Annotated in this window: 49 protein-coding genes (1 of these 49 running past the window's edge); 13 read left to right on the top strand and 36 right to left on the bottom strand. The window is 65.2% G+C overall.

Annotation, left to right across the window (positions count from 1 at the left end):
* Positions 1-239: 239 nt before the first annotated feature.
* The 8 genes from ACYZGB_RS17010 to ACYZGB_RS17045 all read right to left on the bottom strand — a co-directional run bounded on the left by ACYZGB_RS17010 (position 240) and on the right by ACYZGB_RS17045 (position 6,868).
* Positions 240-911, bottom strand: coding sequence for a histidine phosphatase family protein (locus ACYZGB_RS17010; protein ID WP_462389979.1), 672 nt, complete (start codon positions 909-911; stop codon positions 240-242).
* A gap of 373 nt (positions 912-1,284) precedes the next feature.
* Positions 1,285-1,503, bottom strand: a complete 219-nt coding sequence (locus tag ACYZGB_RS17015; protein WP_409889178.1) for a hypothetical protein — start codon at positions 1,501-1,503, stop codon at positions 1,285-1,287.
* 84 nt (positions 1,504-1,587) lie between these two features.
* Complete coding sequence (locus ACYZGB_RS17020; RefSeq protein WP_462389981.1) at positions 1,588-2,436, bottom strand: DUF429 domain-containing protein; 849 nt, start codon at positions 2,434-2,436, stop codon at positions 1,588-1,590.
* Complete coding sequence (locus ACYZGB_RS17025) at positions 2,433-3,314, bottom strand: EamA family transporter (RefSeq protein WP_462389982.1); 882 nt, start codon at positions 3,312-3,314, stop codon at positions 2,433-2,435. Before ACYZGB_RS17025 ends, ACYZGB_RS17020 begins: the two co-directional genes overlap by 4 nt.
* 206 nt (positions 3,315-3,520) lie before the next feature.
* Positions 3,521-3,943: a BLUF domain-containing protein gene (locus tag ACYZGB_RS17030; protein ID WP_142148055.1), complete on the bottom strand. Its 423-nt coding sequence runs from the start codon at positions 3,941-3,943 to the stop codon at positions 3,521-3,523.
* A gap of 3 nt (positions 3,944-3,946) precedes the next feature.
* Positions 3,947-4,675, bottom strand: a complete 729-nt coding sequence (gene folE / locus ACYZGB_RS17035; RefSeq protein ID WP_462389983.1) for a GTP cyclohydrolase I — start codon at positions 4,673-4,675, stop codon at positions 3,947-3,949.
* Positions 4,676-4,887: 212 nt separating this feature from the next.
* Positions 4,888-6,126 (bottom strand): cardiolipin synthase ClsB, encoded by a 1,239-nt coding sequence (gene clsB, locus ACYZGB_RS17040; protein WP_462389984.1) that lies wholly within the window; start codon positions 6,124-6,126, stop codon positions 4,888-4,890.
* A 4-nt stretch (positions 6,127-6,130) separates the two neighbouring features.
* Positions 6,131-6,868, bottom strand: coding sequence for an endonuclease/exonuclease/phosphatase family protein (locus ACYZGB_RS17045; RefSeq protein WP_462389985.1), 738 nt, complete (start codon positions 6,866-6,868; stop codon positions 6,131-6,133).
* A 354-nt stretch (positions 6,869-7,222) separates the two neighbouring features.
* Here ACYZGB_RS17045 and ACYZGB_RS17050 point away from each other — a divergent pair, with 354 nt between their 5' ends.
* On the top strand, positions 7,223-8,971 hold the full coding sequence (locus ACYZGB_RS17050) for a response regulator (protein ID WP_462389986.1): 1,749 nt from the start codon (positions 7,223-7,225) through the stop codon (positions 8,969-8,971).
* 35 nt (positions 8,972-9,006) lie between these two features.
* Here the strand turns inward: ACYZGB_RS17050 and hpaH are convergent, their stop codons facing one another.
* From hpaH to ACYZGB_RS17075, 5 genes are read right to left on the bottom strand one after another with little or no spacing between them, the layout of a single operon-like run.
* Positions 9,007-9,822 carry a 2-oxo-hept-4-ene-1,7-dioate hydratase gene (hpaH, locus tag ACYZGB_RS17055; protein ID WP_462389988.1) on the bottom strand — a complete coding sequence of 272 codons (816 nt, stop codon included), beginning with the start codon at positions 9,820-9,822 and terminating at the stop codon, positions 9,007-9,009.
* A gap of 10 nt (positions 9,823-9,832) precedes the next feature.
* Positions 9,833-10,828, bottom strand: coding sequence for a Bug family tripartite tricarboxylate transporter substrate binding protein (locus tag ACYZGB_RS17060; RefSeq protein ID WP_462389989.1), 996 nt, complete (start codon positions 10,826-10,828; stop codon positions 9,833-9,835).
* Between the two features lie 27 nt (positions 10,829-10,855).
* The gene (locus ACYZGB_RS17065) at positions 10,856-11,800 is read right to left on the bottom strand and encodes a fumarylacetoacetate hydrolase family protein (RefSeq protein ID WP_462389990.1); all 945 of its coding nucleotides are present in this window, start codon (positions 11,798-11,800) and stop codon (positions 10,856-10,858) included.
* Positions 11,797-12,696, bottom strand: a complete 900-nt coding sequence (locus ACYZGB_RS17070) for a DODA-type extradiol aromatic ring-opening family dioxygenase (RefSeq protein WP_462389992.1) — start codon at positions 12,694-12,696, stop codon at positions 11,797-11,799. Before ACYZGB_RS17070 ends, ACYZGB_RS17065 begins: the two co-directional genes overlap by 4 nt.
* Positions 12,697-12,721: 25 nt before the next feature.
* On the bottom strand, positions 12,722-14,197 hold the full coding sequence (locus ACYZGB_RS17075; protein WP_462389994.1) for an aldehyde dehydrogenase family protein: 1,476 nt from the start codon (positions 14,195-14,197) through the stop codon (positions 12,722-12,724).
* Between the two features lie 415 nt (positions 14,198-14,612).
* On the opposite strand from ACYZGB_RS17075, the gene ACYZGB_RS17080 reads away from it, so the two are divergent.
* Positions 14,613-15,518 carry a LysR family transcriptional regulator gene (locus ACYZGB_RS17080; RefSeq protein ID WP_462389996.1) on the top strand — a complete coding sequence of 302 codons (906 nt, stop codon included), beginning with the start codon at positions 14,613-14,615 and terminating at the stop codon, positions 15,516-15,518.
* A 37-nt stretch (positions 15,519-15,555) separates the two neighbouring features.
* Here the strand turns inward: ACYZGB_RS17080 and nudB are convergent, their stop codons facing one another.
* The 14 genes from nudB to serA form a co-directional block, all read right to left on the bottom strand.
* On the bottom strand, positions 15,556-16,014 hold the full coding sequence (gene nudB, locus ACYZGB_RS17085; RefSeq protein WP_462389998.1) for a dihydroneopterin triphosphate diphosphatase: 459 nt from the start codon (positions 16,012-16,014) through the stop codon (positions 15,556-15,558).
* 13 nt (positions 16,015-16,027) lie between these two features.
* On the bottom strand, positions 16,028-16,837 hold the full coding sequence (locus ACYZGB_RS17090) for a CsgG/HfaB family protein (RefSeq protein WP_462390000.1): 810 nt from the start codon (positions 16,835-16,837) through the stop codon (positions 16,028-16,030).
* A 134-nt stretch (positions 16,838-16,971) separates the two neighbouring features.
* Positions 16,972-18,774 carry an aspartate--tRNA ligase gene (gene aspS, locus ACYZGB_RS17095; protein WP_462390002.1) on the bottom strand — a complete coding sequence of 601 codons (1,803 nt, stop codon included), beginning with the start codon at positions 18,772-18,774 and terminating at the stop codon, positions 16,972-16,974.
* A gap of 41 nt (positions 18,775-18,815) precedes the next feature.
* Positions 18,816-19,439 carry a DUF502 domain-containing protein gene (locus ACYZGB_RS17100; protein ID WP_063459871.1) on the bottom strand — a complete coding sequence of 208 codons (624 nt, stop codon included), beginning with the start codon at positions 19,437-19,439 and terminating at the stop codon, positions 18,816-18,818.
* 8 nt (positions 19,440-19,447) lie between these two features.
* Positions 19,448-19,786 carry an FmdB family zinc ribbon protein gene (locus ACYZGB_RS17105; RefSeq protein WP_462390004.1) on the bottom strand — a complete coding sequence of 113 codons (339 nt, stop codon included), beginning with the start codon at positions 19,784-19,786 and terminating at the stop codon, positions 19,448-19,450.
* Positions 19,787-19,849: 63 nt separating this feature from the next.
* Positions 19,850-21,295, bottom strand: a complete 1,446-nt coding sequence (locus ACYZGB_RS17110; RefSeq protein ID WP_462390005.1) for a high affinity choline transporter 1 — start codon at positions 21,293-21,295, stop codon at positions 19,850-19,852.
* Positions 21,296-21,396: 101 nt separating this feature from the next.
* Positions 21,397-22,962, bottom strand: a complete 1,566-nt coding sequence (ubiB, locus tag ACYZGB_RS17115; protein WP_462390007.1) for a ubiquinone biosynthesis regulatory protein kinase UbiB — start codon at positions 22,960-22,962, stop codon at positions 21,397-21,399.
* Positions 22,959-23,561 (bottom strand): hypothetical protein, encoded by a 603-nt coding sequence (locus ACYZGB_RS17120; protein WP_462390009.1) that lies wholly within the window; start codon positions 23,559-23,561, stop codon positions 22,959-22,961. Before ACYZGB_RS17120 ends, ubiB begins: the two co-directional genes overlap by 4 nt.
* A gap of 57 nt (positions 23,562-23,618) precedes the next feature.
* A complete protein-coding gene (locus ACYZGB_RS17125; protein ID WP_462390010.1) occupies positions 23,619-24,656 on the bottom strand; it encodes a Tim44 domain-containing protein in 1,038 nt (345 codons plus the stop codon).
* Between the two features lie 36 nt (positions 24,657-24,692).
* A complete protein-coding gene (gene ubiE / locus ACYZGB_RS17130) occupies positions 24,693-25,424 on the bottom strand; it encodes a bifunctional demethylmenaquinone methyltransferase/2-methoxy-6-polyprenyl-1,4-benzoquinol methylase UbiE (RefSeq protein WP_462390011.1) in 732 nt (243 codons plus the stop codon).
* Positions 25,425-25,605: 181 nt separating this feature from the next.
* Positions 25,606-26,028, bottom strand: a complete 423-nt coding sequence (locus tag ACYZGB_RS17135) for a gamma-butyrobetaine hydroxylase family protein (RefSeq protein ID WP_462390013.1) — start codon at positions 26,026-26,028, stop codon at positions 25,606-25,608.
* 92 nt (positions 26,029-26,120) lie between these two features.
* Positions 26,121-26,561 (bottom strand): HIT family protein, encoded by a 441-nt coding sequence (locus ACYZGB_RS17140; RefSeq protein ID WP_462390014.1) that lies wholly within the window; start codon positions 26,559-26,561, stop codon positions 26,121-26,123.
* Positions 26,561-30,478 carry a DUF3683 domain-containing protein gene (locus ACYZGB_RS17145; protein ID WP_462390016.1) on the bottom strand — a complete coding sequence of 1,306 codons (3,918 nt, stop codon included), beginning with the start codon at positions 30,476-30,478 and terminating at the stop codon, positions 26,561-26,563. Before ACYZGB_RS17145 ends, ACYZGB_RS17140 begins: the two co-directional genes overlap by 1 nt.
* Before the next feature lie 108 nt (positions 30,479-30,586).
* Positions 30,587-31,816 (bottom strand): phosphoglycerate dehydrogenase, encoded by a 1,230-nt coding sequence (gene serA, locus ACYZGB_RS17150; RefSeq protein WP_462390017.1) that lies wholly within the window; start codon positions 31,814-31,816, stop codon positions 30,587-30,589.
* 298 nt (positions 31,817-32,114) lie between these two features.
* Here serA and ugpB point away from each other — a divergent pair, with 298 nt between their 5' ends.
* The 4 genes from ugpB to ugpC all read left to right on the top strand — a co-directional run bounded on the left by ugpB (position 32,115) and on the right by ugpC (position 36,507).
* Complete coding sequence (ugpB, locus tag ACYZGB_RS17155) at positions 32,115-33,431, top strand: sn-glycerol-3-phosphate ABC transporter substrate-binding protein UgpB (RefSeq protein WP_462390018.1); 1,317 nt, start codon at positions 32,115-32,117, stop codon at positions 33,429-33,431.
* Positions 33,432-33,551: 120 nt separating this feature from the next.
* Positions 33,552-34,433: a sn-glycerol-3-phosphate ABC transporter permease UgpA gene (gene ugpA / locus ACYZGB_RS17160; RefSeq protein ID WP_300218549.1), complete on the top strand. Its 882-nt coding sequence runs from the start codon at positions 33,552-33,554 to the stop codon at positions 34,431-34,433.
* Positions 34,434-34,579: 146 nt separating this feature from the next.
* Complete coding sequence (gene ugpE / locus ACYZGB_RS17165) at positions 34,580-35,431, top strand: sn-glycerol-3-phosphate ABC transporter permease UgpE (RefSeq protein WP_298457487.1); 852 nt, start codon at positions 34,580-34,582, stop codon at positions 35,429-35,431.
* A 71-nt stretch (positions 35,432-35,502) separates the two neighbouring features.
* A complete protein-coding gene (gene ugpC / locus ACYZGB_RS17170; RefSeq protein WP_462390020.1) occupies positions 35,503-36,507 on the top strand; it encodes a sn-glycerol-3-phosphate ABC transporter ATP-binding protein UgpC in 1,005 nt (334 codons plus the stop codon).
* A 6-nt stretch (positions 36,508-36,513) separates the two neighbouring features.
* Here ugpC and ACYZGB_RS17175 read toward each other — a convergent pair whose 3' ends face one another.
* From ACYZGB_RS17175 to ACYZGB_RS17195, 5 genes are all read right to left on the bottom strand, one after another.
* Entirely contained in the window at positions 36,514-37,842 is a 1,329-nt protein-coding gene (locus ACYZGB_RS17175) for an MATE family efflux transporter (protein ID WP_462390022.1), read from the bottom strand.
* Between the two features lie 80 nt (positions 37,843-37,922).
* A complete protein-coding gene (locus ACYZGB_RS17180) occupies positions 37,923-39,269 on the bottom strand; it encodes a lysine N(6)-hydroxylase/L-ornithine N(5)-oxygenase family protein (protein ID WP_462390023.1) in 1,347 nt (448 codons plus the stop codon).
* A gap of 30 nt (positions 39,270-39,299) precedes the next feature.
* A complete protein-coding gene (locus tag ACYZGB_RS17185) occupies positions 39,300-40,457 on the bottom strand; it encodes a GNAT family N-acetyltransferase (protein WP_462390025.1) in 1,158 nt (385 codons plus the stop codon).
* 5 nt (positions 40,458-40,462) lie between these two features.
* Positions 40,463-42,583 (bottom strand): TonB-dependent siderophore receptor, encoded by a 2,121-nt coding sequence (locus ACYZGB_RS17190; protein WP_462390027.1) that lies wholly within the window; start codon positions 42,581-42,583, stop codon positions 40,463-40,465.
* Positions 42,584-42,665: 82 nt separating this feature from the next.
* Positions 42,666-46,694 carry a non-ribosomal peptide synthetase gene (locus ACYZGB_RS17195; RefSeq protein ID WP_462390029.1) on the bottom strand — a complete coding sequence of 1,343 codons (4,029 nt, stop codon included), beginning with the start codon at positions 46,692-46,694 and terminating at the stop codon, positions 42,666-42,668.
* Positions 46,695-46,912: 218 nt separating this feature from the next.
* Between ACYZGB_RS17195 and ugpQ the strand changes: the two genes are divergently transcribed.
* Positions 46,913-47,656 (top strand): glycerophosphodiester phosphodiesterase, encoded by a 744-nt coding sequence (ugpQ, locus tag ACYZGB_RS17200; RefSeq protein ID WP_462390030.1) that lies wholly within the window; start codon positions 46,913-46,915, stop codon positions 47,654-47,656.
* Positions 47,657-47,768: 112 nt separating this feature from the next.
* On the opposite strand, the gene ACYZGB_RS17205 is transcribed toward ugpQ, so the two are convergent.
* Both ACYZGB_RS17205 and ACYZGB_RS17210 read right to left on the bottom strand, forming a co-directional pair.
* On the bottom strand, positions 47,769-48,755 hold the full coding sequence (locus ACYZGB_RS17205; protein ID WP_462390031.1) for a Bug family tripartite tricarboxylate transporter substrate binding protein: 987 nt from the start codon (positions 48,753-48,755) through the stop codon (positions 47,769-47,771).
* A 167-nt stretch (positions 48,756-48,922) separates the two neighbouring features.
* A complete protein-coding gene (locus tag ACYZGB_RS17210) occupies positions 48,923-49,198 on the bottom strand; it encodes a hypothetical protein (protein ID WP_462390033.1) in 276 nt (91 codons plus the stop codon).
* A gap of 71 nt (positions 49,199-49,269) precedes the next feature.
* Here ACYZGB_RS17210 and hemA point away from each other — a divergent pair, with 71 nt between their 5' ends.
* The 6 genes from hemA to paeA all read left to right on the top strand — a co-directional run bounded on the left by hemA (position 49,270) and on the right by paeA (position 55,727).
* Positions 49,270-50,601: a glutamyl-tRNA reductase gene (gene hemA, locus ACYZGB_RS17215; protein ID WP_462390034.1), complete on the top strand. Its 1,332-nt coding sequence runs from the start codon at positions 49,270-49,272 to the stop codon at positions 50,599-50,601.
* A 116-nt stretch (positions 50,602-50,717) separates the two neighbouring features.
* Positions 50,718-51,806, top strand: coding sequence for a peptide chain release factor 1 (prfA, locus tag ACYZGB_RS17220; protein ID WP_462390035.1), 1,089 nt, complete (start codon positions 50,718-50,720; stop codon positions 51,804-51,806).
* 73 nt (positions 51,807-51,879) lie between these two features.
* The gene (gene prmC, locus ACYZGB_RS17225; protein WP_462390036.1) at positions 51,880-52,731 is read left to right on the top strand and encodes a peptide chain release factor N(5)-glutamine methyltransferase; all 852 of its coding nucleotides are present in this window, start codon (positions 51,880-51,882) and stop codon (positions 52,729-52,731) included.
* A gap of 63 nt (positions 52,732-52,794) precedes the next feature.
* Entirely contained in the window at positions 52,795-53,118 is a 324-nt protein-coding gene (gene grxD / locus ACYZGB_RS17230) for a Grx4 family monothiol glutaredoxin (protein ID WP_462390038.1), read from the top strand.
* Positions 53,119-53,272: 154 nt separating this feature from the next.
* Positions 53,273-54,280 carry an AAA family ATPase gene (locus ACYZGB_RS17235; RefSeq protein WP_462390039.1) on the top strand — a complete coding sequence of 336 codons (1,008 nt, stop codon included), beginning with the start codon at positions 53,273-53,275 and terminating at the stop codon, positions 54,278-54,280.
* 118 nt (positions 54,281-54,398) lie between these two features.
* Positions 54,399-55,727 (top strand): polyamine export protein PaeA, encoded by a 1,329-nt coding sequence (paeA, locus tag ACYZGB_RS17240; RefSeq protein WP_462390040.1) that lies wholly within the window; start codon positions 54,399-54,401, stop codon positions 55,725-55,727.
* A gap of 12 nt (positions 55,728-55,739) precedes the next feature.
* On the opposite strand, the gene ACYZGB_RS17245 is transcribed toward paeA, so the two are convergent.
* Both ACYZGB_RS17245 and ACYZGB_RS17250 read right to left on the bottom strand, forming a co-directional pair.
* Entirely contained in the window at positions 55,740-56,444 is a 705-nt protein-coding gene (locus ACYZGB_RS17245) for a lytic transglycosylase domain-containing protein (protein WP_462390054.1), read from the bottom strand.
* A 2-nt stretch (positions 56,445-56,446) separates the two neighbouring features.
* Positions 56,447-57,671 carry the 3' portion of a proline--tRNA ligase gene (locus tag ACYZGB_RS17250; protein WP_462390041.1) on the bottom strand. It continues 518 nt past the right edge of the window, so only the last 1,225 of its 1,743 coding nucleotides appear in the window; its start codon lies off the right edge, out of view; the stop codon is at positions 56,447-56,449.

A 57,671-nucleotide genomic window follows, 5' to 3' on the forward strand; every position in this document is an offset into this window, starting at 1 on the left:
AAGCGCTGCGGCTGAGAATTGCGGCTGCGCCGCCTTGTCCGCTGCTGCGGTTGTCTTCGTCTTGCGTGGCATTCATGCTCCTTGTTGACATGCTATGCCTCACACACAAAACATCTGACAGGCTCAGACATCGCGCCACCCCAGACAGATCGCTATCAATTGCGCGCTGCAACCTAGCCTCTCCCATCAAAGCGACCAGTCGATAGCAAGGAGGCTGGCATTTGTGCCAAATACTGGAGCTACCGCACCACCAACTTCGTCTGGTCATATACCGGCTGCTCCGGCAAATCCGCCAGGTGCCGCACATCGGCCCAGTCCAGCACCTCCACCGCCTCGCCACTCACCCGCACGCGGTTGAGCCCCGCGTTAGGGATGTCGCTCTGGCGCGGGCCGTCCAGCCCGGTGCCACGCGCAGTGCGCCAGATCATGTCGAGCACGCCGCCATGGGTGACCAGCATCACCGTCTGGCCGCTGTGCTGCTGGGCGATGCGGTAGACGGCGTCCATCACGCGGGTGTGGAACTGGCGGGTGGTCTCGCCGCCGGGCATGCCGTAGTCGGCTTCGAAGCGCAGCCACTGGTTCCATGCGTCGGCGTGTTCCTGCTTGACGTCGTCCACGCGCTTGCCGTCCACCACGCCAAAGTTTTGCTCGCGCAGGGCGCTGTCGGTGAGGGTGTCGATGCGGGCCTGGGGGAACAACACCTGCAGGCTGGGCGTGGCCGTCTGCTGGGTGCGGATGAGGTCGCTGCAGATGAGGTGGTGCACCACGGGGCGCTCTGCAGCCAGACGCTCGGCCAGGCGGCGAGCCTGTTCGTGGCCAGTGGCGTTGAGGGGCACATCCACGTGGCCCTGAAAACGCAGTTCGCGGTTCCAGTCGGTCTCGCCGTGGCGGATCAGGATGAGTTCTGTCATAGAGCGTGCTATGTGCTTTTACGTGTCCACGAAAGCCGGGGAAAGGCCCGGCAACTAGGCGCAAGGCGCGCCGCAGTATGCATACTGCAAGCGGCTTGTAACAACGTTGCCGGACCTTTCCCCGGCTTTCCCACAGGGTTGGGCCAGTAGGCCAGCGCTCGCGGCGTTGCAGACCTTGCCAAGGCCAGCAGCCTTGGCGGCAGTCCGCGCCTTGCGATCACTGGCCTACTGGCCCAACGTGGGCACGTAAAAGCACATAGCACGCTCCCGCCATTATCGAATGTACACACACGATTGCAAGGTTTTTTGGCCGCTACCGCCCGTCCAGCAAGCCTCAATAGCTATTATTTTTATAACAAAACAACAGCAGACACTACCGCATGGGCACGATGAGCACTTTGCGGCGCGGCTGGCAGCCGGGACCTTCGTGGGGGGTGCTGTCCTGCTCCCAGCCCGGGCCGGGCGAGGTTTGCGCGCACACGCGCTGGCCATCGACCAGGCTGCGCCAGTAGTACCAGGGCGCGGGGGCGGCCGGCACCAGCAGCGGGGCCAGCAGGACCAGCGCGAACAAAAGGCGGGGGGCGAAAGGCATGGGCAAACAAAGCATCCGGCGTGTCCCGCCCATGCTACGTAGCCTGCGTCGGGCCGATGCCTGGAAAAGCGGTGGAATGGTTGGTCACGGCTTTTCAGCCGTGACGATCCAGCCTTCCAGCGGATCGAGCCCCGGCGGCAGGCCGTAAAGCGCATCGCCTTCGGCATGGCGCTGCTCGGCCCAGGCGGCCTGCAGCAGGCACTGCACGGCGTCCAGGCTGTCGCCGCTGGCGTCATCCACCAGGGTGTCGCGCTGGGCATGGCTGAGCTTGAGGCGCAGGCCGAGGCGGGTCTGGCCCAGTTCCAATGCATTGATCAAGTCCTTGCGGGCAATGAGTCGGTCCGGCGTCTGCTTGGCGCGGTCGTCGCTTTTGTAGCTGCGCCGCTGCAGCACCTCGCGCGCCAGCAGGCCGGGGTAGGCCTCCAGCGCCACGCGGCGGGGGTCGCCTGCGTGCAGGCCGGGCAGGTGCACGCCCGCGTCCAGCAGCAGCGGCAAGCCCGCGTGCAGCATGTAGGCCACGGGCGGATTCACCCATTTCATCGAGGGGCTGGAGCCTGCGGGCCCGTCGGTCGCACGGTGCGCAAACTTGCCGCCCACGGGGCGCGCATCGCAGAACGCCGCAAACTGCGCGCGGATCTGCTCGCGGCTGAGGTTGCGGTAGTGCTGCATGCAGGCGTGCCAGTCGGTGGGCCAGCTCAGCGCCTGCACCAGCTCGCGCGGCAGGCCAAAGGGCAGGTCGAACCCACCCACCCAGTCGCCGGGCTGAGACAGCCATTGGCCGCATGCGGCCAGGGTGTCGAACAGCTGCAGGGCGTTGAGCAACACGCGTGTGCCATGGCGCTGGCCCAGCGCGAGCACGATGGGTTTGCGCCGCGTGGGGCTGCTGGAGAAGTCGCAGCCCAGCAGCATGGGTTGGGGTGCGGCGGCCGTCATCCCAAGGCCAGGGCCGTGACGCCTGCCGCAATGCACAGCGCACCAAAGATGCGCGCCACGCGGTCACCCTCGCCCAGCAGGTGCCCGCCAATCAGCGCCGCAAACAGCATGGACACCTCGCGCGCCGGGGCCACGTGCGACAGGGGCGCCTGCTGCATGGCGTACAGCACCAGCACATAGGCCACCGGGCTCACTACCGCCACCAGCAGCGCAAAACGCCACTGCGCCAGCCAGAGCGTGCGGGCCGTGGGCAGGTCGCGCAGCACCACGGGCGCCAGCAGACCCACGCGCACAAAATTGCCCATGTAGTCCACCAGGATGGGCGACATGAGCAAAAACTTGACGGCATAGCCATCGACCACTGTGTAGCAGGCAATGAACGCGCCCGTAAGCAAGCCATACAACATGCCCTTGTGCACCCGAGCCCGCGCAGCGGGGTCGTGCGCGGCGCGCAGCAGGCCCGGGCCACCCGCGATCAGAAACACGCCCCCGACCACACCCACGATGCCCAAAGCGCCTAGCGCAGAGATCTGCTCGCCCAGCAGCGTGATAGCCACCAGCGACGACAACAGCGGCCCCGAGCCGCGCGCCAGCGGGTAAACCACCGTGAGGTCCGCCACGCGGTAGCCGCGCAGCAAGATGACGAAATACGCCACATGCAGCAGCCCGCTAGCGGCAACAAAACCCCACTCCACCGCGCCCCACTGCGGCACCGCGTCGCGCCCCAGGTACCAGCCCAGCGGCGCCCAGACGACCATCATGATCACCGAGGTGAAGAATGCAAACCGCGAGTCCCCCCCGGCCTTCTTGGCCACGATGTTCCAGCACGCGTGGATGAGGCCGGCGAGGATGATGAGGGCGAAGGCGGTGAAGGTCACGGGTCAAAAAGAGAGAGGGCTTGAATGCAAAAAGCCGCAGCCCCTGTGGGCTGCGGCTGCAATGACGAGTTCAGGACAACGACGAAAAGTGGGGTGATTGGCGTAGCGAGCGGCCTCAGCCTGGGTTGAGGAACGCAGCCGCACTCCCGTGCGGCGAGTACCGCAGGCCCGGGATCAGGCCGCGCAGTAGCCAAGCGCCCCGCTTTTCAGGCTCTTCCGATGATGGACGCCGTGGCCATCAGCTCTTCCAGCAGCGCATACGACACCTTGCCCGACACCGCATACGGGTCCAGCTCGGGCTTCTCGGAATACTTGAGCAGGATGGAATGGTTGATCTTGGAAAGGTTCACCTGCCCCATGGTCCAGCCACCAAAGCGGCGCTCGGCGATTTCTTCGTAGTGCAGCAGCTCCACGTTCTTGTGGCGCGGGTCTTTCTGGATGTGGCCGTACAGGTCGCTCACGGCCGAGCGGCCACCTTCGATGGCCTGCAGGAACACGCCGCCGCCATAGCACAGCACCCCGGTGATGCCACAGCCCGGGTTGTGCTGGCGCGACTGCGTCAGGATGGCTTCGATGGCGGCGGGAGAGGTATCCACCGCGCGACTGGCGTAAAGCAGGCGTACCAGCATGGCTTAGTTCTTTCCGGGGATGAGGGACAAAAATTCGCGGCGCAGCGCGCTGTCCTTGAGGAACACGCCACGCATCACGGAGTTGATCATCTTGCTGTCCATCTCGCGCACGCCGCGCCAGGACATGCAGAAGTGGCTGGCTTCCATCACGATGGCGAGGCCGTCGGGCTGGGTCTTTTCCATGATCAGGTCGGCCAGCTGCACCACGGCTTCTTCCTGGATCTGGGGGCGGCCCATGACCCAGTCCACCAGGCGTGCGTACTTGCTCAGGCCGATCACGTTGGTGTGCTCGTTGGGCATCACGCCGATCCAGATCTTGCCGATGACGGGGCAGAAATGGTGGCTGCAGGCGCTGCGCACGGTGATGGGGCCAACGATCATCAGCTCATTCAGGTGCTCGGCGTTCGGGAACTCGGTGATGGGCGGCTGCGCCACGTAGCGGCCCTTGAACACCTCGTTGATGTACATCTTGGCCACGCGGCGCGCGGTGTTGTGGGTGTTGTGGTCGCCCTCGGTGTTGATCACCATGCTGTCGAGCACGCCTTGCATCTTCACCTCGACCTCATCGAGCAACTTCTCCAGCTCACCGGGTTCGATGAACTCGGCAATGTTGTCGTTGGCGTGAAAGCGCTTGCGGGCGGCGGCGAGGCGCTCGCGGATCTTGACGGAGACGGGCGTGCCTTCGTCATCCGGCGGGGTGGGCGTCATATCGGCGGCAGGTTGGCTGGACATGATTGGGATCGTAACAGCGAACCACACTCCTCAGATTTCAAGGGTTTTAGGCCGTCTGCGCCTGTTGGATATGCCTTAGAAGCTATATTTTTTATAGCAATATCGCAATACGGGGCGCAACGCACCATCCACGGCCCACCCATGGTCCATCGAGCGGGTGCGGCCAAGGCCAGGGCAGCCGGAGAGGGCTGTCCCTGGGGTGGTGCCCTCTATCAATAGCGGTTGCCAGTCACCCACAGCGCCAGCCGCATCAGGCCGAACGCGATGCGGTCGAGCACGCGCTGACGCAGCGGGCGGTCGGCGTAGCGCGCCGGGTCCATGCGGCGGCCCGCGTGCTGCATGGCGTGCACCAGGCGCTGGCGCAGGTCCGTGGCAAAGGCGCCGTCTTCCACGACCACATTGGCCTCGCGCGCCAGCAGCAGGCTCAGAGGGTCGAGGTTGGACGAACCGACCGTGGCCCAGGGCCGATCACCCTGCGCGTCGATCACGGCCACCTTGGCGTGCAGGAAGCTGGGCGCGTATTCGTGGATCTCCACCCCCGCCGCCAGCAGCGCGCCGTACACCGGCCGGGCCGCGTGGTACTGCATGAAGTATTCATACCGCCCCTGCAGCAGCAGGCGCACGCGCACGCCCCGGCGCGCAGCCATCACCAGCGCGCGGCGCAGCTTGCCACCGGGCATGAAGTAGGCGTTGGCGATGATGATCTCGTGCCGCGCGTTGCCAATGGCCCGCCGGTAGGCTTTTTCGATGCGGCTGCGGTTGCGCACGTTGTCGCGCAGCACCAGCGCGGCGCGCATGGGCGGGCCGGAGTCGGTGGCCGGGTCGGCCGCGTGCCTGGCCTTGCTGGCTTCACGCAGGGCCTGCAGCGCCTCGGGCAGGCGGCGCTGGCGCGCATCGCGCACGGCCTGCATGCGCCACCACAGCTGCTCCATGGTGTCGCTGGCGGCGGCCACCAGGCTACCCGTGGCACGCACGGCAAAGTCAAACCGGGGGGCATCCAGCGCGCCATGGTTGGGGTCGTGAAAATCGTCCAGCACGTTGATGCCCCCGCAGAACAGCAGGCGGCCATCGACCACACACAGCTTGCGGTGCAGGCGCCGCCAGCGGTGCGGCAGCAGCAGGCCCAGGGGGCCGAGCGGCGAATACACGCTGTACTGCACCCCGGCAGCCTGCAGCCGCGCGGCCCAGGCCTCGGGCAGTGCCCCGGTGCCCACACCGTCCACCACCAGCTGGGTGCGCACGCCCCGCTGCGCCGCACGCATCAGCGCCTCGGCCACGGCCGCGCCCGAGCCGGTGAAGTCGAAGATATAGGTCTCGAACTGGATGTCCGACAGCGCGGCGTCCATGGCCTCGGTAAGGGCCGGGAACAGCTCCTCGGCGCCCTGTAGCAGGTGCACCCGGTGGTCGTCCGAGAACTCTGTGCCACGGACCAGGGGCAGTTTTTTCTTCACGCGTTCACAGCCGGAATTCGGCAATCAGCGGCAGGTGGTCGGACATGCGCCACCAGATGCGGCCACGTGGCACATGCAGCGACAGGGGCGTGAGGCCCCGGGCGTACACATGGTCGAGCTGGGTGAGGGGCAGCCGCGCGGGATAGGTGAAGGCGCGCGGTTCCTCGAACTCGTACAGCGAGAACCCGGCCAGCATGCGCTTGAGCTGCTGCCCCCAGTCGTTGAAGTCGCCCGCCACAATCAGCGGTGCGCCGGGTGGCACCTCGCGGTCGATGAACCCCTGCAGGCGCTCGATCTGGCGCACCCGGCTGCCGGGGATGAGCCCCAGATGCACCACGATCACATGCACGTTGCGGCCATGGGCATCCACCTCGACATGCAGCAGGCCGCGCTGCTCGAAGCGGTGGTCGGAGATGTCCTCGTGCTGGTGCCCGATCACGGGCCAGCGCGACAGCAGCGCATTGCCATGCTCGCCATGCTTGGTGATGGCGTTGGTGCGGTACACCGCCTCGTAGCCCTCGGGCGCCAGGAACTCGGCCTGGGGCACATCGGGCCAGCGCTGAAAGTAGGCCGCCTCGCGCCGATGCAGCTTGCGCACCTCCTGCAGGCAGACGATGTCGGCATCCAGCTGCTCCACCGCCAGCCCCAGGTTGTGGATCTCCAGCCGCCGCGCGGGGCCGATGCCTTGCACACCCTTGTGGATGTTGTAGGTGGCTACCCGCAGGATGTCGTCGTGTTGCATGGTCCTAGAAACGGTAATTGAACGCACTTGCCAGTGCCGTGATCGGCGCGCCAGGCAAGGCGCGAGGACGCAGCGGGCCAATGCCCGCAAGGAGGAGCAACGCAGCCTGGCGCGGCGAGCGCGGTGCTGGCGAGTGTGTAGCGTGCCCACTCCACAGGCGAACGTCAACGAAGCAGCGAAAGTCAGTATCCATCGGGCTCTCTTGAAGATGGCAAGCGGTCAACTGCCGTTTCTAGGACTGTTGATTGTGTCGCAAGCCACGCGGGCAGCGGGTTTGCCCGACACCCACGGGCTGCCATGGGCCGGTACACTGGGGTTGTCTCCTTCACACCACATACAGGCCAGTTCAGCCCCATGGCCACAGAGAACCGACAACCCGTCCCCCCACAGGTTCAGGCGCTGATTGTGGACAGCAATGCCACGTCACGCAGCATCCTGGTGGGGCAATTGCGCGAATACGGCGTGACCCGCATCGTGCAGTGCTCGCGTGTGCAGGACGCACGCAGCCGACTGGAGCACACGGTGTTTGACTACGTGCTGTGCGACCAGTTTTTTGGCGATGCCAACACCTCGGGCCAGACCCTGCTGGACGACCTGCGGCGCGCGCAGCTGCTGCCGTTTTCCACCGTGTTTTTTATGGTCACGGCCGAGGCGTCCTATGCCGCGGTGGCCGAGGCCGCCGAGTCGGCGCTGGATGGTTACCTGCTCAAGCCCTTCACGCCCAGCGCGCTGTTCGAGCGCCTGAGCCTGGCACGCCTGCGCAAGGTGCACCTCAAGCCCATCTTCGACGCCATTGAGGCCGAAGACTTCGAGCAGGCCGCCGCGCTGTGCGTGGAGCGCTTCGAAGCGCGCAAGCCCTACTGGCTGTACGCCGCGCGCATTGGCTCGGAGCTGCTGCTGCGCCTGGGCCGGCACGATGAGGCGCGCACGCTGTTCGAGGCCGTGATTGCCGCACGCGCCCTGCCCTGGGCCAAGCTGGGGGTGGCGCGCGCGCAGATCGAGTCGGGCCAGGCAGCGCGTGCCATCACCACCTTGCAGGAGCTGATCGGGGAAGACGCATCGTTTGCCGATGCCTACGACGTGCTCGGCCGCGCCCAGGTGGAGCTGGGCAACTTCGCGCAGGCCATCGAGACCTACCGCACCGCCAGCACGCTCACGCCCGACTCGGTGGTGCGGCTGCAGAAGCTGGGGATGATGTCGTACTACATGGGCGACCGCGAGACCGCCACCAAGGTGCTGGCCCGGGCCGTGGTGCTGGGGATCGACTCCAAGCTGTTCGACTACCAGTCGCTGGTGCTGCTGACCTTTGCCTACTACGCCGAAAACGACCGCAAGGGCATTGAGCGCTGCATGGCCGACTTTGCGCGCATCCTGGAGCGGCACTCCGACAGCGCACGCATCCGCCGCTTTGCCGAGGTGGCGCGGGCGCTGCAGCTCATCCAGCAGCGGCAGTTCTCGCAGGCTGTCGAGTCGGTGCGCGCCATGGCACGCGAGATCACGACCGCCAGTTTTGACTTTGAGGCAGCCTGCAACCTGGGCAGCCTGCTGGCGGTGCTGGCCGTCACCTCCATCGAATTGCCCGAGGGTGAGAGCTGGGTGCGCGCCCTGGGCATGCGCTACGCCAACACGCGCGGGCTGACCGAGCTGATGGCCAACGCCTGCAGCCTGCACGAGCCCTATGGCGTGCTGGTGCGCGACTGCCTGCAGCAGGTCAACAAGGCCGCCGAAGTCGCCATGGCCCAGAGCCTGTCGGGCGACCCCGCAGGCGCCGTGCAGAACCTGCTGCAGCAGGCCACCCCCACCCTCAACTCCAAGCTGCTGGACCTGTCGCAGCAGGTGCTGCTGCGACACGGCGCGCGCATTGCGTCCCCCGAACCACTGCAAGAAGCCATTGATGCGCTGCGCCAGCGCATTGGCAATGCCCCTGCACGCGCCATCCTGGGCCAGGACAGCGAGCGGCGGCCCGGTGGCGTGGTGATCCGCTCACGCAATGCACTGGAGGGCAGCAGTCCTGCGGCACCCACTGCCAGTGAAGCAGACATGGGCCAGCCCGATGCCGCCGCGCCCGAAAGTGCGGCCGACAAGCTCCAGCTGCGGCCCTGAAACAAGCCTGGCACCGTGTGTGGTGTGCGCGCCGCTCACACAAAGCGGAATGCGATATTGCCCAGCGGCCCGTAGTCCGCATGGAAGGTGTCGCCCGCGGCAGCCGCCACGGGCCGCGTAAACGAGCCGCCCAGCACCACCTCCCCAGCTTCCAGCCCTTCGCCATAGGGAGCGAGTTTGTTGGCCAACCAGGCCACGCCAGTGGCGGGGTGGTTGAGCACGGCGGCGGCCAGGCCCGATTCCTCGATCACACCGTTCTTGTAGAGCAGCGCGCCGCACCAGCGCAGGTCCACCGCGTCGGGCCGCACGGGGCGTCCGCCGGTGACGATGCCAGCATTGGCCGCGTTGTCCGAGATGGTGTCGAAGACCTTGCGCATCACGCCCGTGTGGCGGTCGTGCTGCTCGATGCGCGCGTCGATGATCTCGATGGCGGGCACCACGTACTCGGTGGCGGCCAGCACGTCGAAAATGTTCACCGGGGGTCGGCCCGGCTCGCCGCGCAGCGGCTTGTTGAGCACGAAGGCCAGCTCCACCTCCACGCGCGGCAGGATGAAGCGCTGCATGGGGATGTCGCCGCCCTCGGCAAAGAACATGTCGTCCAGCAGCGTGCCGAAGTCGGGCTCGGTGATCTGGCTGGCGACCTGCATGGCGCGCGATGTCAGGCCGATCTTGTGGCCGCGCACCGAGCGCCCCTCGGCGATCTTCATCGCCACCCAGGCGCGCGAGATGGCATAGCCGTCCTGCACCGTCATGCCGGGGTGGCGCCTGGAGAAATGCTCCACCTGCTCGCGGGTCTTCTCGGCCTGGTGCAGTTCAAGGGCCAGTTGCTGGATCAATGCGTCGTCGAGCATCGTGCGGGCCTCAGGATTCAGCGGTGAAGCCGATGGCCTTCACGATGGGGCCCCACTTTTCGCCGTCGGCCTTGAGCAGCGCCGCCAGTTCTGCCGGGCTCGACGAGCGCGCCTCCAGCCCCATGGCGGCCAGCCCGGCGATCACGTCCTTGTCGGCCAGCGCAGCGCGGATGGCGGCATTGGCCTTTTGCACCACCTCGGCCGGGGCCTTGCCCGGAAGGAAAAAACCGAACCACTCACCGTAGACCATGTCCTGCAAGCCCTGTTCGACCAGGGTGCTGACGCCCGGCACGAACTTGTTGCGCGTGGCGCCCGAGGTAGCAAGCACGCGCAGCTTGCCGCCCTGGAGGTGCGGCAAAAATTCGCCCACCGGCGCCGAGACGGCTGCGATCTGCCCGCCCAGCAGGTCCAGGATGGCGGGCTGCGAGCCGCGAAAGCCCACGTGGCGCATGTCCACCTTGCCCGCGCGGCTGATGAGTTCGCCCACAAAGTGGGGCACCGAGCCCGGTGCGGGCGAGCCGAAGTTGGCGCCCGTGGGGTTGGCCTTGCACCATTCGAGGAACTCAGGCACGGTCTTGACCGACACGGGCACCTGCGGGCCCACGGCAAAACCCATGTCGAACACCACGCCCAGCGAGACGGGCGTCACGTCGGCCACCGGGTCGTAGGGCAGCTTCTTGTAGGTGTGGGGGTAGATACCCAGCATGGACATGGGCGTGGCCAGCAGCGTGGCGCCGTCCGCCGGGGCAGCCTTGAGCGTGGTGATGGCGATCTGCCCGCCCGCGCCGGTCTTGTTCTCCACCACGGCCGACTTGGCATAGCCGCCCGTGATCTGGGTGGCCACGCGGCGCGCCAGGGTGTCCACGGTGCCGCCGGCGGCAAAGCCAGCCAGGATCTTCACGGTATCGAGTGCCTGGGCATGGGCCAGGAAGGGCATGCCGCCCGCCGCACTGGCAAGGGCCCATTGCAAAGCATCGCGGCGCGACAGGGATGGGGAAAGGGTCATGGTTTGTCTCCTGTGTGTGGTTATGGGTTACTTCTTCGCAGCCTGCCGGTAGTTGGCCTTGAGGTGTTCGGGCACGCGCTCGTCGAAGCCGCAGGCCACGCGCCGCACCTCGGGACTGTCGGTGGGCTGGTGGCCCACGCCCAGGGCCGAGGCGCGCGGTGCGTCAATGGCGACCACCATGCCCGCCAGGCGGCCCAGGCCGGTGATCTCGCACTCCACCCGATCACCCGGGTCCACCGAGCGCGAGTGGCAGGGCGTGCCCATCAGGATCACGTCGCCCGGCACCAGGGTGATGTGGCGCGCGATGTCGGCCACCACGTAGTGCGGGCCCCAGATGGTCTCGTCGCCGATGTGCGCCTCCTGCACCAGCAGGCCGTTGCGGTAGGTGCGCAGTGTCTGCTCGAACAGGTTGACACCGCGCACGATGCCGGGGCCGATGGGCAGCAGCGTGTCCGCGCCCTTCACGCGCAGCATGCTGCCCTGGTCGGTGTCGCGGTAGTTTTGCAGGCCCATGTCGAGTGCGGGGCAAAAGCCTTCGATGTAGTCCCAGGCTTCATCGGGCAGCACGTTGCGACAGGTCTTGCCGATGACCACGGCGTACTCGCCCTCGTAGTTGAGGTACTGGCTGTCGGCGGGCTTGTGGATCTCGCAGCCATGGCCGTTGACCGAGGTCGGCGGCTTGGTGAAGTAGGTCGGCGTCTCGGTGGGCTTGGGCTGGTTGCGCGTCTCGAAGCTGCGCGAGCTGTACGAGATGTGCACGGCGATGACCTTGCTGGGCGAGACGGGCGGCAGGTGCTGCACCGTGGCCGGGTCGAGCACCCGGCCATCGTCCAGGCGCAACTGTCCCTGCTGCGCGCCTTCTTCCACGAGGGTGCCCCAGCAGGCGCTGCCGCCCACCAGCACGCGGCGGCGCTCCACGCGCGGGCCCCGCATCACGGCGGGCAGTTCGTTGATCGGGAATTCGAAGTTCATGCCGCCACCTTTGCCGTTGCTTCGCTCGATTCACCATCGAACCACATGTGCACGTTGCCCGTTCCGCGTGCGTTCTCATAGGCCGACAGGGCCACGCCGCGCGCACGGCAGTCCGCCCCACCCATGGCACCCAGCATCTGCAGGTAGTGGGCGCCGAAGGCCTCCCAGGGCATCTTGCGGTACTCGTCCTGCCAGCGCTCCAATACCATGTCGTGCCGGCCCTGCTCCATCAGCGCGATGGCGCCCTTGTCGCTCACGATGTTCTCGGGGCGCGAGACATTGCTCTCGTGGAAGATGCGCGGGTGGTTGGGCTTCCAGTCGATGGGGTTGAACTTGTGGCTAAGCGCACCCGAGGCCAGCAGCAGCACGCGCAGGTCGCTGCGGCGCACGGCCTCGGCAATCGCTTCGCCCGACTTCAGGAAGTGGCGCCAATCGCAGTTCTGGCACGAACTCACGGTGACCACCGGCGTGTCGCTGCGCTCCAGGCGCAGCTGCTTGACCAGGTTGATGGTGGCGTACTGCTTGCCCAGGTCGGGGTGGTTGATGACGCGGTTGTAGCCGCCCTGCTCGCGGGACGCAGCCTCGATGGCCAGTGCCAGATCGGGGTGGCCCCGGTAGTCGTAGGGCACGCCATGCAGGTACCAGGGCATCTCGTCCGAGATGTAGGTGCCCTGGTAGCGCGCGGCGCCGTCCACCAGGTGGTAGCCGGTAGTGAACCAGTGCGAGTCGAAAATGATGACCACGTCGGGCCGGGCCTCGGCGATCTTCTCGCGCAGGCGCGCATAGCCGGGGATCAGGTCCGAGTCGGCCCCCGCGCCCTGCAGCACGCGAAATTCCTCGCATTGCATCAGGCCGGGGTGGTGCGAGACGATGGCGGCGCCAACGATGCTTCCCATGGTGTGTGTCTCCTTTGGATGTGTCTTAGCGGTGGCTGAAGCTGGCGCGGAAGGGCTTTTTCGGGACAACAACGTCCTTCACGTCGCAGAAGAACTCGAAGCTCCAGTCCCCTCCTTCGCGGCCCACGCCGCTGCGCTTGATGCCGCCGAAGGGCGCGGCCAGGTCGCGGATGCCGAAGCTGTTGACCCAGATGAAGCCGGTGCGCACTTGCTGCGCCACGGCGCTGGCGTGTTCCGCTTGGCCGTAGCAGACGCCACCCAGGCCGTAGTCGGTGCCGTTGGCCAGGGCAATGGCCTCCTCGTCGCTGTCGAAGGTTTGCAGCGTGAGCACCGGGCCGAAGACCTCGTTCTGCACGATCTCGCTGTCCTGGCGCACATCGGTGAGCAGCGTGGGCTGGTAATACTGCGCGCCGAAGGGGTGGTGCGCCCCGCCCCAGAGCAGCGTGGCGCCATCGGCCACGGCGCGCTGCACAAAACCGTGCACGCGCTCGACCTGGCGCGGGTGGATGATGGGCCCTACCTCGGTGGCATCCTCGCGCGGATCACCCACGGTGAGCTTTTCCACATAGCCGCGCAGGGCCGCCACGAAGGCATCGTGCACCTTGCGGTGCACCAGGAAACGCGTCCCCGCCAGGCACACCTGGCCAGCGTTGCGGTACATCAGCGCGCCGGTGGCGGCCGCGTTGTCGATGTCGGCGTCTTCCAGCACGACGAAGGCCGATTTGCCGCCGAGCTCCAGGCTGCAGGGCACGAGGTTAGCGCCCGCAGACTGCGCGATCCACTTGGCCGTGGGCACCGAGCCGGTGAACGAGATACGCGCCAGGCGCGGGTCGCTGACCAGGCGCGCACCGGTGCTGGCGCCAGCGCCCTGCACGATGTTGAACACCCCGGGTGGCAGGCCGGCCGCGTGCGCGCAATCGGCCAGCAGGCTGCTGGTCAGCGGCGCCCATTCCGGCGGTTTGACGATGACGCAGTTGCCCGCGGCCAGGGCGGGGCCGAGCTTCCAGGTGGCCAGCATCAGCGGTGCATTCCAGGGCGTGATGATGGCCACCACGCCGGCCGGGTCGTGGCGCACGAGGTGGGTGGCCTGCTCGGTCTCGATGGGGCGGTCCTGCAGCGTCAGCGCATGCTCGGCAAACCAGGTGATGTTGAGCATGGCGCGCGGTACCACGCCGTGCTTCATGCGCGAGAGCAGCACGCCCGCGTCGTTGGATTCGAGCGTGCAGAAGGCCTCGGCACGCTGGCCGATCTCGGCGGCGAAGCGGTCGAGGTAGGGCTTGCGCTCGGCGGCCGTGAGCGCGCTCCAGGCCGGGAAGGCACGCGCCGCAGCAGTCACGGCGGCGTCCACATGCGAGGGCGAGCCCTCGCTGATGCGGCCCAGCAGTGCCTGGTCGATAGGCGAGTGCAGGTCAAAACGCATTTCGGAGGCCACGCGCTGGCCGTCGATGTAGTGGTGGGGCGATACGGCAATGCCGGCGACGTTCAGGGTCTCGGTGCTCAAGGGGTTCTCCGGTCAGACAACAAGCGGGGCCAGGCAGCCCTGCCTAGGGCGTGTCATCAATCAATACCCCCACGCGCTGACCCCGCAATGCGGATGGATGCGCGAAGCGGGGCGCAGCCCATAGTCATCTATGGGCAAGCCACGCGACAAAGCAGACGCCGCATTGCGGGGGCAGCCCGGAGGGAAAGCCATCCAGGCCGCGCATTGCGTCGTTGCCCTTCGCTTGTGTAGCCAAGCTACACGGCACTCAGGGCGCCTAGCACTGCACGGCCTGGCTGGCTTTCGCGTGGGGGTATTGATTGATGACACGCCCTAGCCGTCGCGGAGTATCTGCAGCCCCTTGCTTGACCACAATCAATGCTTTCTTACGGATTGTGAAGATGATCTAATGAATGGCACCCCGCGATCTGTACCCATGTCCCTACCCCATTTCACGCTGCGCCAGCTCGAAGCCTTCGTCACCGTGGCCGAGATGCGCAGCTTCACGGCCGCCGCCGACCGCCTGGCGCTCACGCCGTCGGCGGTGAGCCAGCTGGTGGGCGAGCTGGAGGATGTGCTGGCCTTCAAGCTGTTCGAGCGCAGCACGCGCCGGGTCGGCATCACCAGCGCCGGGCGCGAGTTCCTTGCGTCGGCCGAATCGGTGCTGAAGCACCTGCGCATGGCGCAAACGGCCGCGAGCGATGTGCGCAACCGTGCGGCCGGGGTGGTGCGCATTGCGGCCCCCCTGGTGGTGGCCAGCGTGATCCTGCCCCGGGCCATCAAGGCCTACCAGCAGACGCGGCCCAAGGTGCGCATCCACATACGCGATGCGCCGGTGGAGAAACTGGTCGATGCCGTGGCCAGTGGCGACGCCGATCTGGCACTCGGCCCGGACCGCGCCTGCGGCGAAGACATCGCACGCACGCCCTTGTTCCAGAGCCCCTGGGTGCTGTGGTGCGCCCCCACCCACCCGCTGGCGCGCCAGCGCAGCGTGACCTGGGCCCAGCTGCACGCCTACCCCCTGGTGGCCGCCGGGCGCGACCACGAACGCAGCGTGGCCCAGATGCACACCGGCCTGCCCAGCGAGCAGCGCGTGACGCCGGTGGAGATCGTGGACAACATCTCCACCGCGCTGGGCCTGGCGGCCGCCGACGTGACGGCCACACTGGCCCCTGACTACGTGGGCGCACTGGCCAAGCCGCTGGGCCTGGTGCGGCGGCGCATTCTGGCGCCCGAGGCCATGCGCTACGTGTGTCTTTACAGCCCCACGCAGCGCGCCACCTCACCTGCCGCCGAGGGATTTGCCGAACATTTGGTCAAAGTGCTGGCAAAGCCGCAGTGAGTCTCGGCCCTATCGGCCTGCCCGCAGCCGTAGCGCTTCAGACAAAACGCGGCAACAAGAGACAGGCCTCGGCATTGGAGGCCGAGAAACAGCGGTCGGCGGCCTCGCGCCAGGGCAGCCACTCAAACGCCACATGCTCGCGCGGGCTGAGCACCACCGCCGTCCCATTCGGCACCCGCAAGCCGAATACCCGCTCGCGGTTGAACACCACGCCGGGCGCATAGCGGTGGCGCCACTGGGGCCAGATGTCGTAGACGTTCTCAAGGCACCAATCGGTGAGCACGATGCCCGTGCCACCGGTGTCGATGCCGGTTTCCTCCAGCACCTCACGCGCCGCCGTGGTCTCCCATGCTTCATCCAGATGGTCCTTGCTGCCCGTGACGCATTGCCAATGCTCCCCGCCGTCCGCGCGGCGCATCATCAGCACATCAAGCGCTGGGGTGTAGATCACGACCAGCACAGACTCGGGGATCTTGAAGGGCCGCTGCTGCTCCATCGCCGCGCGGGAATCAAGGCTTGGTTTTCGTCGCCACCGGGGGCGGCAGCTCCTTGGCCTGCAGCGCGCGCACCTGCACCACCAGCTGGTTGTGCGCGTCCAGGAAGGCGGCTGCGATCACCTTGCCTTCGTTGGTGTTGCTCCAGCCCGCACCCGCCGCACCACCGAGCTTGCCAAACACCAGGCCGCCCACCCCCAGGTCGGTGGTGCGGGCGGAGCCGGTGGCCGCCGCCACCTGCTCGGTGGTTTCGTTGTCGGACAGCAGCAACGCCGTCTGCGCCTCCTTGAACTTGACCTGTTCCACCAGCCCGGCCAGGCCAGCGATGTCGCGCAACACCGGGACCATGGCAATCACCCCGGCCAGACCCCGGCCGGCATCCTGCTCGCTGAAAGTGAGGCTGGGCGTAAGCGTGTACTGCGCCTCATAGCCCTTGCCCTTGGCCACCGTGGAGTTGTTTTTGCGCAGGATGCCGGAGTCCTTGAGATCCTGCTCCTGGATGGTGCCGCGCAGGCCCGCCGCGCGGTCCACCACGCGGAAACATCCACTTTGCTGGGCCAGCAGCTTGACCAGGGGCACGGGCGAGGAGGGCAGCTGGTAGCCAGATCCCATGGTGTAGCCGTTCGGGTTCTCAGCCAGCGCGAGCGTGGCCACCGGGGCTTCGCAGCGCACCAGTTCCTTGGCAGCGTTCTGCGCTCCCTGGGGCCCCGCCGAGCCAGTGACGACCGAGCCGCCCTGCCCCAGTTCGGTTTTCTTTTCGCCACAGCCCGCCAGGGCCAGAAGCACCAGAGCGGCGGCGACCGCCCGCAACGTATGGGAACGCATGGAGAACTTCCTTTGAGCGCCAGCCAGGGCTGGCCAATAAAAAAGCGGCGCGGGCGCAAGGCCCGTGCCGCTTTGTGGTGCGATGCCCCTGGAGCGCATCTGCAATGATCGACAGATTCGAAAAACGCCCCGGATCAGGCCGCCTTGATGGCGTCCGGGTTGCGCAGGCGGATGTGCAGCTCGCGCAGCTGCTTTTCATCGACCGGCGAAGGCGCCTGGGTCAGCAGGTCCTGCGCGCGCTGGGTCTTGGGGAAAGCGATCACGTCACGGATCGACTCGGCACCGGTCATCAGCGTGATCAGGCGGTCCAGGCCGAAGGCCAGGCCACCGTGTGGAGGCGCACCGTACTGCAGGGCATCGAGCAGGTAGCCGAACTTGGCCTGTGCGTCTTCCGGCGTGATCTTGAGCGCATCGAACACCTTCTTTTGCACATCGGCGCGGTGGATACGCACCGAGCCGCCACCCAGCTCCCAGCCGTTGAGCACCATGTCGTAGGCCTTGGCGATGCACTTGCCAGGGTCCGTATCCATCAGGTCTTCGTGGCCATCCTTCGGCGACGTGAAAGGGTGGTGCACTGCGGCCCAGCGGTCGTTTTCTTCGTCATGCTCGAACATGGGGAAGTCCACCACCCACAGAGGCGCCCAGCGGCTCTCGAACAGGCCGTTTTTCTTGCCGAATTCGCTGTGGCCCACCTTCAGGCGCAGGGCGCCGATGGAGTCGTTGACGATCTTTTCCTTGTCGGCACCGAAGAACAGCAGGTCACCGTCCTGCGCGCCGGTGCGCTTCAGGATCTCGGCAATGGCCGCGTCGTGCAGGTTCTTCACGATGGGCGACTGCAGGCCCTCACGGCCGTTGGCCACTTCGTTGACCTTGATCCAGGCCAGGCCCTTGGCGCCGTAGATCTTGACGAACTCGGTGTACGCATCAATCTCGCCGCGCGAGATCTGTGCGCCGCCGGGCACGCGCAAGGCCACTACACGGCCGCCCTTGGTGGTGGCGGGAGCAGAGAACACCTTGAAGTCCACATCCTTCATCACCTCGGTCAGCTCGGTGAATTCGAGCTTCACGCGCAGGTCAGGCTTGTCCGAGCCAAAGCGGAAAGCTGCTTCCTGGTAGGTCATGATGGGGAATTCGCCCAGATCCACGCCCAATTGCTGCTGGAACACCTCGGTGATCATGCGCTGGAAGATCGCACGGATTTCTTCTTCGCCCAGGAACGAAGTCTCGCAGTCGATCTGCGTGAACTCGGGCTGGCGGTCGGCGCGCAGGTCTTCGTCGCGGAAGCACTTGGTGATCTGGTAGTAGCGGTCGTAGCCAGCCACCATCAGCATCTGCTTGTAGAGCTGGGGCGACTGGGGCAGTGCGAAGAACTGGCCGTCGTGCACGCGGCTCGGCACCAGGTAGTCGCGCGCGCCTTCGGGCGTGCTCTTGCCCAGCATGGGGGTTTCGATGTCAATGAAGCCTTCCTTGTCCAGGAAGTTGCGCACCTGGATGGCGGTCTTGTAGCGCAGCATCATGTTGCGCTGCATGTGCGGGCGGCGCAGGTCCATCACGCGGTGCGTGAGGCGGGTGGTTTCCGACAGGTTCTCGTCGTCCATCTGGAACGGAGGCGTGACCGAAGGGTTCAGCACCTTCAGCTCGTGGCACAACACTTCGATCTGGCCGCTCTTGAGTTTGTCGTTGGTGGTGCCATCGGGACGGGGGCGCACCAAGCCCACCACCTGCACGCAGAACTCGTTGCGCACGTCTTCGGCGGTCTTGAACATCCCGGCACGGTCGGGGTCGCACACCACCTGCACATAACCTTCGCGGTCGCGCAGGTCGATAAAGATCACGCCGCCATGGTCGCGGCGGCGGTTCACCCAGCCCGAAAGGGTGACGGTTTGGCCCATCAGGGCTTCGGTCACAAGACCGCAATAGTGGGAACGCATGGCCATGGCAAAAACTTCCGGCGCCCGAGGGGCGCGTTAAAAGGGATTCACTTACTGGGGGAAACGAGCGTGGGGTCTGCGGGAGCGACCACGCCCATCGAAACAATGTATTTGAGGGCGGCGTCCACGCTCATCTCCAGCTCGACGCAGTCGCTCTTGCGCACCATCACGAAGTACCCCCCCGTAGGGTTGGGTGTCGTGGGCACGTACACACTCACGAATTCGTCACGCAGGTAGGCGGCCACTTCGCCGTTGGGGGCTCCGGTGACAAAGGCCACCGTCCAGACACCCTCGCGGGGCCACTGCACCAGAACCGCCGTTCGAAAAGCGTTGCCGCTTTCAGAGAACAGCGTGTCGGACACCTGCTTGACGCTGGAATAGATGGAGCGCACCACCGGGATGCGGTGCACCAAGGCATCGCCCCACTGCACCAGCTTGCGGCCCGCAAAATTGCTGGCGACGGCGCCCACCACCAGCAGGATCAGCAAGGTGAGCACCACGCCGAAGCCGGGCACGTGAACACCCAGCAGTTTGTCGGGATGCCATGCAACAGGCAGGATCTGCAGGGTCTGGTCGAGCGTGCTCACAATCCAGTTGAGCACCCATGCCGTGATGACACCGGGAACGATGACCAGAAGACCCGTCAACAGCCATTTGCGCAGGGCAGCCATGCCGGTCCTCAGCTTGAAGAAACAGAGGTAGAACGGCTGCTGGCGCCTGATGCGCTTGGGCTGGCAGCTTCTGTTTTAGGAGCATCGCCTGTACTGGCAGGGGCTGCCGCCTCGGAGGTGCCCCCCGACTTGGCTTCTGTGGCGGGTGCAGAGTTGCTCCCGTTGCCACCACGGAAATCGGTCACATACCAGCCCGAGCCCTTGAGCTGGAAGCCTGCCGCCGTGACCTGCTTGGAGAAGGCCTCGGCGCCGCAGGCGGGGCACACCGTGAGGGGCGCGTCAGAGATTTTTTGCAGCACATCCTTGGCATGGCCGCAGGAGCCGCATTTGTAGGCGTAAATAGGCATGTCAGTGTGTTGAGGGAAAGTGCAAAACCCTCAATTATAGGCGGCATGCCTGCTCCCTCTGCACTACTCCGCGCCGACCAGCTTGTGGTGGGATGCGTGGCTGTTGCGAATGGCTTGTGGCCCGAGCGAGCCGATCAGCATGCCTGCCAGCGCTGCCAGCAAGCCCGCCAGCTGCGCAGGGAACACGGCACCCGCCGGCGTGGCCAGGAACAACATCCAGGTCAGCAGGCCAAGCACGATGGCAAAGATCGCCCCTTGCGTGGTAGCGCGCTTCCAGTACAGACCGAACACCAGCGGCACAAAGGCCCCCACCAGCGGCACCTGGTAGGCGCCCGAAACCAGCTCATAGATGGATGTGCCTTGCATGTAGATGGCATAGGCCAGCACACAGGCACTGAACACCAGGGTGGTGATGCGCATGGTGCGCAGATGCTGCTTGTCCGAGCCATGCGGACGGAACTGGCGCCAGATGTTCTCGGTGAAAGTCACGCTGGGTGCCAGCAGCGTCGCCGACGCGGTGGACTTGAGTGCCGATAGCAGCGCACCAAAAAACAGCACCTGCATCACAAAAGGCATTTTTTCCAGCACCAAGGTGGGCAGCACCTTTTGTGGATCGTCCTTGAGCAGCGCGGCCGTCTCGGTGGGCATGATGATGAGTGCGCTGGCCACCAGGAACATGGGCACGAAAGCAAACAGGATGTAGCAGATGCCACCGATCACGGGGCCCCGCGTGGCCGCCTGGATGTTGTTGGCCGACATCACGCGCTGGAAAACGTCCTGCTGCGGGATGGAGCCAAACATCATGGTCACGCCTGCGGCGATGAAAAACACCACGTCATGGAACTTGGGCTCGGGCAGGAAGCGGAACAGTTCGCGGTTGGAAGCGAATTCGATCACCTTGTCAGCACCGCCGGCCATATTGCCGGCAAACACGGCAATGACGGCCAGGCCCACCACCAGGATGATCATCTGGATGAAGTCTGTGACGGCCACCGACCACATGCCGCCAAACAGCGTGTACGCCAGGATAGAGACCACGCCAATGGTCATGCCCACCGGGATGCTGATCGCCCCCCCGGAGAGCAGGTTGAACACCAGGCCCAGCGCCGTGACCTGGGCCGAGACCCAGCCCAGGTAGCTCAGCATGATGATGAGCGAGCAGACAACCTCCACAGTGCGGCCATAACGCTCGCGGTAGTAGTCGCTGATGGTGAGCAACGTCATGCGATACAGCTTGCCTGCAAAGAACAGGCCCACAAGGATCAGGCAGAAACCCGCGCCAAAGGGGTCTTCGACCACATTGCCCAGCCCGCCCTCGATGAACTTGGCGGGAATGCCCAGCACGGTCTCCGACCCGAACCACGTGGCAAACGTGGTGGTAATGATCATGTACAGCGGCAGGTGGCGCCCGGCAATGGCAAAGTCGGCCGCGTTCTTGACGCGCCGGGCCGCGAGCAGGCCGATGCCGATGGTGATCAGCAGGTAAACGATAACCAGGGTCAGCAGCACAGCGCGCTCCTCTCTCTTTTGTCTCGATCTGTCTATGGTGAAGAAATCCAACCTGCGGCCTCGGGCCCTTCTCAATCAGGGCGCCTGGAACACGCAGGTCGCTAGAAAACCCGGATTCTGATCAGCACTTGAATCAGCAGCAAGCCCAGCACAAACCCGACCCCAGCAAAAATAATGCCTTGCAGCAGCCGGTTGGTGCGTTTCTGGGTCTCCAGCAGCTCTTTCAGCAGCTGCTGCTGGTCTGCCGGGCGCTGCCGCAGTGCGTCATAGACCAGGCGCGGCAGCTCGGGGATCAGCTTGGCGTAGTGAGGCGCCTCGGCGCGCAGCTCGCGCCACAGGCGCTGTGGCCCCATCTGCTCCAGCATCCATTTTTCGAGGAAAGGCTTGGCAGTGCTCCACAGGTCCAGCTCCGGGTCCAGCTCGCGGCCCAGGCCCTCGATGTTGAGCAGGGTTTTTTGCAGCAGCACCAGCTGGGGCTGGATCTCCACATGGAAGCGGCGCGAAGTCTGGAACAGGCGCATCAGCACCATGCCGAGCGAAATTTCCTTCAACGGCCGATCGAAGTACGGTTCGCACACCGCGCGGATGGCCGATTCCAGGTCGTTCACCCGCGTTTCGGGCGGCACCCAGCCGCTTTCGATGTGCAGCTCGGCCACGCGCTTGTAGTCGCGGCGGAAGAAGGCCACAAAGTTCTGCGCCAGGTATTCCTTGTCCACCTCGGTGAGCGTGCCGACAATGCCGAAATCGAGCGAGATGTAGCGCCCAAAGGTCGCCGGGTCCAGGCTGACCTGGATGTTGCCCGGGTGCATGTCGGCATGAAAGAACCCGTCGCGGAACACCTGGGTGAAAAAGATGGTGACGCCGTCGCGCGCCAGCTTGGGGATGTCCACGCCCGCTTCGCGCAGGCGATCGATCTGGCTGATGGGCACACCATTCATGCGCTGCATCACCATCACCTCGGCGTGGCAGAAGTCCCAGAAGATCTCTGGGATCAGCACCAGGTCCAGCCCCTGCATGTTGCGGCGCAGCTGGGCGGCGTTGGCCGCCTCGCGCACCAGATCCAGTTCGTCATGCAGGTAGTTGTCGAATTCGGCCACCACTTCGCGGGGCTTGAGGCGTTTGCCATCGGCCGACAGGCTCTCTACCCAGCCCGCCATCATGCGCATGAGGCTCAGGTCTTTTTCGATCACAGGCAACATGCCAGGGCGCAGCACCTTCACCGCCACTTCGCGCTCCACCCCCTGGCGGTCGCGCAGCGTGGCGAAATGCACCTGGGCAATCGACGCACTGGCCACAGGCGTGCGGTCGAACGAGGTGAACACCTCGTCCACCGGCCTGCGGAAGGCGCGCTCGATGGTGGCCATGGCCACATCGGGGTCAAAAGGCGGGACGCGGTCCTGCAGGCGGGCCAGTTCGTCGGCGATGTCAGCGGGCAGCAGGTCGCGCCGGGTGGACAGCACCTGGCCGAACTTCACAAAGATGGGCCCCAGACGCTCCAACGCCTCGCGCAGGCGCTGGCCACGCGGGGCGTCCAGATTGCGCCCGACCGACAGAATGCGCGAAATCATCCGCAGCCAGGGCTTGTTGAAGCTGTCGAGCACCAGGCCGTCCAGGCCGTACCGGAAAACCACCCAGAGGATGGCCACCCCCCGCAAAAACCGCTTCATGCGCCAGCCTGCGGCGATGAGGGAACGACCGGGGCCAGCGGAGCGGATGGGGTCGAGGGCGCAGCCCCACCGGCAGCCATTCGCGCGCCCACAAACTGGCGCAGGGCCTGCGCGCCACGGCTGGCCACCTGGGCCACGGTGTGGGCGGGTGCATCACCGATCACGCGGGCCAGGTCTTCCTCGACATCCCAGCGCACATGGTCCACCAGCCAGTTGATCTCGGCCGCCAGCTGCACATCGCCTTCGATGCGGATGGCAGGCTTGTCGCCGCGCAATGCGCCCTGGGCCAGGGTGAAGGGGGAGGTTTCGGTGACGTGCAACTGCAGATCCGGCGCCGCCGTCTCAGGGGCCAGGTTGAACAGGCCCGCAGGCGTGATGACCAGCGCCAGCGAATACACCCGCCACTGCACGCGGGCGACGCGGCCCTTTTGCCGCACCAGGCGGTCCATGGCTTCCTGTTCCTGCATCAGCACATGGTTGAGGAACAGCACCAGACGCTGCTGCACCTCATGCACAAGCCATTGCGGGGGTTGCGGACCGGCGGCCACGCGCTCGAAAAGGCCGTCCAGAAAAGAGAAAGGGGACTGTGGTGTTGCCATAGTCCCCGATTATTCCCTGAACTGGAAAGCCCCTTGCACAGGGGCTTGCGTCTTTCTTTACTGGAGCGCCTGCACGCCCGCCACCAGCCAGCCGCTGCTGCCCGCCTTGGGCTTGGTCATGTTCCACACCTCGCGGAACGGGCTCGGGCCGGCCGAGGGTTCCTCGCGGATCATGCCGGAGAACTCGACGCTGGCCATGTAGCCGTCGCCCAGGTCTTCGATGCCCAGCAGCTGCGCCTCGATCATCACCACGTCCGTGTGGTTGGGCTGTGCACCCCGGTGGTCTTCACGCTCGGTCAGCTGCGTGCGGATTTCCTCCAGCATGCCGTCCGTCATCATGGAACGCAGCGTGGAGATGTCCGAACGGTCCCAGGCGGCCTGCAGCGCGACGAAGTTGCGCTTGGCGGCCGACAGGAAACCGTCGGTGTCGAAATCAGCCGGAACGCCCCAGTTCTGCGCGCCCGACAGGCCCGAACCAATCACCACGCCCGAACCACCGCCTTGCGCGGCGCGCGAGGCATCAAACGCCATGCTGCTGCGCTCCCAGGGGCGTGCAGAAGCATCGTTGCCCACGTTGTTGGGGCTGTACTGCGGGGGCACCTGCGCCGCCGCAGGCGTTGCAGCCCCGGCACCAGCGCCTGCCCCCTGGAAGGCAAACGGCGATCCGCCAGCGGCCGCGCCGCCGCCATTGCCCCCACCGCTGCGCGCGCGCATCACCAGCTTGAAGACCACAAACGCGGCCACGGCCAGCAGCACGATCATGAGGATGTTGCCAAAACCTGCGCCCAGGCCCAGCGAGCTGGCCAGCCAGGCCAGACCCAGGCCCGCCGCCAGACCGCCCAGCATGGCGCCCCAGGGCTTCTTGGCCGGTGCCGCAGGCGTAGCTGCGGGCGCAGCCGCCGGCTTGGCCGCTGCAGCACTGTTGACGTTCTGGGCAGGCGCACCCGGCGTGGCAGGCGGCGTTGCCGACTCGCGCTGCGTCACGTTGCTCGACTGCTTGCCCGTCGATTTGCCACCACCCAGCCGCCGGGCATCAGCATCTGCGTGTGCCAACGCCAGCATCGCGACCAACACCACAGACCACAGTTTCATCATGACTTCTCCGTCTCCGTTAATCACCGAGCAACATGCTCAGCACTTGATTCCAACATGCAGGGCCACAATTCCCCCCGTCATGTTGTGATAGTCCACATGCCCAAAGCCATTTTTTTTCATGAGGCTTTTGAGTTCTTCCTGCCCCGGGTGCATGCGGATCGATTCGGCCAGATAGCGATAGCTGGAATCATCACCCGCCACCAGCTTGCCCAGTTGGGGCAGCACCTTGAACGAATACCAGTCGTAAGCTTTCTCCAGCGGCTTGGCCACTTTCGAGAACTCCAGCACCAGCAGCTTGCCGCCGGGCTTGAGCACACGGCACATCTCGGCAATCGCCTGGTCCTTGTGCGTCATGTTGCGCAGGCCAAACGCCACGCTCACCACGTCGAAATGCGCGTCGGGGAACGGCAGTTTCTCGGCATCACACACCAGGGTGGGCAGCACCACACCGGCGTCGATCAGGCGATCACGCCCCACGCGCAGCATGGCTTCATTGATGTCGGTGTGCACCACCCGGCCCGTGGCCCCCACCTTCTTGGCAAATGCCAGCGACAGGTCGCCCGTGCCTCCGGCAATGTCCAGCACCTGGCTGCCTTCGCGCAGGTTGGCCACCATCACGGTGTAGGCCTTCCAGGCACGGTGCAGCCCCGCCGACATGAGATCGTTCATCACGTCGTATTTGGAGGCCACCGAGTCGAACACGCCGCGCACGTGGCGGGCCTTGTCCTGCTCGTCCACCGACTGAAAACCAAAGTGGGTCGTGCTCATAAGTTTCATGCTAGGCGCGCAAGCGCCAGAGGTACAGCGACAACCCCGCACTGAAATGGGGCTTGTGTCGCAATTTGGACAACGCCATTCAAAGAAAAACAGCTGCCACCGCGCGTCCACATTGGCTTAACAGCTCTTCTTTCAATAGCACACTGATCAACAAGGGCTTCGGTGGCAGCGCTCAGTGGCTGCCGCAAGCATGGCCGCCTGCACCACCTTTGGGCGCCATGGGGGTGTCGCGGTCCACACCGGCAGCCGCCAGGCGCTCGGTGTACTCGGCCCACAGGGCCTCCTGTTTCTGCCCCAGTTCGTAGAGGTAGTCCCAGCTGAAGATGCCGCTGTCATGTCCGTCAGAAAACGTGGGCTTGACTGCGTAGTTGCCCACGGGTTCCAGGTTCACCAGCGCCACATCGCGCTTGCCGGTCTGCAACACCTCTTGCCCTGGGCCGTGGCCCTGCACCTCGGCCGAAGGCGAATACACGCGCATCAGCTCGAACGGAATGCGGAAGGTGGCGCCGTCGGAAAACCCGACCTCCAGCACCCGCGAGGCCTCGTGCACCGTGAGTGCTTGCGGCGTGGGCGCGCCTGCTTTCAAACCTGCCATGGGACTCCCCTGATAAGAGAAAACTGTGTTGTGGATTGTGGGCGCCCGCAGCGATGCCTTCTGCCGACAAGGTCAAACGGGGCCCGCCTCCATCAAGGCGATGCAAGCGAGGCCAGCTGGCGCACCAGGGCAGCCTCCACCTGCGGGAGCAGGACCCGCACAGCATCCTCCCGCGCGGCCGGGCTGGGCCGCTGGGCCGCCGCCCACACGGGCGAAGGGAAATGGCTGTCCCAGTCAAACCGGGCAATCACATGCCAGTGCAGGTGGGGCACCATGTTGCCCAGCGCGGCGATGTTGACCTTGGTGGGCGCAAGGTGCTGGCGCAGGGCCTGCTCCACCAGGGCCACCGCCTCCATGCAGTGCGCGCGCTCGGCGGCCGACAGGTCCGAGAACTCGGCCACATGCGCGCTCCACACCACACGGTAGAAGGCCGGAAAGCCCGCCTCCTGGGCGCGGATGACGCGCAGGTGCGCACCGCGCCAGAGGAGCGCACCGCCATCTTCAGCGCACAGGGGGCACGCCACTTCCGCCATCAGACCAAGACCCGCTCGATGCCGCCGCCGTTGGCGCGCTCGACATATTCGGGCATCCAGTTCTCGCCCAGAATCTCGCGCGCCATCTCGACCACGATGTAGTCGGCTTCGAGCAAACCGTTCTGCAGGTCGTCCTGGTAGCGGTTCAGACCCTGCAGGCAGCTGGGGCAGCTGGTGAGGATCTTCACGTTGTCCTTGGCCGCCACGGCACCGCTTTCGCGCAGCTTGGCTTCGCCCTTGCGGATTTCCTCTTCCTTGCGGAAGCGCACCTGGGTGGACACATCGGGCCGGGTCACGCCCAACGTGCCCGATTCGCCGCAGCAGCGCTCGCTCTTCAAGACCTGCTCGCCCACCAGCGCCTTCACGGTCTTGACCGAGTCCTGCAGCTTCATGGGGTTGTGGCAGGGCTCGTGGTACAGGTAGGCACCCTTGCCCTGCAAGGTGATGCCCTTCTCCAGCAAATACTCGTGGATGTCGATGATGCGGCTGCCCGGGAAGATCTTGCCGAATTCATAGCCCTGCAACTGGTCGTAGCAAGTGCCGCAGCTCACCACCACGGTCTTGATGTCCAGGTAATTGAGCGTGTTGGCCACGCGGTGGAAGAGCACGCGGTTGTCCGTGATCATCTTCTCGGCCTTGTCGAACTGGCCCGAGCCCCGCTGGGGGTAGCCGCAGCACAGGTAGCCCGGCGGCAGCACCGTCTGCACACCCGCATGCCAGAGCATGGCCTGGGTCGCCAGACCGACCTGGCTGAACAGGCGCTCCGAACCACAGCCCGGGAAGTAGAACACCGCCTCCGTCTCGGCCGTGGTGGTGGCCGGGTTGCGGATGATGGGCACGTAGTCCTTGTTCTCGATGTCGAGCAGCGCACGCGCCGTCTTCTTGGGCAGGCCGCCGGGCAGCTTCTTGTTGATGAAGTGGATCACCTGCTCCTTGACCGGCGCTGTGCCCACCGTCGCCGGCGGCTTGGCCGTCTGCTTGCGGGCCACCTTGCGCAGCAGGTCCACCGCCATGCGCTGGGCCTTGAAGCCCACATCCACCATGGCCGAGCGCATGAACTTGATGGTGTCCGGATTGGTGGCGTTGAGCATGGTCATCGCCAGTGCATTGCCCGGGCGGAAGCTCTTCTTGCCCATCTTGCGCAACAGGTTGCGCATGTTCATGGTGACGTCGCCGAAGTCGATCTTCACCGGGCAGGGGCTTTCGCACTTGTGGCACACCGTGCAGTGGTCGGCCACGTCTTCAAACTCCTGCCAGTGCTTGATGCTCACGCCCCGGCGGGTCTGCTCTTCGTACAGGAAGGCTTCGACCAGCAGCGAGGTGGCCAGGATCTTGTTGCGCGGGCTGTACAGCAGGTTGGCGCGTGGCACATGCGTGGAGCACACAGGCTTGCACTTGCCGCAGCGCAGGCAGTCCTTCACGCTGTCGGCAATCGCACCAATATCGCTCTGCTGCATGATCAGCGACTCATGCCCCATCAGGCCGAAGCTGGGCGTGTAGGCGTTGGTCAGATCGGCGTGCATCACGCCAGAATTTGAAGAAAAGTTAGCCTCTACCGCGCGCCCATCATGGCCTGATAGCTCCTGATTTCGGAGCAATTTACCCTTGTTGAAGCGACCTTCCGGGTCCACCTTCTGCTTGTACTGCGCAAACGGGCGCAGTTCGTCGTCAGTCAAAAACTCCAGCTTGGTGATGCCGATGCCGTGTTCGCCCGAGATCACGCCATCCAGGCTGCGCGCCAGCACCATGATGCGTTCCACCGCCTCGTGCGCGGTCTGCAGCATCTCGTAGTCATCGCTGTTGACAGGGATGTTGGTATGCACGTTACCGTCGCCCGCGTGCATGTGCAGGGCCACCCACACGCGGCCCTTGAGCACGCGCTTGTGGATGGCTGTGGCTTCTTCCAGGATGGGCTGAAACGCCGCGCCCGAGAAGATGTTTTGCAGCGGCGCACGCAGCTGCGTCTTCCAGCTGGCACGCAGGGTGTGGTCTTGCAGGTCGGGGAACAAGGTCTCCACGTTCTGCAGCCAGCCGGCCCACAGGGCCCGCACCTCGCCCACCAGCGCAATGGCCTGACCGACACGGTCTTCCAGCAGTTCGGCCGACGGGATTTCATTCGCGTCGTCCTGCTTGCCCAGCGGCAGGTTGCCGCGCTCGAAGAACTCGGTGAGCGCGTCGCACAGCTTGAGCTTGTTGCGCAGGGAGAGCTCGATGTTGATGCGCTCGATACCGTCGGTGTATTCGGCCATGCGCGGCAGCGGGATCACCACGTCTTCGTTGATCTTGAAGGCGTTGGTGTGGCGGCTGATGGCGGCCGTGCGCTTGCGGTCCAGCCAGAATTTCTTGCGCGCCTCGGCGCTGATGGCAATGAAGCCCTCGCCGCTGCGCGAGTTGGCAATGCGGACCACTTCGCTGGTCACACGCGCCACTTCGTCGGCGTTGTCGCCCGCGATGTCGCCGATCAGCACCATCTTGGGCAGCCCACCGTTGCCCTTCTTGCTCTTGGTGGCGTAACCCACGGCCTTCAGGTAGCGGTCGTCCAGATGCTCCAGCCCCGCCAGCAGCACGCCACTGCGCTTTTGCTCGGCGAACATGTAGTCCTTGATCTCGACGATGCTCGGGACCGCGTCCTTGGCATTGCCGAAGAACTCCATGCACACGGTGCGCGTGTGCTCGGGCATGCGGTGCACCACCCAGCGTGCGCTGGTGATCAGGCCGTCGCAGCCTTCCTTCTGGATGCCGGGCAGACCCGAGAGGAACTTGTCCGTCACATCCTTGCCCAGGCCTTCCTTGCGGAAGGTCTTGCCCGGGATCGCCAGGGTCTCGGTGCGCACGGGCGTCTTGCCATCGGCCTCGAAATACTGCAGCTCGAAGGTGGCGGTCTCCACGTCATGGATCTTGCCCATGTTGTGGTCCAGGCGGGTCACTTCGAGCCACTGGGCATCGGGCGTGACCATGCGCCAGCTGGCCAGGTTGTCGAGCGCCGTGCCCCAGAGCACTGCCTTCTTTCCGCCCGCGTTCATGGCGATGTTGCCGCCGATGCAACTGGCCTCGGCACTGGTCGGGTCCACGGCAAACACAAAGCCCGCGCGCTCAGCCGCGTCGGCCACGCGCTGGGTGACCACGCCCGCCTCGGTCCACACGGTGCCCACCTCGCTGTCCATGCCCGGCAGGCGGCGCATCTCCACCTCGGTCATGGCTTCGAGCTTTTCGGTGTTGATGACCACGCTCTTCCACGTCAGCGGAATCGCGCCGCCGGTATAGCCGGTGCCGCCCCCACGCGGGATGATGGTCAGGCCCAGCTCGATACAGCCCTTGACCAGGCCGGCCATCTCGGCCTCGGTGTCGGGGGTGAGCACCACAAACGGGTACTCCACGCGCCAGTCGGTCGCATCGGTCACATGGGACACGCGCGAGAGGCCGTCGAACTTGATGTTGTCCTTGGCCGTGAGGCGGCCCAGCGTGCGCTGGATCTGGCGGCGCAGCTGCGCGGCCTGCTCGAAGGTGGCGTTGAATTCAGTGACGGCGCGGCGTGCGGCCACGACCAGCTCGCCCACCAGGCGGTCGCGCCCGGCATCGTCGGCGGGGGTGCGGCGCTTGTCGACTTCGCCCAGGCGGTGCTGCAAGGCATCCACCAGCAGCTTGCGGCGGGCCGGGTTGTCCAACAGGTCGTCCTGCAGGTAGGGGTTGCGCTGCACGACCCAGATGTCGCCCAGCACTTCATAGAGCATGCGGGCCGAGCGGCCCGTGCGGCGCTCCTTGCGCAGTTGGTCCAACACGTCCCAGGAGGCGGAGCCCAGCAGGCGGATCACGATCTCCCGGTCGGAGAACGAGGTGTAGTTATAGGGAATTTCACGCAGTCGGGCAGGCTCGGCGGCTTGCGTCTGCAAGGCCGCCAGCGCGATCGGTACATTCATGGGGGTCTACCTGGGGTGGGGGCGCGATTTTAAGCCACCGGCCTCCGCCGTGCCGGGCAGGGGGAGGCCGCGCAACGCCAAACGGCCGGGCAATGCCCGGCGTCAGCGTCAGAACAGCACGCGGCTGCGCAAGGTTCCGCCCACCTGGGCCAGCTTGTCCAGCGCCAGATCGGACGAGGCGGCATCAATGTCGATCACCACATAGCCAATCTTCTCGTTGGTCTGCAGGTACTGGGCCGAAACGTTGATCTGGTTGTCCGAAAAAATGCGGTTGATCTCGGACAGCACGCCCGGCACGTTGCGGTGGATGTGCAGCAGGCGGTGCTTGCCGGGGTGGGCGGGCAGCGCCACCTCCGGGAAGTTGACGGACGAGGTGCTGGTGCCGTTGTCGCTGTACTTCACCAGCTTTTCAGCCACTTCCAGGCCAATGTTGGCCTGCGCCTCCATGGTGGAGCCGCCGATGTGCGGGGTCAGGATCACGTTGTCCAGCCCGCGCAGGGGCGACACAAACTCGTCCTTGTTGGTGCGTGGCTCCACGGGGAACACGTCGATGGCGGCGCCGAGCAGTTTTTTGGCCTTGAGCGCCCCGGCCAGCGCTTCGATATCCACCACCGTGCCGCGCGCGGCGTTGATGAGGATGCCGCCGGGTTTCATGGCGGCGATCTCGGCCGCGCCGATCATGCCTTCAGTGGACGGCAGCTCGGGCACATGCAGGCTCACGATGTCGCTCTGGCCCAGCAGGTCGTGCAGGTGCTGCACCTGGCGGGCGTTGCCCAGCGGCAGCTTGTTGACCACATCAAAGAATGCCACCTGCATGCCCAGCGCCTCGGCCAGCACCGACAGCTGCGTGCCGATGGAGCCATAACCCACGATGCCCAGCGTCTTGCCACGGATCTCGTAGGCGTTGTCAGCACTCTTGAGCCAGCCGCCCCGGTGCGCCACGGCGTTTTTCTCGGGCACGCCGCGCAGCAGCAGGATGGCCTCGGCCAGCACCAGCTCGGCCACGGAGCGGGTGTTGGAGTACGGCGCGTTGAAGACGGCGATGCCACGCTCGCGCGCCGCGTTCAGGTCCACCTGGTTGGTGCCAATACAAAAACAGCCCACAGCCACCAGCTTGTGCGCCTGGGCAAACACCTCTTCGGTGAGCTGGGTGCGCGAGCGAATGCCCACGAAGTGCACGTCGGCGATCTTGCGCTTGAGTTCCTCGTCCGGCAGCGCACCAGGCACCGTCTCAATCTGGGTGTAGCCCGCCGCACGGATCACATCCACCGCAGAGGAATGGATGCCCTCCAGCAACAAAAATTTGATCTTGTTCTTGTCGAGCGAATTGAGGGCCATGGCAATAAGAATGAAGGAGAGAGAGGAAAGAATCCGGCGCGCTGCGGCGCGAACGAACCGGCACAACGGGAACCCGCGAAAAGTCACCAGCATGGTGCATTGCACAAAACCTTGCAAGCCTCGGCAAATGCGCGACACCTTGTCACAAAAGAGTCACAATCTCTCCCCTTGCGGGGCCCCCAAGGGGTTTCCCCGGTTGTTGCAAGCGCTAGCGGTATGCGACAACGACATATCAATGTCACATCGGCTGCATAGCATCCAGCCTTTGTGCTTTTCGTCATCCTCGGAGGAAATATTCATGCAAACGAAGCATCTGGCTGTCTGCGCTGCCATTGCCCTGTCGGTCTGCGCGCCTGTGCAAGCCCAGACACAGCCAGTCGAGATTCAGTGGTGGCATTCGATGAGCGCAGCGCTTGGCGAGTGGGTCAACGACCTGGCCAAGCAGTACAACGCCAGCCAGACCAAGTACAAGGTCGTGCCCACCTACAAGGGCACGTATGACGAATCCATGACAGGCGCCATCGCCGCCTTCCGTGCGGGCAACGCGCCCCACATCCTGCAAGTGTTCGAAGTGGGCACTGCCACCATGATGGCCAGCAAGGGCGCCATCGTGCCTGCCGCCAAAGTGCTGAACGACGGCGGCTTCAAGTTCGAGCCCACCCAGTACGTGTCGGCCGTGGCCGGTTACTACACCGCCCCCAACGGCCAGATGCTGAGCTACCCGCTCAACAGCTCCACCACGGTGTTCTATTACAACAAGGACGCGTTCAAGAAGGCCGGCCTGGACGCCGACAAGCCGCCCAAGACCTGGCCCGAAGTGTTTGCCGCCGCGTCCAAGCTCAAGGCCAGCGGCCACAGCTGCCCCTTCACCACCAGCTGGATCAGCTGGACGCAACTGGAAAGCTTCTCGCTGTGGCACAACACGCTGTTCGCGTCCAAGAACAACGGTTTTGACGGCAACGACGCCGAGCTGCAGGTCAACTCGCCGCTGCACGTGCGCCACTTCGAAAACCTAGCCAAGGCCTCCAAGGACGGCAGCTTCGTCTACAAGGGCCGTGGCAACGTGCCGGATGCATCCTTCCCATCGGGCGAGTGCGCGATGATAACGGGCTCCTCGGGACTGTACGCCCGCGTGGCCAGGGAAGCCAAGTTCGCCTATGGCATCTCCACCCTGCCCTACTACGCCGACGTGAAGGGCGCGCCCCAGAACACCGCCATCGGCGGCGCCAGCCTGTGGGTGATGTCTGGCAAGAAAGCCGACGAGTACAAGGGCGTGGCCGACTTCCTGAACTTCCTGAACGACACCAAGGTGCAGGCCGCCAGCCACCAGCGCACGGGCTACCTGCCTGTGACCATGGGCGCCTACCAGCTGACCGAGGCATCGGGCTTCTACACCAAGAACCCCGGCACCGACGTGGCCGTGACGCAGATGATCAAGAAAGCGACCGAAAAGTCGCGCGGCATCCGCCTGGGCAATTTCGTGCAGATCCGCTCCATCATCGACGAGGAAACCGAGCAGATCTGGTCGGGCAAGAAGTCGCCCAAGGAAGCCCTGGACACCGCCGTGACACGCGGCAACGAGCAACTGGCCCGTTTCGCACGCGCCAACAAGTAAGCGCTGCCTAGCGCCTGATGATGTTGCCTGGCCGCCCCGCCCGGTGGCATCGAAAGCCCGCCGCCCCGTCAACCACCATGGTTCACGGGGCGGCGGGGTTTTCTTTTTGAGAGTTCCGACATGGAAAAACGCGTACTTTTTCGCTCTGCGTGGCTGCCCTGGGTGCTTCTGGCCCCCCAGCTGGTCATCATCAGCGTCTTCTTTTTCTGGCCTGCGGGCCAGGCCCTGGTGCAATCCTTCCAGATGCAGGACAGCTTCGGCATGTCCACCGAATGGGTGGGGCTGGACAACTTCAAGCACCTGTTCGAAGACCCTGGCTACCTCGCCTCGTTCAAGACAACAGCCTTCTTCTCGATCCTGGTGGCGGCGGTGGGCATCAGCCTGTCGCTGATTCTGGCGATTTTTGCCGACCGCATCATCAAGGGCGCCATGGTCTACAAGACCGCACTGCTGCTGCCCTACGCCGTGGCACCTGCCGTGGCGGGCGTGCTCTGGATGTTCATGTTCTCGCCCTCGCTGGGCGTGGTGGCCTACATGCTGCGCCAGTCGGGCTTTGACTGGAACCACATGCTCAACTCCGACCACGCGATGGGGCTGATCGTGATTGCGGCCGTATGGAAGCAGATTTCCTACAACTTCCTGTTCTTCCTGGCAGGCCTGCAATCCATCCCCAAGTCGCTGATCGAGGCGGCAGCGATTGACGGTGCGGGCCCCTGGCGCCGGTTCTGGAGCATCCAGTTCCCGCTGCTCTCGCCCACCACCTTCTTCCTCTTGGTGATCAACGTGGTGTATGCCTTCTTCGACACCTTCGCGATCGTGGACGCCACCACGCAGGGCGGCCCGGGGCGCGACACCGCCATCCTGGTCTACAAGGTTTACCACGACGGCTTCAAGGCCATGGACATGGGCGGATCGGCCGCGCAATCGGTGGTGCTGATGGCCATCGTGGTCGTGCTCACCGTCATCCAATTCCGCTACGTCGAGAAGAAAGTGCAGTACTGATATGAAGCACCCCCTGAGTCGCTTCGCGCCTTCCCCCTCCAGGGGGACGCCGCCCTCACGGCGGGGCGGCCCTTGCTCGGCGGCCCTCGCATGCGGCGCGCCATTCATTGGCGCAGTGAGCCATGCTTCGATCCTGAAAGATTCCAATGGTTGAACGTAGTCCTTATCTCACCGCGTTCTCGCACCTCATCATGGTGCTGGGCGTGATCATCGTCGGCTTCCCGCTGTACCTGGCCTTTGTGGCCTCCACCCACACGGCGCAGGACATCGTGCAGGTGCCCATGCCCATGGTGCCCGGCGGCAACTTCTGGCAGACCTACCACGACACGCTGTTTGGCGGCGGCTCGGGCGCGGGCTCCACCGCCCCCGTGGCGCGCATGATGTGGGTGAGTTTTGTCACCGCCATCGTCATCACCGTGGGCAAGATCGCGATCTCGCTGCTGTCGGCGTTTGCCATCGTGTACTTCCGCTTCCCCTTCAAGGGCATCTGCTTCTGGCTGATCTTCATCACGCTGATGCTGCCCGTGGAAGTGCGCATCGGCCCCACCTACGAGGTCGTCTCCAACCTGGGCATGCTCAACAGCTACGCGGGCCTCACGGTGCCGCTGATCGCCTCGGCCACGGCCACCTTCCTGTTCCGCCAGTTCTTCCTCACCGTGCCGGACGAGCTGGTCGAAGCCGCGCGTGTGGACGGCGCAGGCCCCATGCGCTTCTTCAAGGACATCCTGGTGCCGCTGTCGCGCACCTCGATTGCCGCGCTGTTCGTGATCCAGTTCATCTACGGCTGGAACCAGTACCTGTGGCCGCTGCTCGTGACCACGTCCGAAGACATGTACCCCGTGGTGATCGGCATCAAACGCATGATTGCCGGTGGCGACGCAGGCAACGAGTGGAACATCGTGATGGCCACGGCCCTTCTTGCCATGCTGCCCCCGGCCTTTGTGGTCGTGGTCATGCAGCGCTGGTTCGTCAAGGGCCTGGTGGACACGGAAAAGTAACAAAAATACAAGCCAAAAGAGCCCCTACCGCCCTACCACACTGCGTTAGCAGCTACCAATTTAATAGCAAAATGGCATCTCTCTCTCTTCGCAACATCATCAAGCGCTACGGGCACGGCCCCAAGGCCAACCAGGTCATCCATGGCGTGAACGCCGAGATCAAGGACGGTGAATTCGTCGTGATCGTGGGCCCCTCGGGCTGCGGCAAATCCACGCTGCTGCGCATGGTCGCAGGGCTGGAGGAAATCTCCGGCGGCGAGCTACGCATTGGCGACCGCGTGGTGAACGACCTGGAACCTGCCCAGCGCGACATCGCGATGGTGTTCCAGAACTACGCGCTCTACCCCCACATGACGAACTTCGAGAACATGGCCTACGGCCTGAAGATCGCCAAGGTGCCCAAGGACGAGATCAAGGCGCGCGTGGACAAGGCCGCCAAGATCCTCGAACTGGGCCACCTGCTCGAGCGCAAGCCGCGCGAGCTGTCCGGCGGCCAGCGCCAGCGCGTGGCCATGGGCCGCGCCATCGTGCGCCAGCCGCAGGTGTTCCTGTTTGACGAGCCGCTGTCCAACCTGGACGCCAAGCTGCGCGCCCAGACCCGCCTCGAAATCCAGAAGCTGCACCGCGAGCTGGGCATCACCAGCCTGTTCGTGACCCACGACCAGGTCGAAGCCATGACGCTGGCACAGCGCATGATCGTGATGAACGCGGGCAACATGGAGCAGTTCGGCACGCCCGAAGAGGTCTACCACACGCCCGCCACCACCTTCGTGGCCAGCTTCATCGGCTCGCCGCCGATGAACCTGCTCAAGCACGCGCCGGGCGGCAAGCCCGGCACCATCCTGGGCATTCGCCCTGAGCACATGGACATCGGCAACGACGGCTGGGAAGTGCGCGTAGACACCATTGAGCTGCTCGGTGCCGAACGCCTGGTGTACGCCACCATGGGCGAAGACACGCTGATCGTGCGCATTGACGAGGGGCGCCCATCGCCCAAGGCGGGCGACACGATCCGCGTGGCGCCACGCGAAGACCGCCTGCACACTTTTGATGCGGTCACCGGCCTGCGGCGATAACCAACGTCAAGACACCTGGGGCTGCTGCTGTGCTGCATTCCGCAACTGAATGCGCAGCAGCACGGCAGCCAAGGCGGCGCTGGCCACAGCGGCTACGCCCAGGCTGGCATAGACCCCTGCCAAGCCCCACACGGCAGGCAGCACCAGCAAGCAGGGCACCAGCATGTACCCCTGCGGTGCCAGGGCCAGCCATGCCGCCTGGCGAGCCCGCCCGGCAGCCTGCAGCGACACGACCGCCACCATGTACAAACCAAAGGTGGCAAAGCAGGCATGGACGATTCGACACGCCACTACGGCCTGCGCCTGCACGGCCGGGTCGTCCGTGAACCAAGTCACCACCGACGGGGCCAGCACGATCATGCCCAGCGCATACAGCACGGCAAAGCCTCCGGCGATCCACAACATGAGCCACACGGCGCGCGCATAGCGCTGCGATTGCCCGGCCCCCCAGGCAAAGCCCAGCAAGGCCTGCGCGCCCAAGCAAAAACCCACCAAAGGCAGTACCCCGCCAGCCTGCAAGCGCAAGGCAATGGCCACTGCGGCCACCGCAGTCTCGCCAAAGGCGCTGGCACTGCGATACACCAGCGCATACGCCAGGGCTGCCAACCCCGTGGCAGCCGCTGCACCAGCCCCCACAGAGGCCACGCTGCGCAGGGCCTCTGCGTCCCAGCGCACCTGGCTGGGTGCCACCCGCACACGCCCCCACCGCCGATAAAAATACACACCATACGCCGCCAGCGCTGCCAGACAAGACACCGACGTGGCGTACGCTGCCCCGACCACACCGCCGTCCAGATAGAAGATGAAGATCGGGTCCAGGATCACATTCAAAGCAAACGAGCCAATCAGCGTCCACATGCTGAAGCGCGCATTGCCCTCTGCAATCGCCACAAAGTCGCACAACATTTGCAACAGCATGAATGGCACCGTCCAGACAAACACCGTGGCATAAGCCACTGCCACATTCATGTCCTGCGGTTGCGCCCCCATCCATTGCAGCAACGGTGCGAGGAATGGGGTGACCAGCAACGCCAGCAACCCACCCAAGGCAGCCACCAGCAATACCATGGTCGAGGCGATGCCACTGGCACGATCGGCCTGTTCGGCACCCAGGTAACGGGCTATGGCGCTGGCAGCACCCACACCAAACCCCTCGCCCACGGCGGAAAACACCATCACCAGCGGAAAGCACAAGGCCACAGCCGCCAGCGCATGGGTGCCTAGCTGCCCCACAAAAAATGCGTTGACAAGCTGATGCCCTGCATTGGCCGACAGCCCGATCACCGAAGGAATGGCCAACGACCAGATCAGACGCTGAAGGTGGGGTGACTGCATGTCCGGCAGTCGCCCCCTCAACCACTGCGCCAAAGCGCCAGACGGCGGGGCATCGGATGACGGCGCCAAGCTCTGCGCACTCACAGTGCCACCTCTTCGTCGGCCTGCGCGCAGCGTGTTGCCTTAGTGGACAGCTGCGAAGCCAGAGACCGGGCAATTTCTCCGGCGCGCACCGCCATCACAGAAAGCAGGGTGTCCGACAGCCCGTGGGTGGCCTCTGAAAAGCCCTGCGCATAAATGGGCGCTCGCACATGGGCAGGCAGTTGCAGGCGATAGTCACGCCCGACTTGCCAACTACCGCGCGCAGCCTCAGGCAGTGAGGCGAGCAGGGACTGGCTGGCATCGCGCTGGTACCCGGTGGCCAGAACCACGGCCTGATAGGGGCGAGAGGATGCTCCACTCACCGAAGGCTGCCCATGCCCACCCGCCACGGTCTGCAAGTCCAAATACACCCCATCAGCGGCCCCGTGGACTGCCTGCACCGCACAGCCTGGCAAAACACGGCACTGGTCAATGCCACTGACGCGCTGCGCGTATTGCATGGCACTGATGCGCTCAATCAAGTCGCGGTCCACCACTGCATAGTTCGTGTTGCGAAACTCGGCCAGCAAATTCGCCCGCACCGCAGCAGGCTGGGCGTGGAAGAAGTTCACGTAGTCCGGCGCAAAGATGTGATTGATGGACGGCGCATCTTCTGCGGGCTTGAGCGCATTGCCCCGGAAGATCAGGTCGATCTGGGCATGTGGATAGCGCTGCGAAAGGTCCAAAAACACCTCCGCTGCGCTTTGCCCGCCCCCCACCACGGCCACCCGATCTGGTGGGCATTGCGACCAGCCCTGCGTCTGAAGCTGCTCCAGATAACGCCCGGTGTGAAACACCCGCGGATCGCTCAGCGCATGGAAGGGTACTGGAATGTAAGGGGCGCCCCCGGGCGCAATCACCAACGACCGGCAGCGGCGCGTGTGTTCACGCCCGCGCGCGTCGTGCGAATGCACCTGCAAGGCCACCACGTCGCCGCGCTCGTATTCCGGGGTCACCTGCGAGACGGTTTCGCCATACCGACAGTCCGCACTGAAATGCCCAGCCACCCAACGCAGGTAGTCATTGAACTCAATGCGGCTGGGAAACAGCGTCTTTTGGTCAATGAAGGCTTCCAGGCGATCGCTCTGCCGCAAGTAGTTCACAAAAGAATAGACGCTGGTGGGATTGCGCAGCGACACCAGATCCTTGAGAAAGGCGATCTGCATATCAGTGCCGGGCAACAGCATGTGCCCATGCCAGGCAAACTGCTTTTGCTTTTCCACAAAACAGCGCGACCACCGCGGCCCGCCCGAGGCCGCCAGTTCGTCCATCGCAATCGCCAAAGAAATATTGGAAGGGCCAAAGCCCACGCCCATCACGTCATACGTTGGTACAGGTGCCAGCATGTTGCAGTCTTTCTTCAGAGTTCAAGGGATTCAGGACGTTTGCGCTGTAGACGTTTGCGCTGTGGATGCTGGCGACTGAGCGCCGGATGCCGGACGCCACAGTCGGTTAGCGAAGTACTTCTCTCGCAGCAGCATCACCAACGTGGCCCGCTTGTGTGCAAAGTCAAAGTCTTTGATCGACGCAAACCCAGAGCGCTCCAGGTTGCGCACCTGGCGCACATGGCTGGCCGCGGGCTCGCCCACGATGCGCTGCGTGCGGGGCTCGTCCAGAAACAGGTAGTGCATCAACGACGGAAGCCAGGCACTGATCCATGCTCCGCCGGAATACGCCAGCTCCCCCACCAACACATGCCAGCCCCGGTCATAGTCGTTCGCGTCGTAGTAGGGCCCCAGCCGGTTCTCTTTGGCCCAATAGATTTCCATGTACCCAAAGGGCTGGCGGTCAAATTCGGCAATCAGCGGCACCATGTGGGGATCGTCCAGGCGTGCTTGCAGGTAATTGCGGTGGTACGCCAGGTCTCCCTCTTCCTGAAAGAACGGGGCCACATGCGGCGCATTCATCCAGCGGTGCAAGCGCTCCAGGTCTTGCGCCACATTGGCCGCCCGAAAGGCCACCGACTGCCCCAGCCAGGGAATGAACCGCTCGTACACATAGCCATCCACTTTGGCGGGCCGCAAGGGATGCCAGTTCGCACCCGTGCGGACGTGGTGCTGCGGGTAAGGGAATGCGGCTCGCTGCGTGGGCAGCCACAAATCGGGCAACTGCCAGAGCATGCTGACTTGCGCAAACCACTGCGCACCTTGCGCCCTCACAATGCCCCGCTGTTGCAACCAGGGCAACTGCGCAGGCCAATCGTCGGCCAGAAGCTCCAGCTGCACCAGATCGGGATGGGCCAAGCAAAGGGCCTCCAATGCCGCCAGCAGCGGCGCCACCGCAGCGCTCTGCTCTGTGTCCGCCCCGCCGCAGCTCCACTTCTCCAGCACCTGCAGCCGGGCCTGTTGCGCTTCGTGCGCAGACATGTGCACCTGCATGCGCAGCACCTCGACGCCATCGCGCAAAACACGCAACTCGCGCAACTCACGCTCGTGGTCCGGTTCGCAGGGATACTGCACTTGCAGGGGCTGCATGCCCAGGGTAGCGGTGGAATAGCCCAAGAATGGGGCCAAATGGGTTGTCAGGTTTTTCATGTGCATCACCATTGATAACGGGTTGTCAGCAACACTTGACGGCGGGCGCCGTAGTTGCACGAACCATCGCTGGAGCAGTTGCCCAGATAGGCCTTGTCCGTGAGGTTGTTGAGGTTCAGGGCCACATCCCACCCCCCTTGCCGATACCCCACCAGGGCGTCCAGCAAAGTCACGCCCGGCGTCACCACCGTGTTGGCGTCATCGCCAAAGCTGCTTCCCACGCGACGCACCCCCATGCCCGCGCGCCAACCGGCACCCAAAGTGCGCTCAAGCCATGCCGACGCGGTGTCACGCGCCACCAGGGCCGGGCGATTGCCGACGTTGCCATCGTTATTGCGGGTAATGCGCGCATTCAGATGCGTGTAGGCCCCGCGCACATGCCAGACGCGCGCCAGCACGGTGTCGGCCTCCAGCTCCAGCCCCCGCACCTGCACTTCGCCGCGCTGAATCTGCCCCCCGGTCGCCAGGTGGTCTGGGTCGGCCGTCAGCACATTGCGTTTGGTCAGATCAAACAATGCCGCTGTCACCCAGGTCTGCTGGCCAGCGGGGGCCCATTTCACGCCCACCTCTGACTGGCGGCCGCGCTCTGGCACAAAGTTTTGCCCCAACGCGGTCTGCCCGACCACGGGCTTGAACGAAGTGGCCACGCTGGCGTAGGGCGTCCACCCCTGCAGGCCCAGCCAGCTCAATCCCACACGCCCCGAGGTGGCGCCATCCTCCTGGCGGGTGCTGGTCAAGGCCAAGCGGTTGTTCACCAGGTTGGTGCCGCGGTCGTGGCGCGCGCCCAGCGTCAGCAGGTAGCGAGAGTCCCACTTGATCTGGTCCTGCACATACAAGCCCGTCTGCGTGAGGGTGCTGCGCGCATCTTCATACACTGGCGCCGCGCTCAACGACTGGCCATACACGGGCGCAATCGCATCCAGCGACGGGGCCGTGCCGTACGACTTCTGCCCGTCAAGCCGCACCCGGGTGTAATCCAGGCCCACCAGCAATGTGTTTTCCGCCTGGCCCCAGCGCGCGGCCCATTCCAGGTTCTGGTCTGCCGTGAGTACCGTGGCCTTTTGCTGCACGGCAAAGTCTGCGCGGTCAATGGTGCGCAGGTCATCGCGCAAGCCTGTCATGTACAGGCTGCGGTAGTCCACCTTGGAGGTCGCGTACCGAACCGCCTGCCGGGCACGCAGCGCATCACTGAAGCGCTTGTCCAAAAGGTAGCCCACACTGCGCTGCTCGGAATCAAAATGGTCTACGCCCGGCTCGCCCGTATAACGGTTGCTCGGTATGCGCCCATAGGGCCCCGACTGCAAGGTCCCCACAGCGGGCAGGTACATGTTCGGGGGTACGCTGTCGTTTTGCAGGTAGGCCAGTAAAGTCAAAGACATGCTCGCATCGGGCTTCCAAGTCAGCGCAGGCGCCACATACAGGCGGTTGTCCTTGGTGTAGTCCACCTGGCCACGTGCCTCGCGCCCCACCACGGTCAAGCGGTAGCTCCAGTCCCCTTGCTCGTCGATGGCCCCTCCCACATCGGCAGTGATTTGCTTGCGCCCCTTCGTGCCCACGGTCACCCCTACCTCGCGGATGGGCTGCGTGCTGGGCCGCTTGCTTTGGGCATTGACCAGCCCACCCACTTCGGTCCGCCCGTAAAGCACAGAGCTGGGCCCGCGCAATATTTCGAGTCGCTCCAGTCCATAGGGCTCCTGGTTGAACCCCGTGAATCCCTGGGTGGGCAGGGACAGCCCATCACGAAATATCCCTGAAGAGCCCACATCAAAGCCACGAATGGTGAACTGGTCAAAGCGGGGGTCTACCCCCCACTGCTCGGCCCGCACACCAGCGGAATAGCGCAACGCCTGCGGCACACTCTGGGCCTGCTGGGCCTCCAGCGATTCCCTCGTGAGCACCGTGATGGACTGAGGCACCTCCTGCAACGGGGTGTCAGATTTGGTTCCCACACTGCTGCGGGGAGCCGCCGTGGTCGGCGGGCTGTCACCTTGAACAGTCATCTCCGGCAAGGTGGTCTGGCCTTGTGCCTGCAGAGCCCCCAGACCCAGCCCCAATGCGGCCAAGGCCCCCGCCAAACGCGATAGGGGAAAGCGGAATGGGCCATCGACCCGGTACATGGGATGCATGAAAAATACTCCTCGGTTTTAAAAATGGAAGACGCACCTGCCTCGGCGCACGCGCTGCTGCAACGCGCGCTCAGAATCGGCCTCAGGCAGGGGTGGCAACGCTGCTCAGCTGCAGCAGACTGGCGGCAAAGCTCTGGTGAAAGCGAGGGTCGTTGACGATGCTCAGGTGGGTGGCGCCTTCAATCACCTGCACACGCTCCACGCGGCTGGAGTAGTCATTCCAGTCAATCACGTTCATCGCGCGCAGCAAAGAGTCCTGGGCGATCCAGGCGTGAATCGGGCAATCCAACGGCCGCATGGTGTAGTTGCGAAACACCAGTGCGTTGTCCATGAGCGTCCAGAAAATATGCTCACGCGAACCCACTGCGGGCCCATCCAGCGGCAAGGTGTCGGGGCTGTTGTTCACGTAATGCAGGAACTGGGTGTACACCGTGGCATCCATGCGCTGCAGCAGTTGCTGCCACTGCGCCTGCATGCGGCTTTGGGGCAACCAGGCATCGATGTCTGCCTGCACCCGGGCCCGCACAGTCGGCTCCATGGGGCGCTCACCGCCCACGGCAAACTCCGCATCCAGCGCGCAGACATCCAACATCCCCACGAACCGCACTGGCACCTGCCCCTCCAGCAACCGGGCAGTTTCCAGCGCTAGCACGCCTCCCCAAGACCAACCTAGCAACACCGCCGCACGGCCCTTGCTGTGCATTCGGATGTAGTCGGCGTATCGGCGCGCCAGAAACTCCACAGCCGTCCCATCGCAGGCCTGCACGTCCGGCGCCGCAGACTGGGCAGCGGCGTCTGCGGCGGAAAGGGAGTGGCACACAAATCCGACCGCGATCTGATCCGGCCCCAACGCACGCACCAGCCCCAGGTACTCGCGGGTGCTGACCAACAAGCCCGGAAAGCAGTACAACACCGGCGCCGTCAAAGACGGCGTAGCGGGTTGCTGCAAATGGACAACGTCCTGCCAAACCTGCGCCGCAGTGTCGCGATCGTCTTGCGCCTCGATAGCTCGCGCCAGGCTGCGGATGTCCGTGTGGTGAAACAGATCCGCCATGCCCAAGCAGTGCCCGGGCACTGCCCCATCCAGCAAACTCAGCAGGCCCAGCGCACTCAACGAGTCGCCACCCAGGTCGAAAAAGTTGTCAGTCACCCCCACCAAAGGCGTCTTCAGCACCTCTTGCCACAGCCCCAACAGCGTGTGCTCCAGCGCAGTGCTGGCAGGCTCTACCTTGCGCGGCACCTGGGTCGGCTCGGGCAAAGCGTTACGGTCCATTTTTCCAGCCGGTGTCAAAGGCAGGGCGGGCACTGCCACCACCACGCTGGGGACCATGAATTCGGGCAGTGATCGCAGCAATTGGGCGCGCAGTGTGGTCGGGTTGACCTCGGCCCCTGGGGCTGGCACCACATACCCCACCAACCGCTGGCCTTTGAGCGCTGCAGCCCCATCCGCCACGCCCTGCAATGAACGCAGCGCGGATTCCACCTCACCCAACTCCACCCGGTAGCCACGGACCTTGACCTGCTGGTCGACCCGGCCCAGGTACTCCACCACACCGTCGGTACGCCAGCGCGCCCGGTCTCCGGTGCGGTACATACGTGCACCGTCTACGCCCGCAAACGGATCCGGCACAAAGCGATCTGCCGTAGCCGCAGGCTGCCCGTGATAGCCCCGTGCCAAGCAGGCACCTCCGATGTACAGCTCGCCCGCCACCCCAGGAGGCACAGGCTGCATGAGTGCATCCAGCACATACGCACGGCGGGGGCCCACAGCACGCCCCACGGGGGCATAAGCACTGTCGAAAGTGGTGCCCGCCGGCACCTTCCAGGCCAGTGGCGAGATAACGGCCTCCGTGGGGCCATAACCATTGATCAGCCAGTTGGGAGCCAGTGCGCGCTGGACCTGCTCAAAGGTGGCCCTGGGCATACCCTCGCCACCAAACGACAACAGGCGCAAGCGACGATCCGCCGGATGGTCTTGCGCCCACTGGGCCAAGGTCTGCAGGTAGCTGGTTGGGAACCCAGCATTGTTCACCTGCATGTCTTGCATGGCCTGCAAGGTTTGCGCCGCCGTCCACAAAGCAGGTGGCCGCAGCACCACACAGCCTCCCACCAGCAGCGGAACCACCCAGCGCTCCAGCGCCCCATCAAAGCTGATCGAGAGAAAGTGCAGCTCTCGGGACTCGCAGCTCATGCCATAGAGATGTGCCGTGGCCTGGCAGTGCAGCGACAGGGGCCCGTGCTCTACGGCCACCCCTTTGGGAAGCCCGGTGGAGCCCGACGTGTAGATCACATACGCCAGGTGGTGCGGCATGCAAGCATCCATCCCGCACGCTGCGCTTTGGCTATCACGCACAAGACTGCCCCCTGGCGCGGGCCACACGGGCGCATCCCATGCCCACAGCCGATCCGCCACGGGCAGCCCGGTACACACCTGCGACAAAGGCTCGACCAACGCGGCATCCGTCAGCAGGCAATGGGCACCCGAATCCGTCAGCATGTGCTGAATGCGTGGCGCGGGGTAATGCGGATCGAGCGGCAAGAAGGCGGCAGCCGCCTTCCACACCGCCAGCAACACCATCAGCAAAGACGCACTGCGCTCCATGGCCACGGCCACCACCACTTCAGTGCCCGCGCCCAGCTGTATCAAGCGATCGGCCAGGCACTGCGCGCGTGCATGCAGCTCGGCATGAGTCAATACCTCGTTGCCGCACTGCACTGCGGGCCGCTCGCCATGCTCCGCCAGCAGGGCCAGCATCTGCTGGTGTACGGGCTGCGGTCGATAGTCAGGCGCAGGCCACGGTGCACTCAGGCGCTCCAGCTCTTGCGCCGAGACCCACGGCAAGGTGTTGACAGCGCGTTGCGGCTGGGCCAAACCTTGCTCCAGCAGTGCCCGCCAGCGATGCAAAGCATCCAGCGCCCGCTCACGGCTCAAGAGCGACTGCGGGTATCGCAAACCGATGCACAGCCCACCGCCATGGGCGGGCTGCGCGGTCAGCACCAGATCGGCACGCAGCGTCTGCTCGCGACGCATTTGCACCTGCACACCCGTCGTCTCTGTGGCATAGCGCTCTGGCTGGTCGCGCCATTCAAATGCCACCTGGTATGGCAACACTTGGGCATGCATGCCATCGCTGTTGAGCTGTTGCAGCACCCATTCAAACGGAATGGCAGCATGCTCCGCATCCCGTGCGTCTTGTGCCCGAATGGCGTCTACCAGATGCGCCAAGGTGTGCTGTGCCTGCACGTCCACGCAGGTCACACGCACATCCTCCCAAGGCCCCACCGTGCCTTGCAGGTGCGGGCCACGCGCGTCAAACACGGTGGCCAATCGCACACTCGACTGCCCCGCCCATCGCGACAGCCACTGCACGACCCCAGCCCGCAGCAGTTGGGGCAGGTGCCATCCTGCTGCCGCACAGCACGCCTGCCACGCCTGCAGCGCCCGGCCACTGATCCATATCTGCGCGGTCTCTGTAGGCACTAAGGGCCCTACCGCAGGTCCATGCTCCCAGGGCAGCTCCAACGGGGCCGTGGGCATTTGCAGCTTCTCTAACCAATAGTGGAGGTGCTCTTCCAGCCCCCCTGCCTCCCAGGCCTTTCGCTGCGCGACCAAGCACTCCATGACGTCATGTACATCACCCTCTGGGTCGCCCCCCTTCGCAGGCTGCGTTAGGTGCGCCATCAGTTCTCGCACAATCTGATCAGCCGATACGCCATCGGCCACGATGCGATGCAGGGCCAGCACCAGGCGAGAGCCCCCCCACCACGCCCGTATGCCGGACTCGGTCTCCAGCGAGAAATCGGGCTGGTCGCGCCAGCGCTGCCATTGCGGCAAAGGGTCCAACCGAATGGCGTTGGCCGTGTCGGGCCGCAACGCAATCGCCCCCCAAGGCAAGCGCTGCAGCGTGGCCCGTAGCATCGCATGCGCCTGCTGGCACAGGTTCAAGGCATGGCGCAAAGCGACGGCATCCACCGCTTTCGGCCACTCCACCACCACCTCGGTGTACACGCGCGCATCGGTATGCACCATGGTGTTGGCAAACCACAAAGCATGCTGACTGGGCGACGCCAGCACCTCCTGCCCCTGTACCCCAAAATGCCGATCTCCCATGAAGCCTCCCTCTTGTCAGGCGTTATTTGCAAAACCAGAACGCAAATGATAATGACTTTTATTCTCAATAAATTAACAAATTGTAGAAATCAAGGTTTGCTTCGAACGGCTTTTCGCATTCCGCTGACGGCAGGGATGGCCGTTCATGCGCCTCTATAGAAGCAACAAAAAAAGCGGGCAGAGACACTGCAAAATCAAGACCTGCACAAGGAGCACCCATGCACACACCCTGGCCCTACCCCCCCTGGATTGCCCACCGCGGCGCTGGCAAGCTGGCCCCTGAAAACACCCTGGCCGCGTTCCGCCTGGGCGCGCAGCACGGCTTTCGCATGTTCGAGTGCGACGCCAAGCTCAGCAGCGATGGCGTGCCTTTTCTCATGCACGACGCCACGCTCAACCGCACGACCAATGGCCGTGGCACCGGTGGCGACCTGCCCTGGAGCCAGCTGGCCCAACTGGACGCAGGCGGCTGGCATTCGCGCAGCCACGCGGGCGAGCCCCTGCCCACGCTGGAGAACCTGGCGCGCTACTGCATCGCCAACGGGTTCCTGCTGAACATCGAGATCAAGCCCACGCCGGGGCAGGAAGAAGTTACCGGCCGCGTGGTGGGCGAAACCGCTGCACGGCTGTGGCAAGGGCAGGCCGTGCCGCCCTTGTTCTCGTCGTTCAAGCCCGAGGCGCTGGCGGGCGCCATGGCCACCGCGCCCCACCTGCCCCGCGCTCTGCTTATCGACGCGCTGTGGGATGGGTGCTTTGACAAGGCGCAGGCGCTCGGCTGCGTGGCCATCGTGTGCAACCACGCACTGTGGGACCAGGCCCTGGTGGCCCAAGTCCACGGCATGGGCATGCGTACGCTGAGCTACACGGTGAACGACGACTGGGCGGCGCAGCGCCTCATCGCGCTGGGTACGGACGGCATCATCACCGACCGCGTGGACTTCTTCTCGCCCGCCACGCCATAGGGCGCGCCTTCAAACCACCCCCGCCCCAAGCCAGTGCCACCGTGGAACCGGCTTTGCCGGGCCAGGGGTGGCGTCCTCCTCGCAGGGGGAAGGCGCGCAGCGCCTCAGGGGGTCAGTCCAGCTTCGCGCCCGACTTCTTCACGGCGTCCGCCCAGCGCGGCATCTCTGCGGCCAGGAACTTCGCAAAATCGTCCGCGCCCAGAAACGCCGGGTCGGCCCCCTGGCTCACCATGCGGCTTTTCACATCGGGCGACTGCATCACCTGGCTGAAGGCATCGCTGAGCTTGGCCACCACATCCTTGGGCGTGCCCGCCGGGGCCAGAAAGCCGTAAAAGCCCACCACCTCGAAGCCCTTGATGCCGCTCTCGATCACCGTGGGAACATCGGGCAGCGCGGGGTTGCGCTCCTTGCTGGTCACGGCCAGAGCGCGCACCTTGCCCTGCTTGTGGTACGCGGCGGCCTGCGGAATGCTCTCGGCCATGAACTGCACCTGCCCGCCCATCAGGTCGGTGAACGCAGGGGCACTGCCCCGGTAGGGGATGTGCACCATGAACAGGCCCGTGGCGGTCTTGAACATCTCGGGCACCAGGTGGCTGATGCCACCATTGCCCGCCGAGCCAAAGTTGACCTGGCCGGGCCGCGCCTTGGCATAGGCCATGAATTCCTGCAGGCTCTTCGCTGGCACGCTGGGGTTCACCAGCAGCGCCAGCGGCTGCATGGCGGTGCGCGCAATCGGCGTGAAGTCCTTGAGCGTGGCGTAGGGCAGGCGGCTGTACAGCGCCGGGTTGATCACCATGACGCCAGTGTTGGCCAGCATCAGGGTGTGGCCGTCGGCCGGGGCCTTCATCACGTCCTGCGCCCCCACGGTGCCGCCCGCGCCTGCCTTGTAGTCCATCACCACCGGCTGGCCCAGCACGGCCTGCAGCCGGTCGGACAACAGGCGCGCATGCTGGTCCAGCGGGCCGCCCGCCGGGAAGCCGACCACGATGCGCACCGGCTTGGAGGGAAAACTGGCAGCGGTCTGCGCCGATGCCGCCACCGACAGCAGCAGGCCAGCCGCCACGGCCCAGCAGGTTTTCAGCGCGATTTTCGATTTCATTGTTGTGTCTCCAGAGTGGGGGGAAGAAGCCCTGGGCGCGCGTTGCGCGGGCCTCTGGGCTACTCTCCGATTCTCATCGGCATTGGGCCCCCGAAAACTCCCTGAAAACACTGGGGCCCTCCAGCCCCGGCCTGCAGCCCCAAGGCCCGGCAGGACACCCAGGGCAGTCAGCCCTTCCAGCCCCGCACCAGCACCCACTGGCAGGTGGCGGTGGCCACCACCAGCGCGGCATAGGTCAGCATCTTGCCGTCGCGCCCCCACAGCGCCAGTCCTGCGGCCAGCACCACCAGCCCCACCACAAACACCACCGCCCACTGGCGCCAGCCCGCCAGGGTGCCCCCCTTGGCGCCCAAGAGCCGCCCGCCCAGCACCAGCAGCAGGGCCACAAAGGCGGCGGGCGCCACAAAGTTCAGCAGATGGTTGAGGATGTCGAGGGGACCCATGAATTGACCCAAATCAAGGCATGAACAGGCAAGACCACCTGTCCGGGCCAACAATTTTATAATTGGCGGCTATGGCAGTCTGGGCCCTCGGCATCAACCACACCACCGCGCCGCTCGATCTGCGCGGCCGGTTCGCGTTTGCGCTCGACCAGATCGCTCCCACGTTGCACGGTTTGCGCCAGTCGCTGGGCAACTCCGGCGGCGGTGCCAGCCGCCACCCCGGGGTCGAGACCGCCATCATCTCCACCTGCAACCGCACCGAAATTTACTGCGCGGGCGACCAGCCCGCCGTAGACCACACGCTGGGCTGGCTGGCCCAGAGCGGCGGCGTGAGCCCCGCGCTGCTGCGCTCGCACTCCTACACGCTCGAAGACAGCCTCGTCGCCCGCCACGCCTTTCGCGTGGCCAGCGGGCTCGATTCGATGGTGCTGGGCGAGGCGCAGATCCTGGGCCAGATGAAGGACGCGGTGCGGGCTGCCGAAACGGCAGGCGCTTTAGGCACCACGCTCAACCAGCTGTTCCAGCGCAGTTTTGCCGTGGCCAAGGAGGTGCGCAGCAGCACCGAAATTGGCGCCCACAGCATCAGCATGGCCGCCGCCGCCGTGCGATTGGCCGGGCAGCTGTTTGAAGACCTCGGCAAGATCCGCGTGCTGTTTGTGGGCGCAGGCGAAATGATCGAGCTGTGCGCCACGCACTTCGCGGCCAGGAACCCCAAGCAGATCGCCATTGCCAACCGCACGCTGGAGCGCGGCGAAAAGCTCGCCACCCGTTTTGGCGGCGAGGTGATGCGCCTGGCCGACCTGCCCGAGCGCCTGCACGAGTTTGACGCCGTGATCAGCTGCACCGCCAGCAGCCTGCCCATCATCGGCCTGGGCGCTGTGGAGCGTGCGCTCAAGAAGCGCCGCCACCGCCCCATCTTCATGGTGGACTTGGCCGTGCCACGCGACATCGAGCCCGAGGTCAAGGCCCTGGGCGACGTGTACCTGTACACCGTGGACGACCTGGCCACCGTGGTGCAGACCGCGCAGGCTAACCGCCAGGCTGCCGTGGCGCAGGCCGAGGCCATCATCGACGCAGGTGTGCAGAGCTTCATGCACTGGATGGAGCTGCGCAGCCCCGCCGCCGCCGAGGGGGGCGTGGTGCCGCTGATCCAGCAGCTCAACGCCCAGACGGACGAATGGCGCGCGCTGGAGATTGCCCGCGCCAAGAAGCTGTTGGCCAAGGGCGAGGACGTGGACGCCGTGCTCGAAGCCCTGTCGCGCGGCCTCACGCAAAAAATGCTGCACGGCACCCTGGCCGAGCTGCGCGCGGGCGACGCTGAGATGCGCGCCCAGACGGCCCAGACCGTCTCGCGCCTGTTCCTGCGCTCGCAGAGCAAGACCCCCAGCAACAACGGGCTGTAGCGGCGCTCGCCCGCTCCCCTGCCCGCCCCGATTCCAAGCCAAATCGGCCCCTGGCGCCTGATAAACAAGCGTCAATAGCTACAAAATTTGTAGCAACCCATTTTCTTCAAAATTCCATGAAACCCTTTCTCCGAAGCCAGCTGGAGCGCTACGCACAGCGCCTGGGCGAACTCGACTTTCTGCTCTCGCGCGAAGACATCATGAGCGACATGGCGCAGTACCGGCGCATCTCCGTCGAGCATGCCGAGGTCACGCAGGTCGCCGGCCGCTACGCCCGCTACCAGCAGCGCGAGTCCGACCTGGCGGGTGCGCGCGAGATGCTGGCCGACCCCGACATGGCCGAGATGGCACAGGAAGAAATCACGAGTGCCGAGGCCGAGCTGCTGCAACTGGAAGACGAACTGCAGCGCCTGCTTTTACCGAAGGACCCCGACGACGCCCGCAACGCGTTTGTCGAAATCCGCGCGGGCACGGGTGGTGACGAATCGGCCCTGTTCGCAGGCGACCTCACGCGCATGTACACCCGCTACGCCGCCAACGTAGGGTGGAAGGTGGAGGTGGTGAGCGAGAACGCGGCCGAGCTCGGCGGCTACAAGGAAATCGTGCTGCGCATAGAGGGTGACCATGTTTACGGGGCTCTCAAATTCGAATCCGGCGGCCACCGCGTGCAGCGCGTGCCCGCCACCGAAACCCAGGGCCGCATCCACACCAGCGCCTGCACCGTGGCCGTGATGCCCGAGCCCGATGAGCACGAGGCCATCAAGCTCAACCCAGCCGACCTGCGCATCGACACCTTCCGCGCCAGCGGCGCGGGCGGCCAGCACATCAACAAGACCGACTCGGCCGTGCGCGTGGTCCACTTGCCCACCGGCATCGTGGCCGAATGCCAGGACGGCCGCAGCCAGCACAGCAACAAGGCCAAGGCGCTGCAGGTGCTGCAGGCACGTATTCAGGAAAAGGAGCGCAGCGAACGCGCCGCCAAGGAGGCCGCGCTGCGCAAGGGCCTGATCGGCAGCGGCGACCGCAGCGACCGCATCCGCACCTACAACTTCCCGCAGGGGCGGCTCACGGACCACCGCATCAATCTCACGCTGTACAAGCTGCTTTACGTGATGGAAGGCGACCTGGGCGACGTGCTGCAGGCCCTGCAGCATGCGCGCGAGGCCGAACAGCTGGAAGAGCTGGAGATGGGCGCCACGGGCTGAACGCCCTCCAAAATTTGATTCAAATAGGGCCTCTGCGCGCGACCAACAAGCCCAAGCAGCTATCGAAATCATAGTGACCACTGCCACACCCACCCTCGCCCAGGCCTTGGCCCAGGCCCACACGCTGGGCCTGGCGCGCATCGACGCGCAACTGCTGCTGCTGCACACCCTGGCCCGCCCCGACGCGGGCCGCGCCTGGCTGCTGGCGCACGACACCGACGCGATGGACGAAGCCGCACACGTCCAGTTCATCGCCCTGTGCCAGCGCCGACTGGCGGGCGAGCCCGTGGCCTACCTCACCGGCCGCAAGGAGTTCTACGGCCTGCCCCTGCAGGTGGACGCACGCGTGCTGGACCCGCGCCCCGACACCGAAACCCTGGTGGACTGGGCGCTGGAAGTCATCGCCCCGCTGGCATCGCCGCGCGTGGTGGACCTGGGCACCGGCAGCGGCGCGATTGCGTTGGCACTGCAAAGCCAGCGCGCCGACGCCCAGGTGCTGGCGGTAGATGCCAGCGCCGATGCACTGGCCGTGGCACAAGCCAACGCAGCGCGGCTGGGCTTGCCCGTGCGGTTCCAGCAGGCCAACTGGCTGGCGGGTGTGGAGGGGCCATTCAACGCCATCGTCTCCAACCCGCCCTACATCGCCAGCGCCGACCCGCACCTGGCCGCGCTGACGCACGAGCCCCTGCAAGCCCTGGCCAGCGGCACCGATGGGCTGGACGACATCCGCACCATCGTGGCCCAAGCCCCCACCCACCTGCGGCCCGGCGGCTGGCTGCTGCTGGAGCATGGCTATGACCAGGCCGAGGCCGTGCAGGCACTGCTGGCTGCCCAGGGCTTTGCGCAGGTACAAAGCCACAATGACCTCGCTGGCATTGCGCGTTGCACGGGCGGGCAGTGGCCGACGGCGCAGACAGTGAAATAATCCACCCCATCGCGGGCCCCTCCCCCATCCAGGCCCGCCCGCCCCTTTCCAGGAGTTTTACCCATGAGCGACACCCAACAACGCATCGACGCCCTCGTCAAATCCAGCGAGATCCTGCTGTTCATGAAGGGCAGCGCCAGCTTCCCCATGTGCGGCTTCTCGGGCCGCGCGATCCAGATCCTCAAGGCCTGCGGCGTGGACCCCAAGGCCGTGGTGACCGTGAACGTGCTCGAAGACGACGAGATCCGCCAGGGCATCAAGGAATACAGCAACTGGCCCACCATCCCCCAGCTGTACGTGAAGGGCGAATTCATCGGCGGCTCAGACATCATGATGGAGATGTACGAGTCGGGCGAACTCAAGCAGGTGCTGGGCACTGAGGGCTGATCGACACGGTCACTGCGCCCCACCATCAGGCCGCCTGCGGGCGGCCTTTTTGTTTGCCCGCAACAGAGACACCAATCAGGGGCTTTTCCGGTGGAGCGGCGGGCATGTTGTGTGCTTGAATGGTTGCGTGACGTAACCATCACAGGAGCATGCAATGACCAGCCATAGCCTTGTTCCCCAATCCCCCGCGCTGCGCCTGCCGGTGGCCCAGATGCGCAACGTGTTCCACCCGGGCGATGTCGAGCGCAAGCTGGCACGGCTGCAGGAGTCGGGCAACCAGCGCGAATACGAAACCCTGCGCACCGTGTACGAACGTATGCTGGAGCGTGGCCCGGAGCGTTTTCAGGTCAAGCCCTCGGGCATCCCCGACATGGCCAGCCTGTACGAGCAGCTGCCCAACTTCACCGAAGTGCTGGACGATGTGAAGCGCCACGTGGCGCTGGCGCAGGACAGCAGCGATGGCCTGGAGGTCACGCCCATGCTGCTGCTGGGCCCGCCCGGCATCGGCAAGACCCACTTTGCGCGCCACCTGGCCGAGCTGCTGGGCACGGGCATGAACCTGCTGCCCATGAGTTCCATGACCGCAGGCTGGCTGCTGTCGGGCTCGTCGGCCCAATGGAAGGGCGCACGCCCCGGCAAGGTGTTCGAGGCGCTGGTGGAGGGCGAATATGCCAATCCTGTCATCGTGGTGGACGAAATTGACAAGGCCAGCACCGACGCGCAGTACGACCCGCTGGGCGCGCTGTACAGCCTGCTGGAACATGACACCGCCCAGAGCTTTACCGATGAGTTTGCCGAGGTGGCCATCGACGCGAGCCAGGTGATCTGGATCACCACCGCCAACGACACGCGCGGCATTCCCGACCCCATCCTGAACCGCATGAACGTGTTCGAGGTAGAGGCCCCCACGCTGGAGCAGGCGCGCGCCATTGCCCGCAACCTGTATGCTGGCATTCGTGCGGGCCACGACTGGGGGCGCCTGCTGGACCCGGAGCCCTTGGACGATGTGCTGGACCACCTGGCCCAGATGCCGCCGCGCGAGATGCGGCGCGCGCTGATGACGGGTTTTGGCAATGCGCGGCTGGACCGGCGCAGCACGGTGGAGATCGCAGACCTGCCCAAGGCGGCCTCGGGCCGCAGCCGCATCGGCTTCTTGCAGTAGCTGCGGCGGGTGGTTGCCGGCCGCCGCCGCGCACGGTGCGCAGCCGGTGTCCGCCCGCAAGGTGCACAGATACACTCGGGTGGCCGCTGGGCCTTGGCCTGCGCCGCCTTCCCTCTTCATGACCCTGTCCCAAAGCCTCTTCGTTATCGGGCTGCTGATTGCAGCCAGTGCCTTCTTCTCCATGGCCGAGATCTCGCTTGCGGCCGCCCGCCGCCTGCGTCTGCGGCAGATGGCCGACGAGGGCGATGCGCGCGCAGACCGCGTGCTGCGCATGCAGGAGCAGCCGGGCGACTACTTCACCGTCGTGCAGGTGGGCCAGAACGCCGTGGCCATCCTGGGCGGTATCGTGGGCGAAGGGGCGCTGAGCCCCCATTTCACGGCGCTGTTTGGCCTGTGGCTGTCTGAATCGACGGCGGAGAAGGCCGGTTTCCTGGCGTCCTTCCTGGTCATCACCTCGCTGTTCATCCTGTTTGCCGACCTGTTCCCCAAGCGCCTGGGCATGGCCGAGCCCGAACGGCTGGTGGTGCGCCTGGCGCAGCCCATGGCATGGTGCACCACGCTGCTGCGCCCATTGGTGTGGTTCTACAGCCGGGGGGCCGATGCGCTGTTCCGCGTGCTGGGGCTGTCGTCGCTGCGCGACGACCGCATCACCTCCGACGACATCCTGGCCATGATGGAGGCCGGGGCCCGTGCCGGGGTGCTGGCCGCGCGGGAGCAGCAGGTGATCACCAATGTGTTCGAGCTGGACACGCGCACCGTGTCCAGCGCCATGTCGCCGCGCGATAGGGTAGCGTTCTTCCTGCGCGACGAGCCCGACTCCGTCATCCGGCTGCGCATTGCGGCCGAGCCCTTTTCGACCTACCCCGTGTGCGAGGGCGACATCGACCATGTGGTGGGTTACGTGGATGCCAAGGACCTGTTCCAGCGCGTGCTGAACAACCAGCCCATTTCGCTGGCCGACGACAGCCTGGTGCGCAAGGTGCTCATCGTTCCGGACCGACTGACCCTGTCGGAGGTGCTGGAACAGTTCCGCCAGGTGCACGAGGACTTCGCCGTCATCGTGAACGAATACAGCCTGGTGGTGGGGGTCGTGACCCTGAACGACGTGATGAGCACGGTGATGGGAGACCTGGTGGGCCCCGCAGACGAGGAACAGATCGTGCGGCGTGACGAGGATTCGTGGCTCATCGATGGCGTCACCTCCATTGAGGACGTGCTGCACGCGCTGTCGCTCGACGAGCTGCCCCACACCGGGGAATACGAAACCCTGGCGGGCTTCCTGATGGTGATGTTGCGCCGCGTACCGCGCCGCACCGACAGCGTGAGCTGGGGCGGCTACAAATTCGAGGTGCTTGACGTGGACAGTTACCGCATCGACCAGGTCATGGTCTCACGCTTGAACCCCACGGGCAGCAGTAGCGGCAGCTCGCCTGCAGTTCAGGCGTAACCCCCGTCCCAGTCAGGCAGCAGGCGCCGTGGGCCTGTCGATGAACGCCCAGCTGCGCTGGGCGCCAAACACCGCATCCGGATAGGGAGAGCGGCCACGGCTGCCGTTGTAGCGCCCCAGGGCCATGAAAAGATCACCCCGCTCCCGGTCGATGTAGTGGCGCAGGATCACGCAACCGAAACGCAGGTTGGTCTGCATGTGGAACAGCTTGCCCGCATCACCATCGCCGATCACCCGCGTCCAGAACGGCATGACCTGCATGTAACCCCGGGCCCCCACGCTGGACACGGCAAATTTGCGGAACCCGCTCTCCACCTGGATCAGCCCGAGGACCAGCGATACGTCGAGCCCCGCACGTTTGGACTCGTACCAGACCGTCTGGAGAAAATCGCGGCGCACCTCCCATTCGGGCTTGCGGCGGCGCAGCCGGTCGCTCTGGGTACCCAGCCAGCGCAGGTAGTGCAGGCGGGCTTCGGTGGTGAAGAACTCGGGCTCGGGCGGCGCCTGGTTGGCGATGGCCGAACTCAGCGCCGTGCGCACGGAATCCATCAGGGGCTCTTCGAGCTGCCCGCCCGCATGTGCCGCCTGCGGCGCGGCCAGCCAGGCTGCCGGTGCCGCGAGCGAGGCTGCGGACAGCAGGCACGCGCGCCGCGAGAGCCCAGCCACGGGACCGGGTTGGACCGTGAGGGATGCGTTGGTGCCCCGCTCCTCGCTCATGCTCATACCACCATGCGGCCCTTCACATGGGCCAGGATGTCGGCCACCGCCACCTTGGTGGCGGCCGTGTCGCGGCGGTGCTGGTACTCGACCACACCTTCCTTGAGGCTCTTGTCGCCAATGGTCACGCGGTGCGGCACGCCGATCAGCTCCCAGTCGGCAAACATGGCGCCGGGGCGCTCGCCACGGTCGTCCAGGATCACATCCACACCGGCGGCCAGCAGGTCAGCATAAAGCTGCTCGGCCGCAGCCTTGACAGCCTCGCTGCGGTCCATGCCCACGGGGCAGACCACCACGGTGAAGGGCGCAATCGCGTCGGGCCAGATGATGCCGCGCTCGTCATGGTTTTGCTCGATGGCGGCGGCGGGCAGGCGCGTGACGCCGATGCCGTAGCAGCCCATCTCCAGCGGCTGGGGCTTGCCGGTTTCGTCCAGGAAGGTGGCGTTCATGGCGCGGCTGTACTTGGTGCCCAGGTAGAACACATGGCCCACTTCGATGCCACGCTCGATGGCCAGCTCGCCCTGGCCATCGGGGGAGCGGTCACCCGCCACCACATTGCGCAGGTCGGCCACGGCATCGGGCTCGGGCAGGTCGCGGCCCCAGTTCACACCGGTGATGTGGAAGTCCACCTCATTGGCGCCGCAGATCCAGTCAGCCATCAGGGCGACTTCGCGGTCGGCCACGATCTTCAAAGGCTTCTTCAGGCCGATGGGGCCCAGGTAACCGGGCTTGCAGCCGAAATGGTCTTCGATTTCGCCCACCGTGGCAAAACGGAAACCCGCCAGCCCCGGCACCTTGCCCACCTTGATCTCGTTCATGTCGTGGTCGCCGCGCAGCAGCAGCAGCCAGACCTGGCTCTTGACAATCTCGCCTGCCTCGTTGGTTTCATCTGTGGCCAGGACCAGCGACTTCACAGTGGTGCTCAAAGGCACGCCCAGCAACTCGGCCACGTCGGCGCAGGTGCTCTTGCCGGGGGTGGCGGTCTTGGTCAGTGCCTGGGCGGCTGCAGCGCGCGGGCCCGCAGGCGCCAGGGCCTCGGCCTTTTCCATGTTGGCGGCGTAGTCGCTCTGTGGACAGTAGACGATGGCGTCTTCGCCCGTGGCGGCGATCACCTGGAACTCTTCGGACAGGTCGCCACCGATGGCACCGCTGTCGGCAGCCACGGCGCGGTAAGCCAGGCCGAAGCGGTCAAAAATACGGCGGTAGGCTTGGGCCATCACCTGGTAG

Source organism: Acidovorax sp. Q11 (genome assembly GCF_054950075.1).

Bases quoted from the DNA above. Each gene is read 5' to 3' on its own strand.
- ACYZGB_RS17190 (WP_462390027.1), bottom strand. From the start codon at position 42,583: ATGCATCCCATGTACCGGGTCGATGGCCCATTCCGCTTTCCCCTATCG.
- ACYZGB_RS17185 (WP_462390025.1), bottom strand. From the start codon at position 40,457: ATGAAAAACCTGACAACCCATTTGGCCCCATTCTTGGGCTATTCCACC.
- ACYZGB_RS17175 (WP_462390022.1), bottom strand. From the start codon at position 37,842: ATGCAGTCACCCCACCTTCAGCGTCTGATCTGGTCGTTGGCCATTCCT.
- ACYZGB_RS17030 (WP_142148055.1), bottom strand. From the start codon at position 3,943: ATGCTGGTACGCCTGCTTTACGCCAGTCGCGCGGTGGATACCTCTCCC.
- serA (WP_462390017.1), bottom strand. From the start codon at position 31,816: ATGGCCCTCAATTCGCTCGACAAGAACAAGATCAAATTTTTGTTGCTG.
- grxD (WP_462390038.1), top strand. From the start codon at position 52,795: ATGAGCGACACCCAACAACGCATCGACGCCCTCGTCAAATCCAGCGAG.
- ugpE (WP_298457487.1), top strand. From the start codon at position 34,580: ATGGTTGAACGTAGTCCTTATCTCACCGCGTTCTCGCACCTCATCATG.
- hpaH (WP_462389988.1), bottom strand. From the start codon at position 9,822: ATGCTCGACGACGCATTGATCCAGCAACTGGCCCTTGAACTGCACCAG.
- paeA (WP_462390040.1), top strand. From the start codon at position 54,399: ATGACCCTGTCCCAAAGCCTCTTCGTTATCGGGCTGCTGATTGCAGCC.
- ACYZGB_RS17125 (WP_462390010.1), bottom strand. From the start codon at position 24,656: ATGATGAAACTGTGGTCTGTGGTGTTGGTCGCGATGCTGGCGTTGGCA.
- ACYZGB_RS17045 (WP_462389985.1), bottom strand. From the start codon at position 6,868: ATGCAACACGACGACATCCTGCGGGTAGCCACCTACAACATCCACAAG.
- ACYZGB_RS17105 (WP_462390004.1), bottom strand. From the start codon at position 19,786: ATGCCTATTTACGCCTACAAATGCGGCTCCTGCGGCCATGCCAAGGAT.
- ugpQ (WP_462390030.1), top strand. From the start codon at position 46,913: ATGCACACACCCTGGCCCTACCCCCCCTGGATTGCCCACCGCGGCGCT.
- ACYZGB_RS17015 (WP_409889178.1), bottom strand. From the start codon at position 1,503: ATGCCTTTCGCCCCCCGCCTTTTGTTCGCGCTGGTCCTGCTGGCCCCG.
- hemA (WP_462390034.1), top strand. From the start codon at position 49,270: ATGGCAGTCTGGGCCCTCGGCATCAACCACACCACCGCGCCGCTCGAT.
- ugpC (WP_462390020.1), top strand. From the start codon at position 35,503: ATGGCATCTCTCTCTCTTCGCAACATCATCAAGCGCTACGGGCACGGC.
- ubiB (WP_462390007.1), bottom strand. From the start codon at position 22,962: ATGAAGCGGTTTTTGCGGGGGGTGGCCATCCTCTGGGTGGTTTTCCGG.
- ACYZGB_RS17080 (WP_462389996.1), top strand. From the start codon at position 14,613: ATGTCCCTACCCCATTTCACGCTGCGCCAGCTCGAAGCCTTCGTCACC.
- ACYZGB_RS17180 (WP_462390023.1), bottom strand. From the start codon at position 39,269: ATGCTGGCACCTGTACCAACGTATGACGTGATGGGCGTGGGCTTTGGC.
- ACYZGB_RS17060 (WP_462389989.1), bottom strand. From the start codon at position 10,828: ATGACCCTTTCCCCATCCCTGTCGCGCCGCGATGCTTTGCAATGGGCC.
- ACYZGB_RS17135 (WP_462390013.1), bottom strand. From the start codon at position 26,028: ATGGCAGGTTTGAAAGCAGGCGCGCCCACGCCGCAAGCACTCACGGTG.
- ACYZGB_RS17140 (WP_462390014.1), bottom strand. From the start codon at position 26,561: ATGGCGGAAGTGGCGTGCCCCCTGTGCGCTGAAGATGGCGGTGCGCTC.
- ubiE (WP_462390011.1), bottom strand. From the start codon at position 25,424: ATGAGCACGACCCACTTTGGTTTTCAGTCGGTGGACGAGCAGGACAAG.
- prfA (WP_462390035.1), top strand. From the start codon at position 50,718: ATGAAACCCTTTCTCCGAAGCCAGCTGGAGCGCTACGCACAGCGCCTG.
- ACYZGB_RS17145 (WP_462390016.1), bottom strand. From the start codon at position 30,478: ATGAATGTACCGATCGCGCTGGCGGCCTTGCAGACGCAAGCCGCCGAG.
- folE (WP_462389983.1), bottom strand. From the start codon at position 4,675: ATGTCCAGCCAACCTGCCGCCGATATGACGCCCACCCCGCCGGATGAC.
- ACYZGB_RS17245 (WP_462390054.1), bottom strand. From the start codon at position 56,444: ATGAGCGAGGAGCGGGGCACCAACGCATCCCTCACGGTCCAACCCGGT.
- ACYZGB_RS17235 (WP_462390039.1), top strand. From the start codon at position 53,273: ATGACCAGCCATAGCCTTGTTCCCCAATCCCCCGCGCTGCGCCTGCCG.
- ACYZGB_RS17050 (WP_462389986.1), top strand. From the start codon at position 7,223: ATGGCCACAGAGAACCGACAACCCGTCCCCCCACAGGTTCAGGCGCTG.
- ACYZGB_RS17210 (WP_462390033.1), bottom strand. From the start codon at position 49,198: ATGGGTCCCCTCGACATCCTCAACCATCTGCTGAACTTTGTGGCGCCC.
- ACYZGB_RS17120 (WP_462390009.1), bottom strand. From the start codon at position 23,561: ATGGCAACACCACAGTCCCCTTTCTCTTTTCTGGACGGCCTTTTCGAG.
- ACYZGB_RS17090 (WP_462390000.1), bottom strand. From the start codon at position 16,837: ATGCGTTCCCATACGTTGCGGGCGGTCGCCGCCGCTCTGGTGCTTCTG.
- ACYZGB_RS17010 (WP_462389979.1), bottom strand. From the start codon at position 911: ATGACAGAACTCATCCTGATCCGCCACGGCGAGACCGACTGGAACCGC.
- ACYZGB_RS17065 (WP_462389990.1), bottom strand. From the start codon at position 11,800: ATGAACTTCGAATTCCCGATCAACGAACTGCCCGCCGTGATGCGGGGC.
- aspS (WP_462390002.1), bottom strand. From the start codon at position 18,774: ATGGCCATGCGTTCCCACTATTGCGGTCTTGTGACCGAAGCCCTGATG.
- ACYZGB_RS17070 (WP_462389992.1), bottom strand. From the start codon at position 12,696: ATGGGAAGCATCGTTGGCGCCGCCATCGTCTCGCACCACCCCGGCCTG.
- ugpA (WP_300218549.1), top strand. From the start codon at position 33,552: ATGGAAAAACGCGTACTTTTTCGCTCTGCGTGGCTGCCCTGGGTGCTT.
- nudB (WP_462389998.1), bottom strand. From the start codon at position 16,014: ATGGAGCAGCAGCGGCCCTTCAAGATCCCCGAGTCTGTGCTGGTCGTG.
- ACYZGB_RS17205 (WP_462390031.1), bottom strand. From the start codon at position 48,755: ATGAAATCGAAAATCGCGCTGAAAACCTGCTGGGCCGTGGCGGCTGGC.
- ACYZGB_RS17100 (WP_063459871.1), bottom strand. From the start codon at position 19,439: ATGGCTGCCCTGCGCAAATGGCTGTTGACGGGTCTTCTGGTCATCGTT.
- ACYZGB_RS17020 (WP_462389981.1), bottom strand. From the start codon at position 2,436: ATGACGGCCGCCGCACCCCAACCCATGCTGCTGGGCTGCGACTTCTCC.
- ACYZGB_RS17195 (WP_462390029.1), bottom strand. From the start codon at position 46,694: ATGGGAGATCGGCATTTTGGGGTACAGGGGCAGGAGGTGCTGGCGTCG.
- ugpB (WP_462390018.1), top strand. From the start codon at position 32,115: ATGCAAACGAAGCATCTGGCTGTCTGCGCTGCCATTGCCCTGTCGGTC.